General features: G+C 65.4%; 62 protein-coding genes and 2 pseudogenes (2 of these 64 cut by a window edge). 39 read left to right on the top strand and 25 right to left on the bottom strand.

Features of this window, described 5'->3' with window-relative positions; genetic code table 11:
* On the bottom strand, positions 1-470 hold the 5' portion of the coding sequence (locus tag QF050_RS18845; protein WP_308931795.1) for a DUF3883 domain-containing protein. Its footprint begins 4117 nt before the window's first position; 470 of the gene's 4587 nt are visible here — the first part of the coding sequence; its start codon is at positions 468-470; its stop codon lies beyond the left edge, outside the window.
* A 241-nt stretch (positions 471-711) separates the two neighbouring features.
* On the opposite strand from QF050_RS18845, the pseudogene QF050_RS20405 reads away from it, so the two are divergent.
* From QF050_RS20405 to QF050_RS18815, 6 genes and pseudogenes are all read left to right on the top strand, one after another.
* Positions 712-1440 (top strand): annotated as a pseudogene (locus QF050_RS20405) (NAD(P)-binding domain-containing protein); the annotation flags it as partial.
* Positions 1441-2113: 673 nt separating this feature from the next.
* Positions 2114-3169, top strand: coding sequence for a 2,3-butanediol dehydrogenase (locus QF050_RS18835; protein WP_308931794.1), 1056 nt, complete (start codon positions 2114-2116; stop codon positions 3167-3169).
* 121 nt (positions 3170-3290) lie between these two features.
* Positions 3291-3494: an antitoxin MazE-like protein gene (locus tag QF050_RS18830; protein WP_308931793.1), complete on the top strand. Its 204-nt coding sequence runs from the start codon at positions 3291-3293 to the stop codon at positions 3492-3494.
* Positions 3491-3817, top strand: coding sequence for a type II toxin-antitoxin system PemK/MazF family toxin (locus QF050_RS18825; protein WP_308931792.1), 327 nt, complete (start codon positions 3491-3493; stop codon positions 3815-3817). The genes QF050_RS18830 and QF050_RS18825 overlap by 4 nt, the downstream gene beginning before the upstream one ends.
* Positions 3818-3994: 177 nt before the next feature.
* Positions 3995-5248, top strand: coding sequence for a S8 family serine peptidase (locus QF050_RS18820; RefSeq protein ID WP_308931791.1), 1254 nt, complete (start codon positions 3995-3997; stop codon positions 5246-5248).
* Positions 5249-5287: 39 nt separating this feature from the next.
* On the top strand, positions 5288-6181 hold the full coding sequence (locus QF050_RS18815; protein ID WP_308931790.1) for a class I SAM-dependent methyltransferase: 894 nt from the start codon (positions 5288-5290) through the stop codon (positions 6179-6181).
* On the opposite strand, the gene QF050_RS18810 is transcribed toward QF050_RS18815, so the two are convergent.
* The gene (locus tag QF050_RS18810; RefSeq protein WP_308931789.1) at positions 6150-6725 is read right to left on the bottom strand and encodes an HNH endonuclease; all 576 of its coding nucleotides are present in this window, start codon (positions 6723-6725) and stop codon (positions 6150-6152) included. The two genes, QF050_RS18815 and QF050_RS18810, sit on opposite strands and share 32 nt — an antisense overlap.
* 186 nt (positions 6726-6911) lie before the next feature.
* Between QF050_RS18810 and QF050_RS18805 the strand changes: the two genes are divergently transcribed.
* Complete coding sequence (locus tag QF050_RS18805; protein ID WP_308931788.1) at positions 6912-7412, top strand: SRPBCC family protein; 501 nt, start codon at positions 6912-6914, stop codon at positions 7410-7412.
* Positions 7413-7491: 79 nt separating this feature from the next.
* Positions 7492-7702: pseudogene (locus tag QF050_RS18800) on the top strand (nucleoside deaminase); the annotation flags it as partial.
* Positions 7703-7732: 30 nt separating this feature from the next.
* Here QF050_RS18800 and QF050_RS18795 read toward each other — a convergent pair.
* Together QF050_RS18795 and QF050_RS18790 are read right to left on the bottom strand one after the other, a co-directional pair.
* Entirely contained in the window at positions 7733-8035 is a 303-nt protein-coding gene (locus QF050_RS18795; protein ID WP_308931787.1) for a YciI-like protein, read from the bottom strand.
* A gap of 90 nt (positions 8036-8125) precedes the next feature.
* Positions 8126-8794, bottom strand: coding sequence for a TetR/AcrR family transcriptional regulator (locus QF050_RS18790; RefSeq protein WP_308931786.1), 669 nt, complete (start codon positions 8792-8794; stop codon positions 8126-8128).
* A gap of 98 nt (positions 8795-8892) precedes the next feature.
* Here QF050_RS18790 and QF050_RS18785 point away from each other — a divergent pair, with 98 nt between their 5' ends.
* From QF050_RS18785 to QF050_RS18775, 3 genes are read left to right on the top strand one after another with little or no spacing between them, the layout of a single operon-like run.
* The gene (locus tag QF050_RS18785; protein ID WP_308931785.1) at positions 8893-9342 is read left to right on the top strand and encodes a nuclear transport factor 2 family protein; all 450 of its coding nucleotides are present in this window, start codon (positions 8893-8895) and stop codon (positions 9340-9342) included.
* Positions 9339-10223 carry an NAD(P)H-binding protein gene (locus QF050_RS18780; RefSeq protein WP_308931784.1) on the top strand — a complete coding sequence of 295 codons (885 nt, stop codon included), beginning with the start codon at positions 9339-9341 and terminating at the stop codon, positions 10221-10223. The genes QF050_RS18785 and QF050_RS18780 overlap by 4 nt, the downstream gene beginning before the upstream one ends.
* A gap of 20 nt (positions 10224-10243) precedes the next feature.
* Positions 10244-10723, top strand: a complete 480-nt coding sequence (locus QF050_RS18775; protein WP_308931783.1) for a nucleoside deaminase — start codon at positions 10244-10246, stop codon at positions 10721-10723.
* A gap of 18 nt (positions 10724-10741) precedes the next feature.
* On the opposite strand, the gene QF050_RS18770 is transcribed toward QF050_RS18775, so the two are convergent.
* The 4 genes from QF050_RS18770 to QF050_RS20395 form a co-directional block, all read right to left on the bottom strand.
* Positions 10742-11134 (bottom strand): type II toxin-antitoxin system VapC family toxin, encoded by a 393-nt coding sequence (locus QF050_RS18770; RefSeq protein ID WP_308931782.1) that lies wholly within the window; start codon positions 11132-11134, stop codon positions 10742-10744.
* A complete protein-coding gene (locus tag QF050_RS18765; protein WP_308931781.1) occupies positions 11131-11397 on the bottom strand; it encodes a type II toxin-antitoxin system prevent-host-death family antitoxin in 267 nt (88 codons plus the stop codon). Before QF050_RS18765 ends, QF050_RS18770 begins: the two co-directional genes overlap by 4 nt.
* Positions 11398-11526: 129 nt before the next feature.
* Complete coding sequence (locus QF050_RS20400) at positions 11527-11721, bottom strand: hypothetical protein (protein ID WP_374121550.1); 195 nt, start codon at positions 11719-11721, stop codon at positions 11527-11529.
* Complete coding sequence (locus QF050_RS20395) at positions 11718-11948, bottom strand: DeoR family transcriptional regulator (RefSeq protein ID WP_374121549.1); 231 nt, start codon at positions 11946-11948, stop codon at positions 11718-11720. Before QF050_RS20395 ends, QF050_RS20400 begins: the two co-directional genes overlap by 4 nt.
* Before the next feature lie 60 nt (positions 11949-12008).
* Between QF050_RS20395 and QF050_RS18755 the strand changes: the two genes are divergently transcribed.
* The 6 genes from QF050_RS18755 to QF050_RS18730 all read left to right on the top strand — a co-directional run bounded on the left by QF050_RS18755 (position 12009) and on the right by QF050_RS18730 (position 18446).
* Positions 12009-13010 (top strand): SIS domain-containing protein, encoded by a 1002-nt coding sequence (locus QF050_RS18755; protein WP_308931780.1) that lies wholly within the window; start codon positions 12009-12011, stop codon positions 13008-13010.
* A gap of 74 nt (positions 13011-13084) precedes the next feature.
* On the top strand, positions 13085-13954 hold the full coding sequence (locus QF050_RS18750; RefSeq protein ID WP_308931779.1) for a PfkB family carbohydrate kinase: 870 nt from the start codon (positions 13085-13087) through the stop codon (positions 13952-13954).
* Between the two features lie 43 nt (positions 13955-13997).
* Positions 13998-15092, top strand: coding sequence for a LacI family DNA-binding transcriptional regulator (locus tag QF050_RS18745; protein ID WP_308931778.1), 1095 nt, complete (start codon positions 13998-14000; stop codon positions 15090-15092).
* Between the two features lie 245 nt (positions 15093-15337).
* Complete coding sequence (locus tag QF050_RS18740; protein WP_308931777.1) at positions 15338-16663, top strand: extracellular solute-binding protein; 1326 nt, start codon at positions 15338-15340, stop codon at positions 16661-16663.
* Positions 16660-17616: a sugar ABC transporter permease gene (locus QF050_RS18735; RefSeq protein WP_308931776.1), complete on the top strand. Its 957-nt coding sequence runs from the start codon at positions 16660-16662 to the stop codon at positions 17614-17616. Before QF050_RS18740 ends, QF050_RS18735 begins: the two co-directional genes overlap by 4 nt.
* Complete coding sequence (locus tag QF050_RS18730; RefSeq protein ID WP_308931775.1) at positions 17610-18446, top strand: carbohydrate ABC transporter permease; 837 nt, start codon at positions 17610-17612, stop codon at positions 18444-18446. Before QF050_RS18735 ends, QF050_RS18730 begins: the two co-directional genes overlap by 7 nt.
* Before the next feature lie 212 nt (positions 18447-18658).
* Here QF050_RS18730 and QF050_RS18725 read toward each other — a convergent pair whose 3' ends face one another.
* The 4 genes from QF050_RS18725 to QF050_RS18710 form a co-directional block, all read right to left on the bottom strand.
* Positions 18659-19564: an NAD(P)-dependent oxidoreductase gene (locus QF050_RS18725; RefSeq protein WP_308931774.1), complete on the bottom strand. Its 906-nt coding sequence runs from the start codon at positions 19562-19564 to the stop codon at positions 18659-18661.
* Positions 19565-19569: 5 nt separating this feature from the next.
* A complete protein-coding gene (locus QF050_RS18720) occupies positions 19570-21489 on the bottom strand; it encodes a TRAP transporter large permease subunit (RefSeq protein ID WP_308931773.1) in 1920 nt (639 codons plus the stop codon).
* Positions 21490-21570: 81 nt separating this feature from the next.
* On the bottom strand, positions 21571-22605 hold the full coding sequence (locus QF050_RS18715) for a DctP family TRAP transporter solute-binding subunit (protein WP_308931772.1): 1035 nt from the start codon (positions 22603-22605) through the stop codon (positions 21571-21573).
* 45 nt (positions 22606-22650) lie between these two features.
* Complete coding sequence (locus tag QF050_RS18710; RefSeq protein ID WP_308931771.1) at positions 22651-24003, bottom strand: Gfo/Idh/MocA family oxidoreductase; 1353 nt, start codon at positions 24001-24003, stop codon at positions 22651-22653.
* 237 nt (positions 24004-24240) lie between these two features.
* Between QF050_RS18710 and QF050_RS18705 the strand changes: the two genes are divergently transcribed.
* A complete protein-coding gene (locus tag QF050_RS18705; RefSeq protein WP_308931770.1) occupies positions 24241-25275 on the top strand; it encodes a LacI family DNA-binding transcriptional regulator in 1035 nt (344 codons plus the stop codon).
* 8 nt (positions 25276-25283) lie between these two features.
* On the top strand, positions 25284-25595 hold the full coding sequence (locus tag QF050_RS18700; RefSeq protein ID WP_308931769.1) for an antibiotic biosynthesis monooxygenase: 312 nt from the start codon (positions 25284-25286) through the stop codon (positions 25593-25595).
* 63 nt (positions 25596-25658) lie between these two features.
* On the opposite strand, the gene QF050_RS18695 is transcribed toward QF050_RS18700, so the two are convergent.
* The 5 genes from QF050_RS18695 to QF050_RS18675 form a co-directional block, all read right to left on the bottom strand.
* Positions 25659-26438, bottom strand: coding sequence for a DeoR/GlpR family DNA-binding transcription regulator (locus QF050_RS18695; protein WP_308931768.1), 780 nt, complete (start codon positions 26436-26438; stop codon positions 25659-25661).
* A 160-nt stretch (positions 26439-26598) separates the two neighbouring features.
* Positions 26599-27603: a 4-hydroxythreonine-4-phosphate dehydrogenase PdxA gene (gene pdxA / locus QF050_RS18690; RefSeq protein ID WP_308931767.1), complete on the bottom strand. Its 1005-nt coding sequence runs from the start codon at positions 27601-27603 to the stop codon at positions 26599-26601.
* Positions 27603-28799, bottom strand: coding sequence for a four-carbon acid sugar kinase family protein (locus QF050_RS18685; RefSeq protein WP_308931766.1), 1197 nt, complete (start codon positions 28797-28799; stop codon positions 27603-27605). Before QF050_RS18685 ends, pdxA begins: the two co-directional genes overlap by 1 nt.
* Entirely contained in the window at positions 28796-29788 is a 993-nt protein-coding gene (locus QF050_RS18680; protein WP_308931765.1) for a 2-keto-3-deoxygluconate permease, read from the bottom strand. The genes QF050_RS18685 and QF050_RS18680 overlap by 4 nt, the downstream gene beginning before the upstream one ends.
* 200 nt (positions 29789-29988) lie before the next feature.
* On the bottom strand, positions 29989-30630 hold the full coding sequence (locus QF050_RS18675) for a helix-turn-helix domain-containing protein (RefSeq protein WP_308931764.1): 642 nt from the start codon (positions 30628-30630) through the stop codon (positions 29989-29991).
* A gap of 51 nt (positions 30631-30681) precedes the next feature.
* On the opposite strand from QF050_RS18675, the gene QF050_RS18670 reads away from it, so the two are divergent.
* The 4 genes from QF050_RS18670 (at position 30682) to QF050_RS18655 (ending at position 34956) form a co-directional block, all read left to right on the top strand.
* Complete coding sequence (locus tag QF050_RS18670) at positions 30682-31122, top strand: nuclear transport factor 2 family protein (RefSeq protein WP_308931763.1); 441 nt, start codon at positions 30682-30684, stop codon at positions 31120-31122.
* Positions 31123-31640: 518 nt separating this feature from the next.
* Positions 31641-32615 (top strand): ABC transporter ATP-binding protein, encoded by a 975-nt coding sequence (locus tag QF050_RS18665; RefSeq protein WP_308931762.1) that lies wholly within the window; start codon positions 31641-31643, stop codon positions 32613-32615.
* 5 nt (positions 32616-32620) lie between these two features.
* Positions 32621-33793 carry an ABC transporter permease gene (locus tag QF050_RS18660; RefSeq protein WP_308931761.1) on the top strand — a complete coding sequence of 391 codons (1173 nt, stop codon included), beginning with the start codon at positions 32621-32623 and terminating at the stop codon, positions 33791-33793.
* Entirely contained in the window at positions 33790-34956 is a 1167-nt protein-coding gene (locus QF050_RS18655) for an ABC transporter permease (RefSeq protein ID WP_308931760.1), read from the top strand. Before QF050_RS18660 ends, QF050_RS18655 begins: the two co-directional genes overlap by 4 nt.
* A 22-nt stretch (positions 34957-34978) precedes the next feature.
* On the opposite strand, the gene QF050_RS18650 is transcribed toward QF050_RS18655, so the two are convergent.
* Entirely contained in the window at positions 34979-35542 is a 564-nt protein-coding gene (locus tag QF050_RS18650; protein WP_308931759.1) for a hypothetical protein, read from the bottom strand.
* A gap of 163 nt (positions 35543-35705) precedes the next feature.
* Between QF050_RS18650 and QF050_RS18645 the strand changes: the two genes are divergently transcribed.
* Positions 35706-36152, top strand: a complete 447-nt coding sequence (locus tag QF050_RS18645; RefSeq protein ID WP_308931758.1) for an SRPBCC family protein — start codon at positions 35706-35708, stop codon at positions 36150-36152.
* 200 nt (positions 36153-36352) lie between these two features.
* Here the strand turns inward: QF050_RS18645 and QF050_RS18640 are convergent, their stop codons facing one another.
* The 3 genes from QF050_RS18640 to QF050_RS18630 all read right to left on the bottom strand — a co-directional run bounded on the left by QF050_RS18640 (position 36353) and on the right by QF050_RS18630 (position 38073).
* A complete protein-coding gene (locus QF050_RS18640) occupies positions 36353-37240 on the bottom strand; it encodes a hypothetical protein (protein ID WP_308931757.1) in 888 nt (295 codons plus the stop codon).
* Positions 37241-37248: 8 nt separating this feature from the next.
* Positions 37249-37701, bottom strand: coding sequence for a hypothetical protein (locus tag QF050_RS18635; protein ID WP_308931756.1), 453 nt, complete (start codon positions 37699-37701; stop codon positions 37249-37251).
* A gap of 99 nt (positions 37702-37800) precedes the next feature.
* Complete coding sequence (locus tag QF050_RS18630; RefSeq protein WP_308931755.1) at positions 37801-38073, bottom strand: DUF3375 family protein; 273 nt, start codon at positions 38071-38073, stop codon at positions 37801-37803.
* Between the two features lie 110 nt (positions 38074-38183).
* On the opposite strand from QF050_RS18630, the gene QF050_RS18625 reads away from it, so the two are divergent.
* The 6 genes from QF050_RS18625 to QF050_RS18600 all read left to right on the top strand — a co-directional run bounded on the left by QF050_RS18625 (position 38184) and on the right by QF050_RS18600 (position 46189).
* Positions 38184-39146, top strand: a complete 963-nt coding sequence (locus tag QF050_RS18625; RefSeq protein ID WP_308931754.1) for a hypothetical protein — start codon at positions 38184-38186, stop codon at positions 39144-39146.
* A 180-nt stretch (positions 39147-39326) separates the two neighbouring features.
* Entirely contained in the window at positions 39327-40034 is a 708-nt protein-coding gene (locus QF050_RS18620; protein ID WP_308931753.1) for a hypothetical protein, read from the top strand.
* Positions 40035-40043: 9 nt separating this feature from the next.
* The gene (locus QF050_RS18615; RefSeq protein ID WP_308931752.1) at positions 40044-40703 is read left to right on the top strand and encodes a CPBP family intramembrane glutamic endopeptidase; all 660 of its coding nucleotides are present in this window, start codon (positions 40044-40046) and stop codon (positions 40701-40703) included.
* A 124-nt stretch (positions 40704-40827) separates the two neighbouring features.
* Positions 40828-41538: a class I SAM-dependent methyltransferase gene (locus QF050_RS18610; RefSeq protein WP_308931751.1), complete on the top strand. Its 711-nt coding sequence runs from the start codon at positions 40828-40830 to the stop codon at positions 41536-41538.
* 137 nt (positions 41539-41675) lie between these two features.
* The gene (gene mgtA / locus QF050_RS18605; RefSeq protein WP_308931750.1) at positions 41676-44420 is read left to right on the top strand and encodes a magnesium-translocating P-type ATPase; all 2745 of its coding nucleotides are present in this window, start codon (positions 41676-41678) and stop codon (positions 44418-44420) included.
* A 95-nt stretch (positions 44421-44515) separates the two neighbouring features.
* Entirely contained in the window at positions 44516-46189 is a 1674-nt protein-coding gene (locus QF050_RS18600) for a GAF domain-containing protein (RefSeq protein WP_308931749.1), read from the top strand.
* A 56-nt stretch (positions 46190-46245) separates the two neighbouring features.
* On the opposite strand, the gene QF050_RS18595 is transcribed toward QF050_RS18600, so the two are convergent.
* Positions 46246-46911 (bottom strand): response regulator transcription factor, encoded by a 666-nt coding sequence (locus QF050_RS18595; RefSeq protein WP_308931748.1) that lies wholly within the window; start codon positions 46909-46911, stop codon positions 46246-46248.
* Positions 46912-47261: 350 nt separating this feature from the next.
* Between QF050_RS18595 and QF050_RS18590 the strand changes: the two genes are divergently transcribed.
* Positions 47262-47960 (top strand): hypothetical protein, encoded by a 699-nt coding sequence (locus QF050_RS18590; RefSeq protein ID WP_308931747.1) that lies wholly within the window; start codon positions 47262-47264, stop codon positions 47958-47960.
* Positions 47961-47962: 2 nt separating this feature from the next.
* Here the strand turns inward: QF050_RS18590 and QF050_RS18585 are convergent, their stop codons facing one another.
* From QF050_RS18585 to QF050_RS18575, 3 genes are all read right to left on the bottom strand, one after another.
* Entirely contained in the window at positions 47963-48724 is a 762-nt protein-coding gene (locus QF050_RS18585; RefSeq protein ID WP_308931746.1) for an alpha/beta fold hydrolase, read from the bottom strand.
* 144 nt (positions 48725-48868) lie between these two features.
* Positions 48869-49339: a hypothetical protein gene (locus QF050_RS18580; protein ID WP_308931745.1), complete on the bottom strand. Its 471-nt coding sequence runs from the start codon at positions 49337-49339 to the stop codon at positions 48869-48871.
* 2 nt (positions 49340-49341) lie between these two features.
* Positions 49342-49737: a TfoX/Sxy family protein gene (locus QF050_RS18575; protein ID WP_308931744.1), complete on the bottom strand. Its 396-nt coding sequence runs from the start codon at positions 49735-49737 to the stop codon at positions 49342-49344.
* Between the two features lie 230 nt (positions 49738-49967).
* Here QF050_RS18575 and QF050_RS18570 point away from each other — a divergent pair, with 230 nt between their 5' ends.
* The 8 genes from QF050_RS18570 to QF050_RS18535 form a co-directional block, all read left to right on the top strand.
* Entirely contained in the window at positions 49968-50456 is a 489-nt protein-coding gene (locus tag QF050_RS18570) for a hypothetical protein (RefSeq protein ID WP_308931743.1), read from the top strand.
* Positions 50453-51679 (top strand): Nramp family divalent metal transporter, encoded by a 1227-nt coding sequence (locus QF050_RS18565; RefSeq protein ID WP_308931742.1) that lies wholly within the window; start codon positions 50453-50455, stop codon positions 51677-51679. Before QF050_RS18570 ends, QF050_RS18565 begins: the two co-directional genes overlap by 4 nt.
* Positions 51676-52086, top strand: coding sequence for a hypothetical protein (locus QF050_RS18560; protein WP_308931741.1), 411 nt, complete (start codon positions 51676-51678; stop codon positions 52084-52086). The genes QF050_RS18565 and QF050_RS18560 overlap by 4 nt, the downstream gene beginning before the upstream one ends.
* Complete coding sequence (locus QF050_RS18555) at positions 52073-52420, top strand: PRC-barrel domain-containing protein (protein WP_308931740.1); 348 nt, start codon at positions 52073-52075, stop codon at positions 52418-52420. Before QF050_RS18560 ends, QF050_RS18555 begins: the two co-directional genes overlap by 14 nt.
* A 191-nt stretch (positions 52421-52611) precedes the next feature.
* Positions 52612-52815, top strand: a complete 204-nt coding sequence (locus tag QF050_RS18550; protein ID WP_009372930.1) for a cold-shock protein — start codon at positions 52612-52614, stop codon at positions 52813-52815.
* 296 nt (positions 52816-53111) lie between these two features.
* On the top strand, positions 53112-53288 hold the full coding sequence (locus tag QF050_RS18545; protein WP_308931739.1) for a hypothetical protein: 177 nt from the start codon (positions 53112-53114) through the stop codon (positions 53286-53288).
* 288 nt (positions 53289-53576) lie between these two features.
* Positions 53577-54527 carry a plastocyanin/azurin family copper-binding protein gene (locus tag QF050_RS18540; protein WP_308931738.1) on the top strand — a complete coding sequence of 317 codons (951 nt, stop codon included), beginning with the start codon at positions 53577-53579 and terminating at the stop codon, positions 54525-54527.
* 174 nt (positions 54528-54701) lie between these two features.
* Positions 54702-54922, top strand: the 5' end (the start) of a protein-coding gene (locus QF050_RS18535) for an SDR family NAD(P)-dependent oxidoreductase (RefSeq protein WP_308931737.1). 604 nt of this gene lie beyond the right edge of the window; the window shows 221 of its 825 coding nt (coding positions 1-221); the start codon lies at positions 54702-54704; its stop codon lies off the right edge, out of view.

The following is a 54922-nucleotide window of genomic DNA, read 5'->3' as shown; positions in this document are numbered from 1 at the left end:
GGGCAGGTCTCAAGCTTGCATACCCGAATCCGCTGATCTTCAGACGCTCCTTCGTCGAGGAGTAAATGCGTTCCCGCAGTGACGAGTTCCGGATGATCGGTGAGGTGGTACACGCACGTAAATCCGACGCCGAAGGCACCCGTGGTTGACGAGTCACCGCTCTTGTGACGTCCCGAGAAAAGCCTGAACGAGTGCAGGTCACAGCTGCGAGCCCGCTCGCTTCGCCACGGACACTGCTTCCGTTCCTGATGGCCGCAGTTGGAAAATTGTCCGTCGTTCCAAACAGTCAGAGCGTCAGCGTCAACGGAGAACCGGATCCTCGTTGCGTCTTCAGCGTCGTCGGCGTTCTGCGTCAACTCGTGCAGGATGGTCTCGTCGCCACCAAGATCCTTTAGGACGTTGGCTAGGGAACCGAGATGGTCGGCTGATCGTGATAAGTGCTGAAGCTCGCCCAACTCCCAATTACTCATGTCCAACCTTGATTGCCCCCCACCCGAGTGTCATGCGTCACGCTAACACGGAGCACCCGGAAATCGGGTTTGTCGGTCGAGACGTGCCGCCGCCTTGACCCTTGACGAGCGCCCGCCCGCGGCCACGGCCACCTCCGGCTGCGGAACGGCAAATGCTGGACGCTGCTCACCACCGTGCAGGAACTGAAGGGCTTCGAGGAGAAAAAGGGAGGAGAAGAAGGGAACCCGCCGTGAAAAGAGCGTGCCGGACGAGTCCATCAAAGGCCGGCGCTCCTGGCTGGAACAGAAGGAGGAGCAGGAGGCGCGGCTGGGCTACGAGGAGCAGCCCTACTGCGTGATCATCGGCGGCGGGCAGGGCGGCATCGGCCTCGCGGCGCGGCTGCGGCGGCTGGGCGTGCCCACCCTCGTGATCGAGAAGAACCAGAACCCGGGCGACTCCTGGCGCAACCGTTACAAGTCCCTGCACCTGCACGACCCCGTCTGGTACGACCACCTGCCCTACCTGAAGTTCCCCGACGACTGGCCCGTCTTCGCCGGCAAGGACAAGATCGGCGACTCGCTGGAGCACTACACCCGGATCATGGAGCTGAACTACTGGTCCGGCACCGAGTGCGTGGGCGCGGAGTATGACGACGGCACGCAGGAATGGGCGGTCAGCGTCCTCCGCAACGGGTCGCCTGTGACCCTCCGGCCCAAGCAGCTGGTCGTCGCCCTGGGCGTCTCCGGCTACCCGAACATCCCCGCCTTCGACGGCGCGCAGTCCTTCCTGGGCGAGCAGCGGCACTCGTCCCAGCACCCCGGCGGCGGGGACTGGACCGGGAAGAAGGCCGTGGTGATCGGCTCCAACAACTCCGCGCACGATATCTGTGCCGACCTGTGGGAGCACGGGGCCGACGTCACCATGGTCCAGCGATCTTCCATGCACATTGCCCGGAGCGAATCCCTGATGGACCTGGCGCTGGGTGACCTGTACTCGGAGCGGGCTTTGGCTGCCGGGGTGACCACTGAGAAGGCCGACCTGCTGTTCGCGTCCCTGCCCATGCGTATCCTGCCCGAGGCGCAGGTGCCCGTGTACCAGGAGATGGCCCGTCGCGACGCGGACTTCTACTCCCAGCTGGAGGCCGCCGGGTTTGACCTGGACTTCGGCGTGGACGGGTCCGGCCTGTTCCTGAAGTACCTGCGGCGCGGCTCCGGCTACTACATCGACGTCGGCGCCTCCCAGCTGATCATCGACGGCCGGGTGAAGCTGAAGAACGGGCAGGTCTCCAAGATCACCGGCAGCGCCGTGGTGATGGCGGACGGGACCGAGCTGGAGGCGGACCTCATCGTCTATGCCACCGGCTACGGTTCCATGAACGGCTGGCTGGCGGACCTGGTCTCGCCCGAAATCGCCGACCGCGTAGGCAAATGCTGGGGATACGGCTCAGACACGCCAAAAGACCCTGGCCCCTGGGAGGGAGAGCTGCGCAATATGTGGAAACCAACCAACGTCCCCAACCTCTGGATCCACGGCGGCAACCTGCACCAGAGCCGGCACTACTCCTCCTACCTGGCCCTGCAGCTCAAGGCCCGGATGGAGGGGCTGGAGACGCCGGTGTACCAACTGCAGCCCAGCCACCACACGCGCTAAGGAAGAACCCATCATGAAGGCAGCACGATTCCACGCCCGCAAGGACATCCGCATCGAGGACATCCCCGAGCCCGAGCTCCGGGCAGGGGCGGTGAAGATCGACGTCGCGTGGTGCGGCATCTGCGGCACCGACCTGCACGAGTACCTGGAAGGGCCCATCTTCTGCCCGGCGCCCGGCCATCCGCACCCCCTCTCGCACGAGGAATCCCCGGTGACCCTGGGGCACGAATTCTCCGGGACTGTCTCCGAGGTCGGCGAAGGGGTGACGGGCCTGGCGAAGGGGGACAACGTCGTCGTCGAACCCTATTTTGTGGACGGGACCTGCGACATGTGCCAGGCGGGCAGCTACCACCTGTGCCGGCAGATGGGCTTCATCGGGCTGTCCGGCGGCGGGGGAGGGCTGAGCGAGAAGATCGTGGTGGACGCGCGGTGGGTGCACCCCATCGGGGACATTCCGCTGGATGAGGCGGCGCTGATCGAGCCGCTGTCCGTGGCGCACCACGCGGTGGCGCGCAGCGGCGTGAAGGCCGGCGACACCGCCCTGGTGGGCGGGTCCGGGCCGATCGGGCTGCTCACCGCCGCGGTCCTGAAGGGCATGGGGGTGACCACGATCATCAGCGAGCTCACCCAGGCGCGCAAGGAGAAGGCCACGTCCAGCGGCGTCGCGGACCATGTGCTGGACCCGAGCAAGGAGGACGTCCCGGCGCGGGTGCGGGAGCTCACCGGCGGGACCGGGGCCGACGTCGCGTTCGAATGCGCCGGCGTGAACGCGGTACTGGACACCATGCTCGACGCCGTCCGGCCCGGCGCCGTGGTGGTCAACGTGTCTATCTGGGGCGCGCCCGCCACCGTGGACATGCAGAAGCTGGTGCTCAAGGAGATCGACCTGCGCGGCACCATCGCCTACGTCCGCGACCACCCCGCCGTCATCAAGATGGTGCAGGAGGGCAAAGTGGACCTCAAGCCCTTCATCACCGGACGGATCGCGCTGGAGGACCTGATAGAGCAGGGCTTCGATACCCTGATCAACCACAAGGACACGGCCGTGAAGGTGCTGGTGCACCCGTAGGTTCCGGCGGGCGGACGACAGGGCTGGAAGGGAGGACGACCGCGGGAGGCAAGTCCCGTCGTCGTCCTTCCACCCGCAACTGTCGGTGACAGGTAAGCGCGTTACATGTAACGTTGTTTCCATGAGCGTTAGGGACCGTGTCGCGCGGCACCGGATAGCCATGCGCGAGCGAGGCTTTCGTCAAATTCAGATGTGGGTGCCGGATGCGCGTACGGACGAGTTCAAGCGCGAGGCCCAGCGCCAGGCGCGTGCCGTCGCAGCCACTGACCGCACTACAGACGACCAGGACTTCGTCGAACAGATTTCAGAAGTCTGGCCGGAGTGAACCGCGGCGAGTTGTGGACGGTATCCGGCGGAACTTATGCCCAGAAACCCCGGCCGGCACTCATCGTCCAGGACGACCTCTTTGCCGAGTCCGAGTCTGTTACTCTCCTACCCCTGACGTCGCACCTCGCGGATGCTCCACTGCTGAGGCTGACCATTGACCCGGGCCAACTGAACGGTTTGGATCGCGTAAGCCAAATCATGGTCGACAAACTCACAACCGTACGTCGAACCAATCTCGGGCACAGGATAGGGCGCATTGATTCGGAAACGATGGTGGCTGTTGAGCAGTCGCTCGCGGTGTTTCTCGGCCTGGCCCGGTAACTGGGATAAAGACTCAGGCCCCCAGCTGTTTGAGCGCCCAGCGCCAGTTGATCAGTTCCTGCTCCAGACGAGTGCCGTCGTCGTCGTTCCCTGCCTGCTGGCACCCCGGGGTGCCGGGAGGATTTCAAGGGGCCTTTCCCCCTATCCATTCGCGGTGTGTGCGCGGAAGATAACCCCATGAAAAAGCTTGTGCTGGCGAGCTTCGCCGCCCTTCTCCTGGTTATTGGCACCCTGCTGGGCGCCGTCGTCCCGGGCAACGCCGCACCCACCCCGGCCATCACGGCAGGGCAGATCCTGGTCAAGTTCCACGACAACGCCGGGGCGGCGGGCGTCCTCCGCTCGTTCGGACTTAGCGATGGTCCGGATGTTGGCAGCACCGGCGCGCACCTGATCACGGTGCCGGCCGGGAAGGAGCTGCAGCTCGTCGCCGCCTTGGGCCGGAATCCGGTGGTGGAATATGCCGAACCGGACTATGTGGTCACGCCGGCCTCTGACGACACCTACTTTCCCCGCCAGTACGCCCTGCAGAACACCGGCCAATCGTTCACGAACACTGACGGGACGGTGACCGTGGCCGCGGGTACATCTGACGCCGACGTGGATGCCGTCGAGGCTTGGACCGTCACCACGGGCACCGGGATCAGAGTGGCTGTCCTCGATTCCGGCGTCGCCATGGACAACCCCGACATCAACCCGAAGGTTGTCGCACGGACCAACTTCACAACGTCCAGAAGCAACGACGATAACTACGGCCACGGAACCCACGTCGCCGGGATCGTCGCCGCGACCGCCAACAATGGAATCGGCGTCGCCGGAGTGTGCCCGGGATGCACCATCCTGGCTGGAAAAATCCTCAGCGACACCGGAGCGGGGTCCAGCTCAGGCCTGGCGAACGGCATCAACTGGGCCGTCAAGAATGGCGCGCAGGTCATCAACATGAGCCTGGCGGTCGGGGCGTCCACCACGCTGGAAACCGCAGTGAACAACGCCTGGAACGCGGGCGTGGTGCTGGTTGCCGCGGCCGGCAACGGGGGCAACTCCAGCATGAACTATCCGGCCGCGTACCCCAATGTCATTGCCGTAGGGGCAACCGACAACAACGACAAGAAGGCGTCGTTCTCCACCTACGGCACATGGGTGGACGTGGCAGCGCCGGGAGTCAGCGTCTACTCCACCTTCCCCAACCACAGGTTCACCCTCGCCAGGGAGTACAACCGTTCCCAGGGATACGACATCGGCAGCGGAACCTCGATGGCCTCACCAATTGTTGCCGCAGTCGCCGCGCTCGCCCGCAGCGCCAACCCCGGCGGCACCAACTCGGACACCCGTACCAAGGTCGAATCCACCACCGACTCCGTCGGCGCCATCGGGACTGACTGGGCCCACGGCCGGGTGAACGCCTGCAGAGCGGTCGGGGCACCAGGTTGTTGACCCTTCCGGCGGCGTGGTGCGCCGTTGTAGGGTCAGGGCGTGATCGTCCCCGATATCTCCCAGAACGCCGCGGCGGTGGCGGATCACTACGACGAGCTCGATCCCATCTACCGCCGGGTGTGGGGCGAGCACGTCCACCACGGGCTATGGACGACGGGCCGCGAAACACCCGGCGAGGCCGTCGAGGCGTTGGTGGACACGGTTGGCGACCGGCTGGGGCTGGTGCCCGGCCAGATGTGCGTCGACATCGGCTGCGGTTATGGCGCCACTGCGAGGCGGCTCGCGGTGACGCGCGGGGTTCGCGTCACCGGCTTTACGCTTTCGGCCGAGCAGGCCCGCTACGCCGCCGAACATCCCGTGCCGGGCGTGGACGTCCATGTCCGCGACTGGCTCGACAACGGGCTGGCCGACGCCTCGGCCGATGCCGCCTGGGCGATTGAGTCGAGCGAGCACATGGTGGACAAGCCCAGGTTCTTCGCCGAGGCGCACCGCGTGCTGTCGCCCGGCGGCCGGTTCGTCATCTGCGCGTGGCTTGCCGAGACCCATGCCAGTGGGTGGAAGGTCCGCCACCTGCTCGAGCCGATCTGCCGCGAAGGGCGCCTTCCCTCGATGGGCACGCGCGAGGAGTATGAGGCGATGGTCGTGGCGGCCGGCTTCACAGTCACCGGTTACGAGGATGTCAGCCGCCGCGTTTCCCGTACGTGGATGATCTGCGCCGGTCGGCTCGTGAAGGCCCTGCTCGTCGATCGCGAGACCCGCCGCGTGGCCCTTGGCGCACGCAACCGCGGTGCCGTCCTCAGCATTCCCCGCCTCATCCTGGCCTACCGCACCCGTGCGATGCACTACGGGATCTTCACGCTCTCGAAGGCGGGGGCGGAGGACGGGGAGGCAGCCCGGCAAGTTAAGGCAGGGGCTGCCGTTCGCCCACGCTGAGTGAGGCCGAGGGCGGCAGGTAGTCACGCCGTCGTCGTTCCATCCGTTGCTGCTGGGCCGGCGAAGGGATCCTGGCACGCTTGGCGCGGTTGCACTTGGCGCAGGCCGCAACGAAGTTCTGCAGACTGGTGGAACCGCCCTTGGACCACGGGTAGAAGTGGTCGCCATGCTCGGCAGGGCGGCCACAGCGGCGCCCGAAGCCGGCTTCCAACTCGCACAGTCCGCCGGCGCGGGCCATCCCTTCGCGGCGCTGCTGGCGGGTGAAGCGCCGCACCGGATCCCGGCGCCGGACATCCCGGCTGGTCATGATGGCGCCGGCAATGCCGAGGACCACTACGGCTACGCCGGGAAGAGTGACCGCGGAAACCACGCCATCGAGAAGGCCGCGCAATACCCCGGCGGCCGAAGCCGGACTCGCTCCGGCAGCCGGCGTCGCCTTCGACATCAGTGCTGACATCACCGCGATGGCCAGCCAAATCATCACCGCTGAGTACGCCAGGCGAAGCCCCTGCCGCGTCCAATAGATCCGGCCCAGTTCCTGCATAGATTCCCCCAATTTCACTTCACCGGAAGCCCCACGTCCCGGATGTCCAGGAAATCGTATAAGCCGGGCGGCTGCCGGTTCCCCAGGTTTGGCTCAGTTTTTACCGAACTTCCGGGCCAGCTCCTCTGCCGGCTGGAGCTGGCGCATTCGGCGGCAGGAGAAATGACCGTCTGTAAGGATGGACCCATGAATCAAAGCAGCATCCGCCAACACCAGGATTCCGTCACGGTCAAGGCGTCAGCCGAGTCGCTCTACGACCTGGTCTCCGACATCACCCGCACGGGTGAGTGGAGCCCGGTCTGCACGTCGTGCTGGTGGGACGACGAGGACAGCGCCGGCCACGTGGGTGCGTGGTTCACCGGCCGGAACGAGCTCCCGCACCGGACCTGGGAGACCCGCTCCCAGGTGGTGGCTGCCGACCGCGGACGCGAGTTCGCCTGGGTGGTGGGCGGCAAATATGTCCGCTGGGGCTTCACCCTCACCCCCGCAGACGCCGCAACCGTCCTGAGCGAATCGTGGGAATTCCTGCCGGAGGGGATAGCCATGTTCAGGGAGAAATACGGCGCCGAGGCAGACGCGCACATCGCCGAGCGCACCCGGCAGGCCCTCGACGGCATTCCGAAAACACTCGCAGCAATCAAGCGGATCGCCGAGTCCATCGCCGCGCATCAGGAAGTCAGTTCCTAAAACCGGAACCGCTCCAACACTGGACGGTGCCGCCGTCGTCCGTCCTTCCTTTGCTGGTGCGGATCCCCGCGGTAGGCCGCTTAGCCCGTGCGCGATGTGCGCCGGGACCATCATCCAGTTCAAGATCCCCCGCGTGGTGGTGGGGGAGGCGCACGTTCGACGGCGAGCTGGAGCTCCTGCGGTCACGCGGGGTTGAGGTGGTGGTCCTGGACGATCAGCGCTGCGTGGACATGATGCGCACGTTCCAAGCCGACAAGCCCGAGCTGTGGGCGGAGGACATTGCCGAGTAGCCCCAGTTCAGTGCTGTTGGGAGATGACGTTTAGGGGTGAACCGGGGTGGCCGCGTCTTTTCCGAGCACCGTGGTCCATGGGCGGGCGGTCCACGACGTCACGACGCCGTTAATGACGTAAGGGTCTGCTTCCGCAAAAGCCTTGGCGGACTCGAGCGGGTTCTCGCCGGTGAAGATGAGCAAACCTGTGAAGGGGCCTTCGCCAATTGCTCCGCCGAGCAGAAGCTCGCCGCGTTCCACTGCTTCCCACCCTGCCTTGAGGTGGTCTGCGCGGTACTGTTCGCGGGCTTGGAGGTAGTTGTCCGCGTAGGTGTATTCGAGCACGGCGTGCATGGTGACCGTCCATTTCGTTGAGGGGTTTCTCTCGTTGTAGAAGTAGCGTACCCACTCGTGCCGGTTTCGGCAGGCCTGGTTTCGACAGGCTCAACCACCGCTGTCCGGCAGCAGGTTGGCCGCCAAGGTGCGGGCAATGAGGCGGCCGAACCGCTCAGCCGTCCAGCCGCGTTTAAGGACCAGGGTTTCGTAGAATTCGGCCGAGGTGCCCATGAACATGACGTCGGCAACCTCCTCCACCCTCAGGTCCGGCCGCAGGAATCCCCGCCCAAGCACCTGCCGCGCGTTGTGCAGCATCCGCTGGTACCGCTCGTCGTCCACGTCGCGCAGGAGTGCAGCCATGTCCTGGTCCCCGCTCGCCGCGGCGTCCCTGATGAGCAGATACACCGGCGATCCCAACGGGCTGATCTCGGCGACGAACCGCCCGAACTGCTCCATGAGTTCCCGGGGGTCAGCGACCGTGGCCTGCGCGCGGTCGGAGCGCTCTTCCGCCGGAGGGCCGCCGGCGCCCAGGAGGCTTTGTTCGTAAATGGCCCGGACCAGCCCCGGCTTTCCACCGAACCCCTTGTACACCGACTCCTTGGAGACGCCGGCAGCGTGCGCAATGGCGGCGATGGTGGTCCGGCCGTATCCCTTGGCCAGGAAGAGCCCGCGCGACTCCGCGAGAACGCGTTTCCTCGACTGCTCCGCCGCCTCCTGCCGGCGCCGGGCGTCGTAGCTCCGCGAGCGGGGTGATGCACCGTTGACCGCGGGTCCCATGGGGCTTAAGCTCCTTGTATCAGTTAGATACATCTGACTGTATCAAATTCAGCGTACCAACCTCTCCGCCTCCCGCGACGGAATCCAAGGAGTAGATCATGGACGCTTCAGGACTCGACCGCGTCCCCGAAGGCCCGGTCCGGCGCATGCTGGCCGCGGCTAACCACCATGACCTCGAGGCCATGGTGTCCCAGTTCGCGGAAGACTACCGGAACACCACCCCCGTCCACCCGGCCCGCAGTTTTACGGGATCGGCCCAGGTCCGGAAGAACTGGACGGCGCTCTTTGCCGGCCTGCCGGACCTCGCCCTCACCGTCCACGACGCCGCCACCGGCCCGGACGGCAAAATCTGGCTGGAATGGAGCAACCGCGGCACCCGGCCGGACGGATCCGTACAGCGCGCCGCCGGGGTTGCCATCTTCACCCTTCGCGACGACGAAATCGCCGCGGCCCAGTTCTACCTTGAACCCGTGGACCAGGACTCCGGCGACGTGAACGTGGCCATCAGCGAGGCGCTCCACGGGACGGCTGGAGGTGACAGGTCATGATCCTGGTGGTCGGCGGCACGGGCCGCCTGGGCCGCGCCGTGGTTCCGCTGCTCCTTGCCGCCGGGCAACAGGTCCGCGTCCTGGCCCGGGGCAAGTCCCAGCCGTTCCCGCAAAAGATGGGCGACGGCGTCGAACTCCTCCGTGGGGACCTCGACGCCGACTGCCGCGCAGCCGTGGCGGGCTGCACCGAGGTGGTGTTCGCCGCCTCGGGGTTCGGGATCAAGGACTCCAGCCCGCGCGCGGTTGACCGCGACGGCGCCATCCGCCTGGTCCGCGCGGCGGCGGCGGCCGGAGTGCGGCACGTGGTGATGATGTCCATGCCCGGCGCCGCGTCCGACGGACCCATCGATTTTCTGCGCTGCAAGGCGGCGGCCGAGGACGCCGTCCGCTCCTCCGGCATGGACTGGACGATTGTCCGGATCGGCGCGCTCCTGGAACAGCGGCTTGAGATCATGAGGGCGCCGCTTGAGTCGAAGGGCAAGGTGCCCGTGTTCGGCTCGGGGTCTGCCCCGGTGACCTATACCTCGGTCCGGGACGCGGCCGCCGTCGTGGTCCGTGCCCTCCGCGACCCGGCGCTGCGGAACCGCGTCATCGAATGGGGCTCGGAAACGCTCACGGCAAATGAGGTGGCGGAGGCTCTGTTGGCCCGGGCCGGGCATGGGTCCGTCCAGCGGGTTCCGGCGGCGGCCGTTCGTGTCCTCTCCGTGGCTGCCAGGCCGTTCTCGCCGTTCCTCGCCAGGGTGGCTGGGGCCGCTGTCTGGGAGGAATCGGGGGCAGCGGCTTTCGAGTTTGGTCCGCCGCGGGCCGAGTTCCCGGACATCCCGGTCACCGGGCTGCAGCAGGTCCTTGAGGCATCCGGTGCGCCGGGGTCTTTGGCCTAGCTGCGTGCAACAATGGCGCCATGACCCACGAGCAGCACGAATCCGCCGCGCCGGAACTGGACCGCACCGACCTCCCCGCGTTCGAAGCCGCGTATCAGGCCGCCCAAAAGAGCCTGGCTGAGGGCGGCATCCCCGTCGGGGCGGCGCTCGCCCGCGACGGTGTGGTGGTTGCCAGCGGGCACAACGAACGGGTCCAGAACGCCGATCCGATCGCGCACGGGGAGATGTCCGCGCTCCGCGCCGCCGGCCGGCAGAAGAGTTACCGGGACACCACGCTGTACACCACCCTGGCCCCGTGCGCCATGTGCGCCGGAACCATCATCCAGTTCAAGATCCCGCGCGTGGTGGTCGGGGAAGCGCGCACGTTCGACGGCGAGCCGGAGCTCCTGCGGTCACGCGGGGTTGAGGTGGTGGTGCTGGACGATCAGCGCTGCGTGGACATGATGCGTTCCTTCCAGGCTGACCATCCGGAGCTGTGGGCGGAGGACATCGCCGAGTAGGAATCCCCGGGCAGCTGGTTAATTGCCAGGGGAGGAGGTATTGAGTCCTGCTTGGGTTGCTGCCCTCACGAGCTCCTTATCGAAGGCGATCAACCTGTCTGCTTCAAGCCTGATCGCAGCCGCGAGGTGGATCGCGTCCGCGCTGCGCAATCTTCCTGGCAGGGCCGCCGCGTACAGGAGGTCTGAACGCGTCAGGTCCACCAGGTTGATTCCGTTCAACACCGCGTTGACCAGTTCCGGCGGCAGGCCGCGGCGGTTCGCGGCGCAGTGCAGCTCAGTGTGAAGGAGCATCGAGGCGACAAGCCGGTCACCCCGCTGCGCCGCCGTTGAAAGAAACTCCGCGGTGGGACCGGACTCGGGTTCCTCAACCACCAGTTTCAGGGCCGCCGACGTGTCGACGTACAGAATCACCGGTCGCCGCGGAGGTCGGCGATCATCTGGGCCGTGCCCACATCCGACGCCACGCGTTGGAGCAACCGGAAGTCGACGGGGCTTTCCGAGGCTTGCCGGACGCTGCCGGAAAGGAGCAGGCGCTCGAAGGGTGAGGCTGCAGGCGGGATCAGGGTGGCGGCAACTTCGCCGTTATTCGTGACATCGATGGTTTCGCCGTTTTTTACCCGCTCCAGGATTTTGCTGCTCTGGTTGCGTAGCTCGCGGTGGGGAATTGTTGTCATGGCAAACCTCCGTAGCAATCGTAGCATTTGCTCCCGGACCCACGACTTAACTTCTGACCGCAGCCACCTCAACCTGTACCCCGGCGTCCGGGAACTTCTGCACCTGCTCGGGGTCGGCGCCGTCGTCCGTCACCAGGGGTGTGAAAGGCTGCGCAGCCGGCCGCCAAGGCAGTCCACCTCGATGCCCTCGGAATCGGCGAGCTCCTGCAGGGTGTTGAGGCCCGGCGTCGTCACCGTCAACCGGTCGAACCCGCGCAGTTCGTGTGCCAGGGCACCCATGGTGGAACCGGCGTCGATCAGGATGTTCTCCCCGGGCCGGATCACAGACGCCGCCCACCGTGCAGCGCCAGGTCGCGGCGGATGGTGGAGGCCGTCACCTCGAACGGGGTGTACAGCTCCTCCACAGACGCCAGGCCGGAGGTCACGGCAAGGTGGTAAATCTCCTCGCGCCGCGACGTGCTGCGCGAAACGCGCAGGTCGATTACCGGCGGCGATGGCGCAGGGATTAACTCGACTGGTTCGGAAGCCCTTGCCTCGGAGGCCAATTCCATGCCAAGCTTGAGACACTTGATACCGGTATCAAACGGTCTCACTGACGGAGAGGTTAGAGAATGCTTGATTTCAACGAAGACGAGTTCTTTTCCCAGACGAGCAGCACTGTGGCGCTGCGTCCCCAGATCGAAGAGCTGGTGGAGAAGGTCCAGGCCGAAGGCTACGAGAACATCTACTTCATCGGCGCCGGCGGAACCTACGCGGCCGTGCTTCCCTACGAACGGTTCTTCCAGACCCGGTCAACCTTCCCGGCGCGCGCTGTGATCGGCAAAGAATTCATCCTCTCCGCCGATCCCAACTTCGGAGTGAAGTCGGTGGCGATATTCACCTCGGTGTCAGGCACCACCGAGGACATCCTGGAGTCGATCGAGTTCGCCCGCAAGAAGGGGGCGCTCACTGTCGGTTTCACGGGTTACCCGGAGAGCCCCTTCGCGGCCGCCGTCGACATTTCGCTGATCTCGGAGCCCAAGGCCTGGCCGTTCGACGTCCAGCTCCTGCTGTTCTCGGCTGCCTTCCTGTCCGCGCGCGGTGAATTCGAAGGCTACGAGAAGCTCGCTACCGAGCTGAAGGCCTTGCCGGAAGCGCTCGTTAATGTCACCAAGAGTGCCGACGGCGCAGGACAGGCATTCGCGGAAGCGCAGGCAAAGACGGACTACCACTTCCTGGTGGGCTCGGGAAATCTTTGGGGCTTTACCTATCTCTATTCAATGTGCGTGCTGGAGGAAATGCAGTGGCTGCGGACCACCAGGGTGCACGCGGCGGAGTTCTTCCACGGCTCGCTCGAACTCATCGAAAAAGACACAAGCCTGATCCTGTTCATGGGCGAAGACGAGACACGCCCGCTGATGGACCGCGTGCGTGCATTCGCGGAGCAGTACAGCGACAACGTCACCGTGGTGGACACCCGCGACTACGCCCTTGACGGCATTAGCGAAGAATTCCGGGGGCTTCTCTCACCGATCGTGGCCGACGCCGTCGTGGACCGCTTCAGCAGGCACCTGGCGAAGGCGCGTGACCACTCGCTGGACCTGCGCCGCTATTACCGGGTGGTGAAGTACTAAGCGGACGGGCCGGATCCGGCTTGCGGCGAATCCGGCCCGGGCCGCCGCGTCCCCATCAACGAGAGGAGTGGAATATGAGGGTTCTCGGCTTCGGCGACAACATAGTGGACCGTTTCGTGGACCGAGGGGTTGAGTACCCGGGCGGCAACTGCGTGAACGTTGCCGTCTACGCAGGGCAGCTTGGGGCAGAGGCGGCTTACCTCGGAGTGTTCGGAGACGACGACGGCGGCGCGTTCGTGCGCTCCTGCATTGAGGCGGCCGGGGTGGACACCAGCCGGTGCGAAGTACGCCGCGGGCCCAACGGGCTCACGGAGATCCAAACCGTTCGGGGGGAACGGCATTTCCTGCGCTGGAACGGCGGCGGTGTCACCGCCACCGACCCGATCCGGCTGGTTGACCCGGACTACGTGGCCGGCTTTGACCTGGTCCACTCCAGTGTCTATTCCTCCATCGAACCGGAGTTGCACGCTCTGCGTGCAACGAAAGTCCTGGTGACGTACGACTTCTCCAGCGAGCCGGCGCACCGGACCGATGAGTACCTGGCACGTGTATGCCCCCTGGTTGACTTGGCTCTCGTGTCCTGCGCCGACTGGGAACAACAGCGGGTCTGGTCTGAACTGCGCCGGTTCTCCTCGCAAGGTGCGGCGCTGGTGCTGGGAACCATGGGTGCGAACGGTGCCGTGTTGTTTGACGGCGCCAGCTTCTATCATTCCAACGCGGCACCGGCCAGTGCTCCTATCGTGGACACCATGGGCTGCGGGGACGCCTACCTGGCAGCCTTCGCCGTTGAAATGTTGGCCGTCGGATGGAAGCGGAGCATGCTGCCGCCCGGGCCGGCAGTTCACCGTGCCATGAAGCAGGCAGCGCGCTTCGCGGCCGGACAGTGCAGCGTGGAAGGTGCCTTCGGCTATGGGCGTGAGGTAGTGCCGCAACCCGCCGCCTGAAACGTGCACCGGCCCTGCCGGGATCTGAGAAGATGGGCGAACTATGACCGAACATCACCGGAACTCCGTGCCGCCAACCATTTCCCAGGTGGCCCAGGCGGCCGGCGTCGGGCGTGCGACAGTGGCGCGCACGCTCGGCGGGTACGGTTCGGTCAGTGCTTCCACGCGCGACCGCGTCATGCGGGCCGCGAAAGAACTGGGCTACCGTCCGAACGCGGTGGCGCGCAGCATGACCACGGGGGAGACGAAGACCCTGGGGCTGGTGCTCGCAGACGTAGGCAACCCGTACTTTGCCGGCGTCCTCAAAGCCTTCACGGACACCGTGCATAAGCAGGGCTACGATGTCCTGGTGCTCAGCACCGAGGAGGACCTGGCCAAAGAGGCAGACGCCGTAGGCGTCCTGGTTGACAAGCAGGTGGACGGCCTGGTCCTCGCCTCGGCCGCGAGCAGGAACGCCCCGCCGCCCCACCTGGAACTGGTGCGCGCCCGCGGAATTCCGATCGTGCTCGTCGACCGGCTGTTCGACGGCGTGGATATCGACACGGTGGTGATCAACAACAGGGAAGCCGCGCGCGAGGCAGTGTCCGACCTGATCGGCGCCGGGCACCGCCGCATCGGTTTCGTCTGGGGGCCGGTGACAGTGGAGCCAGCCACCAGCCTGGCCGAGATGGATGAGGTCATTGCCCGCTCCCTTTCCAGCGACGGAGAACGCCTCCGGGGCTACCTGGACGCCCTCGAAAAGGCAGGCATCGACTTCGACACCTCATTGGTCACCCACGTTTTGAAAAATGAACACCAGGCCACGCGTGCGGTCATTGGGATGCTGTCCCTGGCCGACCCGCCGACGGCCATCTTCGCCACCGAGTCCGATGCCATGGTGGGCGCCATCCGCGCCCTGAGGCAGATGGGCCTGAGCTACCCCGAGGACGTCTCGCTGATCGGCTTCGATGACAGCAGCTGGGCCACCATCATGTCGCCGCCGCTGTCCATGGTGTCCCAACCCCTTGAACAGTTGGGGAGGCTGACAGCCGATTGCCTCCTGGAACGGATCAAGGACACTGCTGCGCCCTCCACCACCCACGTGCTGGAGGCGACATTCATGCCGCGCGCCAGCGTGGCCGCACCCCGCCGCCGCTGACGCGGCCGATCCGGAAGGGGCCTCCGCGCCCTCGCGCCCGCAGACTCGGACGTTGCCGCTCCGTGCCCTGACCCTTCTGTTTCCTCGATGCAGGAAGATTCGTCTTTGAGACTATTGATACCGGTACCATCCATCGGTATAGTCGGGTGAACTCAGCAGGACCATAAGGTCCGAGCGATCCAACGGAGGGTCAGGAACTGAAGTTCCGGCGGGCATCCGCGACCCGCCCATGACGGGAGATGAACATGCGAAAGTGGAAGACAGTTTCGGTTTCGGCAGTGGTGGCGGTTGCCGCCTTAGGGCTTGCCGGCTGTGGATCATCAAACGGCCCGGCAGCCAGCGCCGACCCGGCCGCCCAGCCGGACTTTTCCGGATCGATCAGCATTCTTACGGCGTTTGCCGGAAAGCCGATGGACTCGTATTTCCAGGACGTCATTGCGGCGTACAAGGCGGAACACCCCGGTGTGACCATAAACCTCTCCCAGGAAACAGACGACAACGCGGTCAAGGACAAGGAGAAGGTGCTTATTGCTTCCCAGTCACTGCCGGATATCTACTTCAGCTATGCAGGCAACTGGGGCCAAAACTTCGCGGAGAATGGACTGGCCGCCGATCTGAGCGCGCAGATCGGACCTGGGACAAGTTGGGGACAAACCTTTGGCCCCGGCTCACTGTCGGCCTTCAAATACGACGGAAAATACTACGGGGTCCCGCTGTATAACGACGCCAAATTCATGGGCTACAACAAAGCCATCTTCCAGAAGCTAGGCCTCGAGGCGCCGACCAGCTTTGAAGGCCTCATCAACGACTGCTCGACCATCAAGGCGGCCGGTTATACGCCAATCGCGTTTGGCAACAAGGACGGCTGGCCCGGGTTGCACTATCTGCAGCAGCTCTTCGCATACAACGTTCCGCGCGCCACCCTCGATGCCGATCTCAACCCCAAAACCGCCACGTGGACCGATCCCGGCTACGTCACCGCAATGAGCCAGTTCACCGAACTGGTGACCAAGTGCACCGGCGACGGCACCAATTCCAATGGCGTCACCTACACCACCGCACAACAGCAGCAGCAGAGCGGCCAGGCCGCCATGTACTACCAGGAACTCATCGAGTTTGATGCCGTCAACAAGGATGGCAGTCAGCTCAACAAGGACGGGATGGGAATTTTCCAGCTGCCGGCCGCGGCAAACGCCGCCGGTGATCCCCGGACCCTTGAAGCAGCGCCCGAGGGATACATGATCAATGGCAAGAGCAAGAACGCAGCCCTCGCCCTGGACTTCATGAAATTCGCCACCTCAGCCAAGAACGCTTCGGTGCTGTCCGCGCCCCCGTACGGCCAGCCAAGCGCCGTCATCGGTGCGGTCACCGCGTCTACCTCGAGCGCCGCCGTCGCCGCCGGGACCGAGGCCGTGAACAAGGCGCCTTCCACCCTCGTGTGGCTGGACATGGCTTCTGTTCCGTCCGTTGGCGACGCGTGGGTCTCGGCGAGCGAGGGTCTTGTCTCCGGGGATCTCCGCCCTAACGCGGCGCTAAAGGCTGTCCAGGCTGCCTCCGAGAAGGCTAAATGACATCCGCCCCGGCATCCGTCCGGCCCGCTGTCGCCGGGAGCGCCCGGGCCGCCCTGGTCAGACCGGACAGGACTGCCGCCCCGAGCTGGCGCAACATCATCTGGCTGATTCCCGCGCTGGCGGTGCTCGCCGTCTTCGTCTATTGGCCCCTGCTGCAGAACGTGGCCTTCAGCTTCCTCAAGTGGAATATCTACAGCGGATCCCAGTCCTTTGTGGGTGCAGACAACTATGTGGAACTGGCCAGCGACCCGGTATTCCTAAAGGCGCTGGCCAACAACACCTGGTACGCGGCCATCTCCATCGTCTGCCAGGTGTTCGGCGCACTTCTCCTAGCAGCAATCGTCGAGAGCGTCAGGAGCGAGCGGATGCGCCGGGCGTTCCGTTCGATCTACTTCATCCCGTCGGCGATCTCCCTTACGGTGGCCGGGCTGCTGTTCTACTTCATCTACCAGCCACAGAGCGGGCTGCTGAACGCCTTTCTGGCCAACCTTGGGCTCGGGCAATACGCCCAGGCATGGCTTGGCCACGAGAATACGTCGATATTCGCGGTAGCGGCCATGAGCCAGTGGCAGGGCTTCGGCTACAGCGTCCTGCTGTTTTCGGTCGCCCTGCAGCGCATCCCTGTGGAGCTCTACGAAGCGGCTGCCATTGACGGGATCGGACCGGTCCGGCAGTTCTTCAGCATCTCGATGCCGCTTGTTCGAGAGATGACAGGACTGATGATGATCGTGACGGTTTCCGGCGCATTCCAGGTGTTCAACGAGGTCATGGTGATGACGAGCGGCGGCCCCAATAATTCGTCCCAGGTACTGGGAACCTGGCTGTACCACGCAGGATTCGTCACCAACAATTTTGGCTACGCGTCTGCCATCGGTGTGGCGGTCTTCCTGATCACCCTCGCCCTGGCCGCGCTCCAGTTGTGGGTTTCACGGAAAAGGAGAGTGGAATGGTGACGTTATCGAACGCAGGGCGCTGGCTGCGCGCCGCGCTGGTCTGGACCATCCTGGCTGCCCTGGTGATTGCGGTGCTGTACCCGCTGGCCTGGATGATCTCGAACGGCTTCAAGACAAACGCCGAACTTTTTGGCAACCCGTTTGCCTTGCCCGCCTCCTGGGGCTGGGGGAACTTCGCCGCCGCCTGGCAGCAGGGCGTGGGCAGTTTCGTGCTCACCAGCGTTTCCCTCACAGTTCTGGCTACCGTCCTCACCGAGGCAATCAGCGCGTGGGCCGCCTTCGGACTGACCCGAGTGCGCATTCCATTGAATCGAGGGTTCACGGTGCTCATTCTTGCCGGACTGATGCTGGCCCCCACCGTGGCACTGGTTCCCCTGGTCAAGATGTTCCAGAGCCTGGGGCTGTACAACACCTTCCTTGGCCTCTTGGCCCTCTATACGGCCTTCCGGATACCCTTCACGGTGTTCCTGATGCGCGCTTACATGCTGGACCTGCCCCGGGAGGTGGACGAGGCGGCTGCGATAGACGGCGCGTCCAAGACGGTCACCTTCTGGCGCATCATCCTGCCGATGAGCCGGCCGATCATCATCACCACCGTGGTGCTGAACGTGTTAACCAACTGGAACGAGTACCTGTTTGCCATGGTCTTCACCAGCGGAACCGGACTGCAAACCCTTCCCGTGGGACTGGCAGACCTGATGTCAAAGAACGGCACCCAGTATCCGCTGGTGTTTGCCGGCATGGTCATGGCAGCCCTCCCCATGGTGATTCTCTTCTTCTTCTGCCAGCGCTACTTCGTCCGGGGCCTCGCCGGGGGAGTGGGAAAATAAGGTGCGATAGCTTGGCGTCAGCCGCGGTGCACCAAGTCGTGGCGCCATGGACGCGGGTTCGTCCTGCAGGCTCTGCGTTCCGGCCCGCCTGCATCCAGAAGCGCAATTGAGCCATAAAGCAGTCCGACGGCGGGAGGCCGGCGCACAATGCAGGCCTCCCACGGACTCGCGAACGCGTTCCGCACCCTGAGCCCGGTCCCGGCGGCGGAAAGCTAATTGCGGATGGTCCGGTAGATCCCGGTGTGGTCAAGGTCGCCGTCGCCTGCCGCGATCATCTCTTCGAAGACGCTGTGCAAACAGCCGGCCAAGGGAAGTTTCAGGCCGGAATTCGCGGCAGCCTCGGCGATGAAGTTGAGGTCTTTCAGCTGGTTCTTCGCCGACCCGCCGCCGTCGAAATCCTGGTCGATGAAGCGCTGTCCCTTCTGGGCGAGGACCTCCGAGTTGGCCAGGCCGCCGGCAAGGACGGACTGCACGTCCGCCAGGTCCAGGCCCGACGCGTCAGCGAGGGCCATGGCCTCGGCCAGCGCCGTCACCGTGGCGGCAACCACGATCTGGTTGCAGGCTTTGACGGTTGATCCGGCTCCGGTTTCCCCGAACCACGCCACTTTGGCGCCGTACAGCCCGAACAGCGGTGCGCAGCGTTCGAAGGCGTCCCGCGGACCGCCGGCCATGATGCTGAGCCGGCCCTCCTCGGCACCGATGGTTCCGCCGCTAAGAGGCGCATCAACCACCGTCACCCCCCAGTTCCGCAGGCACTCCTCACCGAACGCCGCAACGGCCACGGGCGAGACCGTCCCATGGATCACGAGGATGGGTTGTTCGGTGCCGGCGCGCTGCCACCCGGCCAGCAGCCCATCGTCGCCCTTCAGCAGGGCCTCGACCTGGGGCAGGTCCGGCAGGACCGTCAGGACGATGTCCCGGGCGGTGCCGGCAGGGGAGGCAGCGACGCTGCCGCCTGCGATGGCCCGGGCCTTGTCCGGTGTCCGGTTCCACAGGGCCAGCGGGACGCCGGCGGCCAGGATGTTCCGTGCGATGGGCGCCCCCATCGGTCCGGTGCCCAGGAGGGCCACGGACCGGTGGATGGCGGGCTGCTGCTGTTGAACTGTCAAGGTGGTCATGTTCTCTAGAAGGGGATGAGGCCGGCAATGGCGGGCAGGAACGTGCTGAACCAGGGCACGGCCGCGAGCACGAGGAGCCCGATGAACACGGCGATGAGGTAGGGCCAGAAGTGCTTGAGGCTCTTCTCGACGGTTTCGTGCCCGGTTGCGCAGGCTACATAGAAGCCGACGCCGGCCGGCGGGGCGAAGGAACCGATGCCCATCGAGATGATCAGCACCATGGCGTACTGCACCGGGTTGACGCCGAAGCTGGTGGCGATCGGAAGCAGCAGGGGCGCGAAGATCAGGACGGCAGGGAGGCCTTCGAGCAGCTGGCCCATGATGATCAGCAGCACCACGGTGAAGAGCATGAAGAGGATCGGGGAGTCACCCAGGCTCGACATCAGGTCGTGGATCTGCTGGGAGACGCCGGCGAGGGCGAGGGTCTGCGCCAGGGGAGAGGCGGCGGCGATGATGAACAGCACCATGCCCGCCGTCGTGGTGGTTTCCCGGAGCGTGTCGCCCAGCAGCCGCTTGCTGCCGCGGCGGTAGGCGGCGGCGAGGATGAAGGCGTACGCGACGGCGACGGAGGACACCTCGGTGGGGGTCGCGAAGCCGCTGAGGATCCCGGCCACCATGCCCACGGGAAGCAGCAGCGTGGGAATCGCGAAGAAGGTGGCTGATCCGCGGGTCCGCCACGTTGCCTTGGGACTGGCGACGCCGCCCTGTTTGCGGGCGCGGACGAACACGAGCGCCATCACCACCAGGGCCAGGAAGGCTGCCGGCAGGAATCCTGCCAGGAACAGGGTGGTGGTGGAGATGGTGGTGATGGATCCAAGGACCAGCAGGACAATGCTCGGCGGGATGGTCTCGCCCATGATGGCGGAGGCCGACAGGACCGCGACCACCTCACCGCGGGGGTACTTGCGTTCTTCAAGCATGTTCCGCATGGTGGTGCCGACGGCGGCAACGTCTGCCACCTTGGAGCCGGAGATGCCGGAGAAGATGTACATCGTCACGACGACCACCTGGAGCAGGCCGCCGCGCAGGTGCCCGATGAGTGCGTCAACGAGCTTGGCCAGGGGAAGCGTCAACCCGGCGGAGTTCATCACCGTCCCGGCGAGGATGAAGAACGGGATGGCGAGCAGGACGAAGCCCTTGGCGCCGGAGGCCATGCCGATGGGGATGGCACTGACGTCGGAGATGCCGCCGAGGTAGAGGTAGATCCCGGAGGCCAGGGCCAGGACGAAGGCGATGGGAAGGCCCAGGAACAGCAGGATGAACAGCACCGCAAGGACGACGCCGAGGAGGAGGTTGGGGGACGCGTAGAAGAAGAGCGGCTGGCTGAGGACCACCAGGGCAATCAGTATCGCGGTGATGCCGGCCGCCACGAACACGGGGCGCCGCTCCTGCCGCTTCAGCTTGACCAGGGCGAACCAGGCGATCAGGATCATCCCGGCCGAGAAGGGAAGGGACACCCAGAACACGGGCAGCTGGAGGATCGGGGTTTTCTCTTCGATCTGCTGCACCAGGGTGGGGACGTACAGGGCAAAGGATCCCGCGCTCATGACGAGGACCAGGCAGTCTACGAGGGCCGCAAGGTAGGGCTTCCAGGTGGGCGGCAGCCGCATGATGAGGGCCTGGACGGACATGTGCGCACCCTTGGGGTAGGCGATCGCGCCGCCGATGAAGGCGATGGTCAGGAGCGCGATTTCCGACACTTCCTGGGTCCAGAGCACTGAATCGCCGGTGACCAGCCGGACCATGATGTTCAGCAGGATGACCAGGAGCTCGGCGATGATCGCCGCGCCAACGGCGCCTTCGAGGACCTTGTCGAACCACACGGCCCCGCTCCAGCGCGGCGGGACGTGACCGTGGTGCAGGATCTCCTCCGCGTCAGAGGGGAGGACTTCTTCAAGTTCCTCGGGAGGGATGGTGTGTTTCATGTTCTTCCAGACTGTCGACGTTGAGAGCGGATGTGATGTGCAGGGGCCGGGGCGGCGGTGCGCCCCGGCCCCTGCCTGCGGTTAGTTGGAGGAGGTGAAGGCGATCGCCTGGTCGAAGAAGTCCTTGCCGATCAGCTCGGAAAACTTCGGGTAGAGGCCCTTCGCCGCGGTCTTGAATTCCTCTACCGCGGAGGCGCTGAGCTCGTTGGCCTGCATTCCCTTGGCCTTCAGATCGTCCAGTTGCTTCTTGGACTGCTCCTCGTCGTAGCCGGTCTTGAACGTGGCCGTCTCGGTCGAGGCGTCGGTGAGGGCGTTCTTCTGGTCTTCCGAGAGCGTGCCCCACTTCTTCGATGACAGGGCCAGGACCCACGCGTCATTGATGTGGTTGGTCAGGGACACGTATTTCTGCACCTCGGAGAACTTGTTGGTCCACGGAACCTCGATCGGGTTTTCCTGCCCGTTGATCGTCCCGGTCTGGAGGCCGGTGAAGACCTCGGAGAAAGCCATGGTGGTGGGGCTCGCGCCCAGCGATCCGAAGTAGTCCGTCCACAGCGGGTTGCCGGGGACGCGGATCTTCATGCCCTTCAGGTCAGACGGCTGCTGGATGGGGCGCACCGAGTTGGTGATCACCCGGCCCGTCCTGGTCATGAAACTGAGCGCGACGGTGTCCTTCTGGGCCAGTTTGTCTTTCAGGACCTGGCCTGGCTTGCCGTTGAGGAAAGCTGCCTCCTGGGTGGTGTCCTTGAACAGGTAGGGGATGCTGATGCCGTTCATCTCCGGCACCACGGAGGCGTACACCGACGTTGACAGGATCAGGGCGTCCAGGGAACCACCCTGCAGGCGGGTCACTGCCGCGTTCTGGTCGCCGCTGAAGCTCGTCCCGTTGGGAACCACGGTGACCTGGACGGACCCGTTGGAGGTCTTCTTGACCTGATCGGCAAAGTGCTGGGCCGAAACGCCGACGGACGAGTCAATCGGATCAGGGATGGAGAGCTGGATCTTGGCCGGGGCTGCGCCACCGGTGCCGCCGGCAGCGCCCGACGCGCAGCCCGCCAGGAGTGACGCGGCGAGGGTGCAGGCCAGCGCTCCGGTGAGGGCGCGGAATTTCGAGTTCATGTGAAGCCTTTCTTCGTTGGAAGGAGTCAGTTCAAAGCGGGCAGGTCAGGCGGTGAGGGCGGATTCAGTGACGAGCGCTTCGGTTTCCCGGCGCAGTTCCAGGGCCTGGGCCAGGGAGTCGTCCATGATGACGTCGTCCCAGCCCACGATTGCGCCCTTGGCGATGTCATTGCGCAGTTCCACGTGGTGGGCCAGCGCCACCGGCAGCGCTCCGGTTTCCACGGAGTGCCTGGCGGAAACGAGCTTGCCCCAGACGGTGTAGCCGCCTTCGCCGTCGAGGAACTCGCCGGCTTTGAGGTCCTTCTTGGCCGTGGCCACCACGTCGCCGAAGAAACCCACGGGCGAGCCGGTGGCTATGCCGCGGAGGGCTGCGTTGGCGATGGAGACGTTAAGCTCCAGGCCGACGTAGTGGTAGGGGCGGTACAGTGCCGCGTACTGGCCGGTGGGGTCCGGGTGCCAGGGGTATTCGGTGAAGCAGCCGGAAACGTATCCGTTGGTCGCCTTCACCACCACGAAGACGCCTTCCTGCGTGTTGTGGCTGATCCAGCTGCCGTCCCGGTTGACGCTGGACATGACGTCGACGCTGCCTTCGTGGGCGAGGGCCCCGCCCACATCGCTTGGCCGGCAGACCGTGGCGATCTGCTCGACGTCGCCCGGGGTGAAGCTCAGCCCGTTATCTGACGGGACCAGCCCGGCACCGTTGGCGACCGCGGCCATCTCGATCGATGCCTTGGTGCCGTCCCGGAACGAGGTGTGCATGTACGGGTTCAGCTGGCCGGAGTCGGTGAGTTCCTTCGAGAATTCCCAGTTTTCCCAGACATTGTCCGGATTCATCTCGTGGTAGTGCTCGAGGTACTTGGCGCCCTTGCCGGCGCAGACAACGTCGAAGCCGCTGGTCCGTGCCCAGTCCACCAGTTCCATGATCAGAGCCGGCTGGTCCCCGTAGGCCATGGAGTACACCACGCCGGCGGCTTCCGCGCGGCGGGCCAGTGCCGGCCCGGCCAGGGCGTCGGCTTCAACGGTGACCATGATGATGTGTTTCTTCGTGTCGATGGCCCGCAGCGCGTGCTTGACCCCCACGATCGGGTTGCCGGTCGCCTCGACGATGACGTCGATGTCGACATCGAACAGCTCGTCCGCGTTCGCAATGATCGCTGTGCTGCGGTCGCGAAGGGCGGTGGCGATATCCGGCGCGATCTGGTTCTTGGGCCAGCCGACAAGTTCGAAGGCTCCTTCGGCGCGCTTGACGTTGATGTCGGCGATGGCCACCACATGGATCCCGGGGATGTTGTTGGCCTGGGCGAGGTACATGGTGCCGTACCTGCCGGCGCCGATGAGTCCCACTCGTATGGGACGTCCCTGCTGCTCGCGGTCGCTGAGGAGCTTGTGAAGGTTCATGGGGGATCTCTCTGATTGGCGTTTCCGCGTCCGGGAAGCACCGCCACCGCGCTGGTGGGGCAACTTCGTTGTCGCGGGATGTGAATTCGAGGACCGGAGTGGAACCGGTTCCACTTTTGTACCAGTGGGTGCTAGGCTGTGTCAACGGTCACAAGGAAAACGCGTTGTCTAACGCCTCCCATGACGGCGACGCCGTTAATGCCGGCGATCGGGTAGAACCTTCAATGAGGAGGAGAAGTGAAGAAGGCTCCAACAATCCGCGATGTCGCGTCCGCTGCCGGCGTGTCGGTTTCCGTGGTGTCCCGGGTCCTTAACCCGGAGTCGGGCCCTGTTGCACCGGCCAAGCGGGACATGGTCCTCCGGGTCATCGAGGATCTCGGATACCGGCCGCGTGCCGCCGCCCGTGAACTGAGCGTGGGCCATGCCCCCACCGTCGGGCTGGTGGTTGCCGACCTGGCCAACCCTTTCTTCGCCCAGCTGGCGGACCGGATTGTCTGGGAGGCGCGCAGCCACGGGGTGCAGGTGGTGGTGATGACCACCCAGGAGGATCCGCACCTGGAAGCGGATTCCCTGGACACGCTCCTGGACCGGTCCGTGAGCGGTGTTATCGCCACGCCCACCGGAGCAAACGTTGAGAAGTGGGCGCGGCTGCAATCCCTGGGTGTGAACGTTGTCTTCGTGGACCGCACCATCCCGGAGCTGGCGGACGTTGACGTTGTGAGCATCGAAAACGTGGACTCGGCCCGCCGCGCCACCGAATACATGCTCGGCCTGGGGCATACCCGGATCGGGTTGATTACCGGGCCGGTCAGCACTTCCACGGGAAGATCCAGGATCCAGGGGTACCAGGCCGCCCATGACAGCTGCTCCGTCATGGTTGACCCGCAGCTGATCCGGGATGTGCCGTTCCGGGGTGACGGCGGCGGCGATGCCGTCGGATCCCTGCTGGCGCTGCCGGATCGCCCCACCGGGATCATCGTGGCCAACACGGCCCAGGTCCAGAGCGCCGTCCGCCGCCTGGTCCAGACGGGTACCCGCATCCCCAACGACCTGTCGGTCATCGTCTTTGACGACAGTCCCTGGACCGAACTGACAAGCCCTCCGCTCAGCATCATCCGCCAGCCCATCGCCATGCTCGCACTGCACTCCCTGGAGCTGGTGCTGGGGCGGATGCAGGGCAAGTTGCCCGACGGCCAGCGCACCATCGAAGTCAAAGCAGACTTCGTACCGCGCAACAGCTGCTCGCCACTCGTGCTCACCCCAACCAGATAAGGAACACCATGACCGTCATTGTTACCGCCGTCTTCACGCCCAAGGACGGGGCCTTCGATGCCGTTGCCGCCGCCCTTGCCCCCGCCATCGCCGAGGTGCACAAGGAGCCGGGCTGCCAGCTCTACGCCATCCACGAGGCTCCCAACGGCCAGATCGTCATGATCGAAAAATGGGACTCGGCCGAACTGCTTGACGCCCACGGTGCAGGTGAAGCCGTCGCACGGCTCAACGCCTCCCTTGAGGGCCTCCTGCGGGAGCCGGTGGAAGTCATCAGGCTGGCCCCGATGCCCGCCGGAACTCCGCATCAGGGCGAGCTCTGACAAACTCTGTTCTTGCGGTCCCGGGTGGTTGCCCGGTTGGAGGAACCACCCGGGACTGCGCGGCTATCGGCCTGACTGGGCGGCGGCCACCTCAACCCGGACACCGGCGTCCCGGAACTTCTGCACCTGCTCAGGGTCGGCGCCGTCGTCTGTTACCAATGTCCAGGGGAGCGCGAGCCGCGCCCACGCGTGGAACGGCCGCAGGCCGAGCTTGGACGAATCGGCCAGCACGTAGACCTCCCGGCCGCGCCGGGCCATGAGCTCCTTGAGCCGGGTCTGGGCATGGTCGGCCTCGCAGATGCCGTCCTCGGCGGTGACGGCGTCGGCGCCCAGGAACACCCGGTCAAAGCTCATCCGCTCCAGGGCCGCCTCGGCGAGCGGGCCCACAAAACTCTGCGAAACACTGCGCAGCCGGCCGCCCAGGCAGTCCACGTCGATGCCCTCGGACTCGGCGAGTTCCTGCAGGGTGTTGAGGCCCGGCGTCGTGACCGACAACCGATCGAACCCGCGCAGCTCGTGGGCCAAGGCCCCTGCGGTGGAGCCGGCGTCGAGCAGGATGTTCTCCCCGGACTGGATGACCGAGGCCGCCCAGCGGGCAATCGCGTGCTTCTGCTCGAACGCCTCGCCGGTCCGCTGCCGCAGCGACGCCTCCGGGTGCGCGCCCAGTGCCATCGCCCCGCCGTAGGTGCGGGCCAGCCTGCCCTGCCCGTTCAGCAAGGCCAGGTCGCGGCGGATGGTGGACGCGGTCACCTCGAACCGGGCCGAGAGTTCCTCCACGGACGCCAGGCCGGTGGTCACGGCAAGGTGGTAGATCTCCTCGCGCCGCGCGTTTGCGCTCAGCATTCCCGGTCTCCTTCCCGTGGCAGTGGTTACCATGCTAGTTCCGGCCCCCGGTTTGGACAGGCTCAACCGCCGGGAGGGCCCAATAACGCGGGTTCCGGCCGCCTCAATGACCAAAACGGCCGGTCAGCTAAGCTGACCGGCCGTTTGTCCTTGCGGTTGCTTAGGCAGCTTCCTCGCGCGAAGGTGCCAGATCCACTGCCTGCCGCAGTGCTTCCAAAAGGGACTCGTGGTCCGCGATGTTCTTACCGGCGATGTCAAAGGCCGTGCCGTGGTCCACGGACGTGCGCACCACGGGCAGGCCCACGGTGATGTTCACGCCGTTCTCAAGGCCCAGGACCTTCACGGGGCCATGGCCCTGGTCGTGGTACTGGGCCACCACCAGGTCGAAGTCGCCGCGGCCAGCCAGGAAAAACAAGGTGTCTGCTGGAAGCGGGCCAAAGGCATCGATGCCGTCCGCCTGGGCCTTCTCGATGCCCGGCTGGATCTTCTCCGCTTCTTCGCCGTACCCGAACAGCCCGTTTTCGCCGGCGTGCGGGTTGATGGCGCAAACGGCGATCCGCGGGTTCTCGATGCCCGAGGCACGCAGCAGTTCATACCCGCGCTTAATGGTCCGGTACACCAGGTCGCCGTTGATCTTGGCGATCGCATCGATCAGGCCGATGTGGGTGGTGACGTGGATGACGCGCATCTTCGGCGCGGTCAGCATCATGGACACTTCCTCGGTGCCGGTCAGTTCGGCGAGGAGTTCGGTGTGGCCCGGGTACTTGTGGCCGGCGGCGTGCAGGGCGGCCTTATTCAGCGGCCCGGTGCAGATGGCATCCACCTGCCGGTCCATGGCCAGCTGGACGGCCTTCTCGATGAAGAGGAACGACCCGTGTCCGGCAGCGGCGGAGAGCTCGCCCCAGGCGAGGTCCTCCGGGATGCAGTCGATGTTCAGCACGTCGATGGTGCCTTCCTCGAACAGGGCCTCCGACGGTGCGGCGACCTTCCGCAGGGTCAGCGGGCTGGAGACGATGTCCGCAGCGAGCTGCATCCGGCGAAGATCGCCGATGACCAGCATGCGTGCCTTCGACCGCAGTTCGCTGTCGCCCAGGGCCTTGACGATGATTTCCGGGCCGATGCCGGCGGCATCGCCCATGGTGATGGCAACTATCGGGCGTCCCATTATTTGATACTCATTTCAGTCGTTGTGCCAGTAAGGAATTGGGTGGTGCGGGCCAGCGTACCGGCGTCCCCGAACGCGCCGGCCTTGGTGACCAGGAGGGGGAGGGGTGCCGGAAGCAGGCTCATCACGACGCCGGGTTCAATCTCCCCGAGGACGGTGAAGCTGCCGGTGCCCAGGGCTTTCAGGACCGCCGTGGCCGTCTCCCCGCCGGTGAGGACCAGGGCGTCGCAGTGCCCGATACCGGCAGCGGTGGCACGGGCCAGGGCCTCCGCCACCACAAGTGCCTGCGACTTGTCCACGGCCCCCATCGGGTCCGGTGTAAGGACCACATCTGTCCGGGCCATCGCCTCGGCAACCCGGCGGGGGACCGCTGTGTGATGAAGGGTGGCATGGTCCAACATGATGTGCTCGGCGCCGGCCGCGACAAGTGCGTCGGTTTGCCGGCGGGCGAGGCCCGAGTAGCTGCCGATCACCGTCAGGGTGCGGTTCACGCTATGCATCTGCGCATTCCGCGCAGTTCCTTCGCGGGCCGGCAGGTGCCCAGCCAGTCCGCCGGAACCCACAAGGAGCGCCGGAAAGTCCAGCAGGTCTGCAGCGGCAGCGATGGCTTTCAAGTCATCATCCGAGCTGGCGTCCAGTACGACGGCGGCAATCCCGCGGTCCTGCAAGTCCCGGAAGTACCGCGCCAGTTCGTCCTGCGTGCGTCCGCTTGTTCCGGCAGATTCGGCGGTGAGGCCACCGGCAGCAAGCGCCGCGGCAATGTCGCCACCAAAGTTTCCCGCGGTGTTGGGCACGCCGTTGATGTGGACAATGCCGCCAAAGGTTGTCCTTCCAGTGCCCGGGAACGCGGGAGCCACAACCGCCAGGCCTTTGCTGCCGCCCTGTGTGAGGCGCGCCAGTGTTGCCGCAACTTCCACGCCCACATTGCCGCGAAGCAACGAGTCAATCTTTTTGAAGACCCTCCGTTGCTGGCCGAGGGCCCGCCCGGCCGCCATGGTGACGGCCGCGGCGGCTTCTCCGGAAACCAGGTAGCGGCTCTCGGTGTTGATCGAAAGGATCTCCGCCTCGGGCCACGTGGAGCCGAGGTCGAGGATGACGGCACTGGTGTGGGTGGGGCCGTAGGTGGCGGCTGCATCTGCCGCCCCCGTCAGGTCGTCGGCGATGATTGCCCAGCGCGTGGCTGCGTTGGCGTTCATACCGCTGCCGGCACCTCGGGAGTTGCTGCCGCCGCTTCTTTGTTCTTGAGCCGCTTGGCGTACCAGGCAACCACGAGGGGGCAACCGATGGCGGTGACCACGACGGACGCGGCCACCAGGACGGTGGCGGGTCCTGCTGCAGGAACGTACGCCGGGTTTGCTGCTGCCACGAGCATCGGCACGGTGGCGGCGTTGCCCGCGGTGGTGGCTGCGGCCAGGCCGGCGATGCCGGAGCCTCCGGTCAGCTTGTCAGCGAAGAAGAGCACGGCGCCGCCGCCGATCAGCACGAACAGGCCAAGTGCCACGCCGAGCAGGCCGGCATTGAGAACCTGGCCCAAGTTCAGGCCAAAGCCAAGGGCCAGGGCGAAGAAGGGGATGAGGACCGGGGCAGCGGAGGAAAGGAACTTGCGCATGGCCGGATCCAAGGCGCCAAGGATGGCTCCGAGGAGCAGGGGGATGATGGCGCCCACCAGGGCTTGCCACGGGAAGGCGGACAGGCCTGCGACGCCAAGCGTCACCATGGTCAGGAAGGGGCCCGATTCCAGCGTCATGACTGAGTATGCGGCAACGTCTTTCGGCTTGCCGTACTGACCCATGAGCGCCATGTACATGCCGCCGTTGGTGTCGTTCAATGCTGCCAGGATGGCCAGGACGGACAATCCGGTCAGGAGTCCGCCGCTGATGGGAAGTTCACCCAGGAACCGGCCCGCGACAACGCCGATGATGATCGCGAACAGGATCTTGCTGCCGAACAGGACACCGCCCTTCTTCAGGATGTACGGGGTTGCCTTGATATCGATGCTGGCGCCCATACAGACGTAGAACACGGCCAGGATGGTGGTGCCGCCGGTGAAGAGCGCGCCGGTGAATGAACCGAAGAATTTCGCAGAGTCCGGCGCGAAGGTACCCAGCAGGGCGCCAATGAGCAGGGGAATCAGCATCATGCCGCCAGGGACTTTTTCCATGGTGGCCTTGATTGGGACGGACATGTTGCAACCTCATTGTTGTTGGGGGAGAGGGGCCGAGCAGTCAGCTCGAAGCATGATGTAGATCATAAGCCGGATTGCGTGTTTAGCGCAACATATAATGCGCGAAACGCGCACCTGGTCGGATCGGGTTGGGCTGCACTCCCCGAGAAAGGTCGCGCCGGAGGATCTGCCGGGAAACCGGCCAGCTGAGGCCCTCCCCGCTACTCTGTCCGGATAAGGGCACCGATCCAGGTTGCGGCGAGCCAGTTCGAGAACCTCTCGTCGCTCCAGCCGCGTTGGCCCACGAGCCGGGCCCAGAGGGTGCCGTCCATAGTCGCGTACAGCACGTCCCTGCATTCCTCTTCGCTGACGCCGAGCTGTCCCGTCGCCGTGGCGGCGTGGGCATAGCGGGTGGCCACGTCCAGGCGCCGGTCCGCCCACTCCGCCAGCATGGCGGCGGCATCGGGCTCGCTCGCAGCGGCCCCGGCAAGGGCGTCGAGGAGCGGAAAGATCCGGCGATTGCTCGCCGTCACGAAGACAGCGTGGCGGCGGATCCTCTCCGACAGGTCCGGTTCGGCCAGGATTGACTGCATTTCCGCGCGGTCATACAGGGTCACGTCCGTTTCATCACCCCGGAAATCGACGTACCAAACGGATCTCAGCAGCCCTGCTTTGGTGCCGAACGTGGCGTACACGGTCTCGACAGAGACGCCGGCGCGCGCGGCCACCCGCTTGACGGTGGTCTGGCCGTATCCCTGGGCAATGAAGAGCTCGTTTGCCGCCGCGATGATGTTCCGCCGGGTTTCTGCAGCCTGCTCCTGGCGGCGACGGGAATCGTACTGCCTCTTGATCTTCCGTTCCATTGGATGCATTTTAACTGTATTCAAAACAGTTTGACTGTAATGGAGTTGGTCATGTCAACCGAAACGGATGCCTTCCTGGCCGAAATGATTCCCGAACAACGGGCAGCCGACGGTGCGATCCACCGAGGCGATGCCGCTCCGCGCCTCGCGCTGTGGTCGCAGAACGATCCGGTGACGCTCTTCGGTGCGCAGCTCAGCGGCTCCGGCTGGGGCGAGTTGGAGCCAATGTTCCACACCGTAGCCTCATGGTTCACCCACGCGGACTCCTTCGACCTTGAGATCATCGCTGCAGGAGCAAGTGGCGACCTCGCGTACACAGTGGGCTACGAGCACACCTCCGCAACCGTCGATGGGACGCCGCGCCAGTACACCTTGCGGGTGACGCACGTCTACCGACGGGAAGACGGTAAGTGGCGGATTGTGCACCGTCACGCGGACTACCCGCCGGGAGGGGCCACCCTCCCGTTTCCTGGCGCCCCCACGCGCGCGTGAGCTCACGGGCCTGTCCGGGTCGATTTGAGCAAGGTTTGGGAAGGCGGCCCGACTTTAGAGCTCCAGCGTGAACACCCACAGCAGGACGTCCTAGCCGGGAACGTACCAGGCCCCCTCTGCGCGGTGTTCCATATCCTCCAGCACACCCATGTACGGATGGTCCGCCGCGAACCCAGGTGTGCCAAATCCGGCTGGGAGGACCGATCGCCCACGGCGTCGGCACCCACCGCATTGGCCACTGCCAGCGCCGAGGTGTAGCCCGGTCCCTGCAACAACGCCACCGGGGGGCTTTGGCCTCTGTGTCCACTCCCGGGACGGGGCGTTGACTGGAACCAGCGGGAAACGGCACTGGCCGGGATGCGAAGGGCGTTCCCTCGGGCTGCGGCAATATCGAAGGAGCAAGCGCATGGCACAGTTATTTGAGTTTTTCACGGACCGGGAATCGCAAGTGCCTTTGGTGCGGCGGCCCGGCAGAGGCAACACCGGCCGGCGTTCCTCCTCCGTTGCAAGCGCCTGACATGCAGTCTGCGGCGACGGCGGACGTTAGAACCGGGACTGACGATGTTCTCGCGGTCAACGCCCTGGTCAAACGCTATGGCGACCAAACGGTCGTCGACGGGGTCTCCTTTCGCATCCGGGCAGGAGAAATCTATGGGCTACTTGGGCCAAACGGTGCGGGCAAGACCACCATTATTTCCATGGTGGCTGGACTGATCCCTTCCGAGACCGGGTCCGTCAAGGTTCTGGGCGAGGCCATGACTCCCTCCAGCACGGGTCCCAAGGGACATATCGGCCTGGTTCCCCAGGAATTGGCGATATACCCGGACTTGACCGCCCGGGAGAACCTGCGGTTCTTCGGCAGCCTCCAGGGGTTGCGGCGCAAGGAGCTCAGGGCAAGAACCGATGAGGTGCTGGAACTCATTGGACTGGCTGACCGCGCCAGCGAGCAGACCAAGAAGTTTTCGGGCGGCATGAAGCGCCGGCTGAACATCGGGATCGGCCTGCTCCACCGCCCCACTTTGCTGATTCTGGATGAACCGACAGTTGGTGTGGATCCGCAGTCCCGGAACTCGATCCTGGAGTCGGTGGAACGTCTCGGGACCGAAGGGATGGCGGTCCTGTACACCACTCACTACATGGAAGAGGCGGAGCGGCTGTGTGACCGTATCTCCATCATTGATGAGGGCCAAGTCCAGGCGGAAGGGACAAGGGATGAGCTGGTCCGCCTCACCGGTGGCGTGGACCGCATTGATCTGCGCGGAAGCGGCAACACCAGTGCTGCCGCGGCGGCCTTGAGGAAGGTGCCGGGGGTGCAGCATATCGACGGCGGCGGGGGCGGTTTGATACTCACTGTCCTGGACGGACCGAGTCTTCTGCCGGCCATCGTCACCGGGGCAGGGAGCGCGGGGATGGCTTTGACGTCCGTAAAGATTACCCGGCCGGATCTGGAATCCGTTTTCCTCCACCTGACTGGCAAGGCCCTGAGGGATTGATTGACATGACCGGAATCTGGACAATGGTCGGAAATGATTTGAGACAGCGTCTTCGCGACAGGTCGGTTTTCATTTTCTCTCTCCTGGTTCCTCTCTCGCTCATGGGCGTGCTGAACCTAGCCTTCGGTGGACTCGGTACCGACGGTCCTGACCTGAAGCCGGCCACCGTCATCGCCAGCGTGGACGACAGCGGACAGCTCGGTGCCGCGCTCCTGGACGCCGTCGGGTCGTTGAAGATCATGGACGTGACGATCAGGAAGGTCCCCGCTGCTGACGTAATCCGGGAAACCCGCGACAGCGGAGCGGACCTGGGCATCATCATCCCTGCAGGATTCACCGGCGCCGTGACCTCAGGGCGTGCTGTCACGGTGCAACTCGTGGAGGGCGCCGACGCCGGGCTGGAAACGAGCGTACTGGTCTCGGTGGTGGACGGTCTCGTTGATCAATTCGGAGCCGGGATGGTCACCGCGGCGGCCGCGGAGACGGCCGGGCTTCCCCACGATGCCATCGCTGCCGTTGCCCAGCAGGCTGCTGCCGGCGCCCCCGCCCTGACCCTGTCCGAAGGGAAGGCATCTGCAGAACAGCTCTCATTAAAAGGAACACTGGTGGCAGGCCAGTCGGGGCTTTTCCTTCTCTTTACTGTGGGCTTCGGTGTGCTCGGCCTGCTGTCGGAACGCGAGCAGGGCACGTTGGCGCGCCTGAAATCAATGCCGGTGCCCGCGGACTCAATCATCATCGCCAAGGCACTTGTTGGATTTATCCTTGGCGTGTCCGCCACAGCGGTGCTGCTCACGGTTGGCACGTTGCTGTTCGGTGTCTCTTTCGGCTCACCCTTCGTGGTGGGACTGCTTGTTCTGAGCATCTCGGCGGCGGCCACCAGCATGACCTTCATCGTTGCCCGACTAGTGCGGACAGCCGAGCAGGCGAACATCGCCCAGTCAATTCTCGCCATGGTGCTCGGTATAGCCGGTGGAGCGTTCTTCCCGATTGAAGCGTCGGGTGCCATCGCAGCTTTCATGGACCTGAACCCGGTGGCCGCGTTCATCAGGGGCCTGGGCATCTCTGCCGGTGGCGGCGGCCCAGCCGACGTCGTAATTCCCATGGCCGCGATGCTGGGATTCGCGGCGCTGTGCACACTGGCTTCTCGGCTGGTGCCGGACCGGGGGACCCAGGCATGAGCGTCATCATGGCAATTGCAGGTGTTGAAGTCCGCCGGTTCCTGCGCGACCGGTCCAACATTTTCTTCGTATTCGTCTTCCCGCTCCTGCTGATCCTGTTGCTTGGTTCCCAATTCGGCGCGAACAGCGGGCAGGCTCGAGTGTCGGTGGCGGGAAAGGCCGCCACTGAACTTGAAAAGAGCATTACCGGCCAGCTCCAGGCCGATGGAGTCAAGGTGACGCACGATAGCCCCGCATCGGTCAGGGAACAACTCAGCAGGGGCCGGACCGACGTTGGCATTTTCATCAGTGACGGTGCGGCGGCCGCTTTCGAGGCCGGTGACCCGGCTGACCTCGAAGTGGTCGCGTCATCGCACTCGGGTGCCCAGGCAGCCCTGCAGTTGGTGCGTGCCTCAGTGCAGACGGTCAGCACCCAACAACGGCAGCTCGCAGTTCTGCAGAATGCCGGCATCGATGCCGATACAGCGGCCGCGGCGCTGCGACAGGCAAAGGAACACCTCGATCTCCCTCAGTTGGAGATCGTCGATACCAATGACGTGTCGCAGGATTTTCGCAGTCTGGGCCAGTTCGATCTCGGCGCCGCTCAGCAATTGTTGCTTTTCGTGTTCCTGAGCTCCCTCACCGGTGCCGCAACCCTGATCCAAGGCCGACGCCTCGGGGTCATCGCCCGCGTCCTTGCGGCACCTGTCTCGACCGGGCAAGCGATAGCGGGGCAGGCGTTGGGCCGGTTCGGCATCGCCGCGGTCCAGGGTGGATACATCGTGCTCGGCACCGCCGTGCTGTTCGGCGTCGACTGGGGAAATCCCCTCCTTAGCGGTCTGGTACTGATGCTCTTCTGTGCAGTTGCTGCCGCGGCAGCAATGGTCATTGGATCAGTCATGGATAACGACGCCGCTGGCTCCGGCGTGGGCGTAGGACTGGGCCTCGTCCTCGCCGGCCTGGGAGGTTCCATGGTGCCGCCCGAGTTCTTTTCCGACGGCATGCAAATCGCTTCCCGCTTCACCCCGCACCGCTGGGCCTATGACGCCTTCGCCACAATTCAACGGCACGACGGATCGTTGCTGGACATTCTTCCCCAACTAGGAATGCTCACCGCCATGGCAGGAACTCTCTTGGTACTGGGTGCTTTCCTCCTGCGCCGAAGCCTCGGCCGCGCGCTCTAAACGGCCCGATGCGGGCGCCGCGTCAGCGCTCCTGGTCTAACGCTGTCTTCTCCAGGGATCGGGCCGATGCGCGAAGCAGGAACGCGAAAACTACGAGCAGGGCGCCGGTAAACCATCCGCCGACGGTGGACGGCGGGGCGAGCCCCCCGAACAGAAGTAGAACCCCTGTTGCCGTCAGCGCTGCCGCCAGGACTGCGAACAGGCGCATGCCGTAGAGAAAGACGAAGGGGAGGTAGTGTGCGCCGACGATGACCATGCTCGCCGGGAAGAACAGTTCACTGCGGCCCCCGAGCATGGCTATGACCACGACGAAGCCGATGGGTACCGTGAAAGCTATCTGCATCGCCAATCCCGCCATCGGGTGCCGTGCCGGCAATGATGAAGGCCGTCCGGAGAGTCGGATGACGAGCGTCGTCAGCGGGAAGATCAGCACACCCCCGAAGAAAAGGGCGCCGACACCAGCCGGTGGAGAGATCCATGTGGCCGCGGCGGCGGCGATCAGCCATACCACCCCGGAAACCAGCTGACCATAGAAGCCACCGGCATAAACCCGGCGCACCTCACGCTGAGCTTCAGCTATCGACACGGAGCTCCCTCCAGGGGCACAGGATATGCAGACTTCACATGTCGCCTCATGTGGCCCTTGGCTTGCTGGAGGCGCAGGATATTAGCAGCCTAGCCTCAAGGAGATGCGAGTCAATACCGGTACCTCGCTGGAACGGACCAGGGGAGGGGGATAGGGTGATGGGGTGGTTCATGTCACTGGAAAGATCCGGATAACGGCGCCGCGAGAGCGGGTCTTTGACGTGGTCGCGGATTCGCGCAATGAGCCTTCCTATAACGCCGCCATGACCGACGTCGAGTTGCTAACGCCTGAGCCCATCGGGCTGGGCACAAGGTTCCGTGCGCGGATGGGAAACGCCGGTATGGACATGCTTGTGGAGCTGACCGAGTTCGATCGTCCGCATCGCCTCAGTTCTATGACTACCAACCCGATGATGGAGACCTCCGGGAGCCTGAGCTTCACCCCCGACCGTGAAGCCACCATTATGAGTTGGGACTGGCAGGTACGCCCCAAGGGATGGTTCCGGATGTTCTGGCCCCTGGTGGGACCACTCGGCCGACGCCAGGAACGCAGGATATGGGCGGGGCTAATGCGCAGGCTTGAGGCCGAGGCCAAGCCGGACACGTCATGACCCAACAGGAGGGGCGGGGGACGTGCTTCTGACCCTCGACTATCTCGTCATGATTCCTTCTACATTGCCCTGTATGTAGTTGTGTGACCACGTTTGCGACCAGCTACGTTCTGGGCGCGATCAGCATACTTCTCTTCTCTGCCGTGGTGGTCCGGCACGCCATGTTCGGACGAACGCCGCGGCAATCCGGGAGTACACGGCTAGGTCGAAGCCACCGGTTCCACCGTCACGGCGCCGTCCACGGCCGGGGCGGGTCTCGCGGCCAAGAGAAGCCGCCACAGCGCTGCGAGGGTGGTGGCTGCGATGAGCCCGATCGGCAAGAGGATGAACCAGGTGGCTGCCTCGCCACGCGCTTGCGTGACGAACGGAATGACGAGGATGGGCAAGCAGGTCACTCCGAGGAAGACGAGCGAGGCAACAGCCGACGCATAGCCGATCCGCCGGCGCCGAAGCAGGAGAATGCCGCTGGCAAAGACCCCGGGCAGGAAAAGGGCCAAGTCAAGAACGTGGACAGGATTTGTGGGTACTGCCCAGTAAGCCGCGCTCGTCGAGGGCCTCCCGGCCAACAGGTCCGGAACAATTTCGCTCAGCCACAACAGGGTAAACAGGGCAGACGTCGCGATCAGGGTCCAGGCGGGGAAGCGCGCTTGTTGGCCACGGAACAGTGTTTTCGGGTCCGGCCGGAGGATCGATGCCATGCTGCCGGCGGCGGCGAAGACGGACAGTCCCAGCACGGCCACCCAGAGAAGGAACAGCGGCCCGAAATGGACGGAGAACGCGTAGATTGCGTAGTTGTAGGCGGTGAAGGCCAGGAAGCCGTTCAGGCAGAGCCACGACGACGGATGCCGCCCCCGTGCCGCGACGGTGGCAAGGATCAGAGTCATCGGCGCAACGAGGAACAGGTTAACCAGGTCCTGCGCGATCGAGGCGTTGAAGAGGACCGGCGTTTCCCGTCCATAGATCAGTTCGGGAGCCAGGAGCCCGATCGCACTGCCTGCCAACCCAAGGACAGCGGCTGCCGAGGACGGTACCGCCCACAGCAACGGCAGCCCTTCGCGGTTCCCCGTGTCCGGTTCCTGACTGGGCATGTGTCGGCTCATGATGCTCCGTTCACAAGTGCGGCGCGTCCTTGCCGCGGAGAAACTATTGCGGGCGCAATCCCAAGGACCGCGAGCACGAGTATGAGTTCCAATGCCCCGAAGCCGAAGTACACGCTCTGCAGCCACGAGTATCCGATGATGGCGAGTTCGGTGAAATTCCAGATCAGCATGGCAAAGCCCGCAACGGCGGAGGCCAGCAGGGCCCAGCGGCGCTGTGTGAGCATCGCGATCGCGGCCACCGTATGCGTTCCGCCGAGGATTATCCCCAGGATGAGGCCCAGGACCAGGAAGGAGGACTGAAACCAAGTTCCGGCAAGGACTTCGAGTGGAACGCCCGCCCCATTGAAGAAAATGGCCATGACAGCGCCGGCGAACGATGACACAGCGTCGAAGAACAGGAGCGCAATGAGAACGCCTGAAAGTGCTTTGCTGGAAAGTGGGAAATTCACGATTCAGGACCTTCCGGGTCGCGCCTTGGGTGTCCAGGGATCCATTGATCTCCTGGAAGAAGACTCGCTGGCTCCTGGTTGGCCGCACAGGGTCTAAAGTCACACCGTGGCGGGAAATGGGTAAGCCAGTGACGGGCAAACCCGGCCGGTCCGTAGCTGCCGTTGGCGCAGCAGGTCCCTGGCCAGGGCGGTGAGCTGCTGCAGGTGGTCCCGGGCCTCCGGTGCGGTCATAACGCGGATGTTGCTGGCCCTGATCCGCTGCATCTCGGCGTCGATCCCATCCCGCTGGCGCTGCAGCTCCGCCAGGCTTACTTCCGGGTCGGTTTCCACTTCCCTGCGGACCGCATTCGGTTCCCGTGTTCGGCGCGTCACGTCGTCGGCATTTACTTTAGGCGACGCTCCTGACATTCTTCATCCAGCCCACAACGGAAAGAGGTTATGGGATGTGGCCAGCACTCCCTCGTCAGAAACCTCTCCGGCGCGTGGCCGCCGTTGCCGCGTTCCTGCTGGCGCTCTCCACCGCGGCTTGCACCAGCCCTCCGAAACCTCCGGAGCCCGCGGCTCCCGCGCCTGATGTCCATATCGCAGCGGTGGGGGACATGAACCCGGCCGACAACATCGACCCTGACAGCCCGTCAGGCCGCAACGGTGCAGCGATCACCAAGCTCGTGGAAAACAACGGGATCGACGCGTTCCTGGGGCTCGGGGACTTCCAGTACAGCACCGGGTATTGCGACGACTACGTGAACTACTGGGCCCGGCTGTGGGGCGGAACCATGCCCAGGTTGTTCTGGGTGTCCGGGCCCAACCATGACTGGGAACCCGGCCGCAACGAAGACCTGGAGAAGTTCATGAACGGCCAGTGCCCCGGGGCTCCGGAGAAGGCTGCGATCAACCAGGAACGTCGGTTTTTCTCGAGCGGGGAACCGTACTCGAAGGACTTCGGAAACTGGCACTTCGCGTTCCTGTCCTCCGCGCTGTGGCGATACGACAAGGCGCAGGCTGCGGCTACAACGGCGTGGTTGGACAGAGACCTCGGCGCTGCCCGGGCGGCGGGCAAGCACCTGGCGGTGGCGTACCACGAGCCGTACTTCACTTCGGACACGGAGGAACACACCAGGGCTGCTGCCCAGAAGCCCTGGATCGACGTGATGTGGAAGCACCGGGTCCGGCTGACCCTGTCCGGCTCGCAGCACAACTACGAACGGTCTTGTCCTGTGAACAACGCTGACAAGTGCGTCGCGGACGGGATGACAGCGTTCCAGGTTTCCACGGGAGGCGTCGATCTACGCCCGTTCACCAGCAGCCCGAGGTACATCGAGAAGCGGTTCAGCGACACCCACGGGTTCCTCCGGCTGACGCTGCACGGCGACGGGTCCTTCGACTGGAACTTCGTTCCCACCACGGGGTCCAGTACGGACTCGGGCACGCGCTCCGCCCCGTAGGTTGGGCGCTGAACCCGGCCCCAGTGAATGCTTCCACACGTGCCCGTATCCCGCGATGGGCAGAACAACCCGAGGGGCCGACCCGAGGGACTCGGACTTTAGTCCCTGTTCTGGAATAACCCCCGGGCGTACCGTGAAAGTGGGTCCCGCGACCGCGGGCACCGCGTTTGAGGGGGCATCATGGCCAGGTCCGGGCTTTCGGTATTCAGCGTTCTGGGCCTTGGCGCCGCGATTATGCTGACAGGGTGCTTCGGGCCGCCGGCCCCGGCCCCCACTACCAGCTCAGCGGCACCAAGCGCGACGACGGGCCCCAGCTCGAGTGCCACGGCAAGCCCTTCCGCCGCGCCCGGCACGACGGCGGCCACGACCACGCCCACCACCACGGCAGCCGCGCCAACAACCACCGCTGCCGCCCCGCCGTCGTCCGCCCCTGCAAGCCCGACGGCCACCGGGGAACCCTCGCCCACCGGCCTCCCCGAGCAGACAGGACCGCTGACCGTTTACTACGTGGCTGTCGGTGACAACGGCGTCTCCGGACCCGCGATCGGCTGCGGCGACAGCCTGGTGGCCACCACCACCGCCCCGGTCCGTTTCACGGACCAGGTGGGCCCCAGCGTGGGGACCCTGCTCGCGAACAAGAGCCGCGACATAGGCCAGTCCGGGCTGATCAATGTGCTGTACCAGTCGAGCCTCACCTACGTTGCCGGTGAGCTCGATGGCAGCACCATTACCATCTGGCTGACCGGCCAGTTCATGCTGGGCGGCGTGTGCGACATCCCCCGCGCGAAGGCCCAACTGGAGTACACCGCCATGGCCGCATCCGGTGCCACCAGTGCCCAGGTTTTCGTCAACGGCCGCCCCATCGACGACGTCCTCAGCCTTAAGTAGGGCCCCGCGATGAACCCAGCCGGCACGTGGCGCCGCGCAGCCGCAGCCGTGATGCCCGCGGCGGTGCCCGTCCTGATGGTGCCCGTCTTCCGGTACACGGTCCGCCGCTTCGGGAAGCGCCGCGGCTACCAGGCCGGGCTCGGCGCCTACTGGGCACTGTGCTGGAGCGCGGCGCTCGCAGTGGCCGGCCGCCGTCGGCTGGTGGATCTGTGGCAGGCGCCCGGCACCGCACCGCAAGGCAGGGTGCTGCTGTGGAGCGTCCTGCTCGTCCCGCCGGCGGGGGCCATCGCCACGGAACTGGTCCCCAACGCCAAGAAAGCGGGCCCGACGGCGGTGCTCGCCGCCGTCGGCATCGGAGTCACCAACGCCCTGGCTGAGGAAGCCCTCTGGCGCGGCGTTCCGCTGGCCGTTTTCCCGGGCCGGACAGTATTGGGCTGGCTCTGGCCCTCCCTCGGATTCACCGCATGGCATCTGGTTCCGTTGTCTGTCCGCCCCCACCCGCGGGGCCGCTGGCCGGTGCTGCTGGGCGCGGTACTGATCGGGTCCGGGTACGGGTGGGTGGCGCAGCGAAGCGGATCGCTCCTGGCCGTGTCCATCGCCCACGCCGCCACCGATTCCTGCGGCGTCCGCGCCGCGCGCAGTGCCTGGCTGCCACAAGCAGCCGGGTGAAAAGAAGAGGGGCCGTTGCCTCTGGCCAGGCCCGTGCACCGCGTCGCACCCTAACCATCGCCCCCAAGGTGGTGGCACGATGTCTACGTTCGTGCAGTTTCGTGGAGGCCGCCTGCGATGATTAATGCCAGACAGTCCCGAGGAGGTATCCGGATGGACCCCGCATCTGGCGGCACTGAAGGCGGCACGGGGCCGGACTCCCTGCAGCACCCACGATTCGCCCGCGCCTTTGCCCGGGCCGTGGGCGCAATGGACCGCCGCGGAGCCGCCGACCACCGTCGCCGCGTCCTGGCCGGGCTGCAGGGCTCAGTCATCGAAATCGGGGCCGGGGCCGGGGTCCTCCTTCCCGCTGTACCCTCCCGCCGTCACCCACGTCCTGGCGCTTGAACCCGATGACTACCTCCGGGCCGTCGCTGAGACACAGGCCGCCACGGCAAGCGTCCCGGTAACGGTGGTTGCCGCGGCAGCAGAGAACATCCCCGCAAAAACCGGCAGCGCCGACGCCGTGGTAGCCAGCCTTGTACTCTGCAGCGTCAAGGACCAGGCCGCCGTGCTCGCGGAGATCCGCCGCGTGCTGCGTCCCGGCGGAACCCTTGCCTTTTATGAGCACGTCCGGTCCGTGCACCCCTTCCTGGCTGCGGCAGAAGACGTGCTGACCCCGGTGTGGGGGCGGTTCATGGGCGGGTGCCACCTCAACCGGGACACGCTGGCCGCAATTACAGCGGCAGGGTTCACCGTCCGGGACAACCAGCGCTTCGGCTTCGCCGTGCAGCGGCTGAACCCTCCGCTCGCCCACATCCTGGGCACGGCCACCAGCCCGGGGTCACCGGGCTGACGTAAACTCGCGCCGGGCTCCCGAGGTTTGCGACGTAAGGGCTGCGCCTTGAGGTTGCGTCCACGAGTGGTGGGACGGTCGTCGTACCGTTGGCCTAAGGTAGCGGTAGGACATCGGTACGTTCGAACGGATCCGGCATGACAGAGCTCAACGTCCGGGAGCAAGACTCCCTCCCACTGCCGATCACCGACGCCGCGGGCCTGACCGCAGAGCAGACACTCGCGCGGCTCGGGTCCGGTCCGGAAGGTCTCACCGGGGAGGAAGCGGCCCGGCGCCTCGCGGAGATCGGGCCCAACGCCGTCCGCACCCACCGGGCCAACGGGTGGGCCGTGCTGGGCCGCCAGTTCGCCAGCCCCATCCTGATCCTGCTGCTCATCACCGCCGGGCTGTCCCTGTTCCTGGGCGACGCCACCAACTCGATCGTGATCGGTGTGATCCTCCTGGTCAGCGTTGGCCTCGGTTTCACCAACGAGTTTCGGGCCGAGCGGGCGTCCGAGGCCCTGCACGACCGCGTCACCCACCGCGCCGTGGTGCTTCGTGGCGGCACCACCACGGAAGTGGACGTCACCGCACTCGTGCCGGGCGACGTCGTCCATCTCTCCCTGGGCGCCATCATCCCCGCCGACATCCGCCTGCTGACCACCGGCAACCTCCTCTGCGACGAAAGCATCCTGACGGGGGAGTCCCTGCCCGCCGCCAAGGATCCCGCCGCCGTGCAGGCCGGCGCGGCCCTGGCCGATCTCTCCTCCTGCGCGTTCATGGGCACCGTCATCCAGTCCGGCAACTGCACCGGCGTAGTGGTGGCCACCGGCGGCCGCGCCGAATTCGGCAGGATCGCCCTGGGCCTGGGCGAACGGCAGCCGCAGACAGAATTCCAGCTGGGGCTCAAGAGGTTCTCCTTCCTGCTGCTGCAGGTGGCCATCGGACTCACCACGCTGATCTTCATCGCCAACCTGCTGCTGCAGCGCCCGCTGATCGAATCGTTGCTGTTCTCCCTGGCCATCGCGGTGGGCATCACGCCGCAGCTGCTCCCCGCCGTCGTCAGCACCTCCCTGGCCACCGGCACCCGCCAGCTCGCCAAGCGGAAGGTCCTGGTCAAGCGGCTGGTGTGCATCGAGGACCTGGGGGACATGGACATCCTGGTCACAGACAAGACCGGCACCCTCACCGAGGGCAAAATCAGCTTCACGGCTGCCGTTCCGGTCACCGCGGACGTCTCCGGTGACGCCCTGCTCACCCTTGGCCTGCTGGCCACCGAGGCAGACTACACCGAAGCCAAACTCACCTCCGCCGGGCAGAATCCGCTGGACGCCGCCCTCTGGGACAGCCCCGGCGCATCCGGGTTCCATCCTGACCGCTTCGAACGGCTGGACATGGTCGGCTTCGACCATCAGCGCCGCCGCACCACCGTGTTGGTGCGCGAGGCCGGCGGTCCGCCGCAGCTGGTCACCAAGGGCGCTCCAGAGGATGTCCTCGCCCTGTGCGGCCCGGTCGCGCCGGCCGTGCAGGCCCTGCTGGACCAACAGTTCGACGCCGGCTCCCGGGTGGTGGCCGTGGCCACCCGCCAGGCAGCGGAGCTAAGCAGGCTTACACCAGCGGATGAACGCGGCCTCACCCTGGCAGGTTTCCTGGTGTTCCTGGACCGGCCCAAAGCCAATGCCCGGCAATCCCTGGACCAGCTGGAGGAACTGGGCATCTCGGTGAAGATCGCCACCGGAGACAACGCCAAGGTGGCCGAGAAAGTATGCGCAGACCTGGACATCATCTCGGGCGGCACCCTCACCGGGGCGGACATCGACGCATTGTCCGACGCCGACCTCGCCGCATCGGCCCGTACGGTCACCATCTTTGCGCGGGTCTCGCCCGAGCAAAAAGCCCGCATCATCGCCTTGCTGCGCCTAAGCGGCGGGTCCGTCGGATTCATGGGCGACGGCGTCAACGACGCCCTCGCGCTGCACAAGGCGGACATTGGCATCTCCGTGGACAGCGCCACGGACGTCGCGAAGGACGCCGCCGACGTCGTCCTCCTGGACAAGGACCTGGGTGTCCTGGCTGAAGGGGTGATGGAGGGCCGGCGGATCTTCGCGAACACCATCAAATACGTGCTGATGGGGACGTCCAGCAACTTCGGCAACATGTTCAGCGCGGCCACGGCATCCGTGGTGCTGAGCTTCCTGCCCATGCTGCCCGGCCAGATCCTGCTCAACAACCTGCTGTATGACAGTGGCCAGCTGGCCATCCCGGGTGACCGCGTGGACAAGGAACAGCTCCGCGCCCCCTCGCACTGGAACATCGCCTTCATCCGGCGGTTCATGTTCCTGTTCGGGCCTATCAGTTCGGTGTTCGACTTCGCCACGTTCGCCCTGATGCTGTTCGTGTTCGACGCCGTCCCGGGCGAGTTTCGGGCCGGCTGGTTCATTGAGTCCATTGCCACCCAGACCCTGATCATCTTTGCCATCCGCACCCGGCGCGTACCGTTCGTGCGGAGCAGGCCGTCCGCGGGGTTGATCACGGCTTCGCTGGGTGTGGTGGCGCTGGGCATCTTCCTGCCGCTCTCGCCGTTGCAGGGCGTTTTGGGGTTCGATCCACTTCCCGTGCCGTTCTTCCTTGCCCTGCTGGGCATGATCGCGCTCTATCTGGTGTTGGTGGAATTCGCCAAGGCGTGGTTCTTTGCGCGCGCCGCACAGCAGGTCCCCACTATTCCGGTGAGGCGCCGGGCGGATACCCACCACATCGCCCGCCGCGCGTTCCGCTTCAGCACCCCCGTCAAGGTGCCCCCGATCACCGGCGCGCCGCCAGGAATCCGGGCTCCCGGCAGGCGGCGGCGCAGGGTGCACCCAATTTCTTCCAACCCGGGCGCGGCGCGGCGGTCCGGGGGCTAGCATGGCAGTAAGAGGGTCTTGGACTTTCTTGATCGGATTCAGGGCGATGAAGCCCGTCGTGGATCATGCTGGTCAATCGACCGAGGTGTCTTATTGTGTGGCGTGAACCTATCAGGCGGCGGACCCGCGAACTTCTCCGGGAGTTCGTAGACAGGGCAGACGAGTTGGTGCGGACCCAGGAGCATGTGGAGGGTCTGCTCGGTGCTGTCGTGTCCCTCGCGGAAGACTTGAGCCTTGAAGCTGTCCTGGACCGGGTGGTGCAGTCGGCATGCGAACTCGTCGGCGCGCGGTACGGTGCGCTGGGTGTCATCGGGGACGACCAGCAGCTCAGTCACTTCATTACTGTGGGCATCGACGAAGACGGCACCCGCGTCATCGGTGACCTGCCCACCGGCCACGGGGTCCTGGGGCAACTGATCCGCGAACCCCAACCGCTAAGGCTCCATGACCTGGGCGAGCATCCGATGGCAGTTGGGTTTCCCGCCAACCACCCGCCCATGAAGACCTTTCTGGGCGTCCCGGTCCGCGTCCGGGACACCGTGTTTGGGAACCTCTACCTGACCGAAAAGATCGACGGCCAGGATTTCACGGCCGAAGATGAGGACCTTGCGGTTGCCCTCGCCTCCGCCGCCGGTGTCGCTATCCAGAATGCGCGGTTGTTTGAGGACAGCAACAGCCGCCAGCGTTGGCTCGAAGCGGGAATGGAGGTCAGTGACCGGCTGAAGGCCAATCCGCGGTCCGATACCGAAAATTTGGAGATGATTGTGGAGGGGGCTATGCACGCGTCCGCCTCTGCGTTGTCCCTGGTTGCGTCGCTGGCCGGGGACGGAAGCCTCAGGTGCCGGACGTCCTTGGGGGTCCAGTCAATTCCGGCCGGGCAGGAACTTCCTGCCGCGTCCTTCTTCAGGGAGGTGCTTGAGTCGAGGCAATCCAGGGCCTTTACCGACTCCCGCCATGTGTTCGATCCCGCGGCGGCGGAAAAGCTTGGACCGGTTTTGGTGGCCGCGCTGGCCAGCGATACCGACGGGCAGCGCGACAGTGTGCTGGTCGTTGCCCGGGCCGCCGGTGGGGCCCGCTACTCGGAACTGGATATAGAACAGAGCGCGGTGTTCGCTTCCCGGATCGGTCTGACGCTTGATCTGCTCAAGGCGAACCAGTTACGGGAAGAACACGCCTTGTTCATCGACCGTGAACGGATTGCGGCGGACCTGCACGACCTGGTTATCCAACGTCTTTTCGCGGCAGGACTGAGCATTCAAAGCCTGCGCCGCTACATTTCCGACCCCGAGGCGCACGAGCGCCGCATCGCCACCATCACCACCGAACTGGATGACTGCATCCATCAGCTCCGCGACACGATTTACTCACTCCAGGCCCGGCAGCCTGATCGGGAGCTCCTCAGCGGACGCGTCCTGCGCGCCGTCCTGGAAGCTGCCAATGCCGCCGGCTTCCTGCCCAGGGTTCAGCTCTCCGGCCCCATTGACCTGGTGGGCGACGAGGTGGCCGAGCAATTGCTGCCGGTGCTGACCGAAAGCGTCAGTAACGCGGTGCGGCACTCCGGCTCCGAGGACATCCAGGTGGTGCTGGCCGCCCTGGAGGGCGAGGTTGTACTTACCGTGCGCGACCACGGGCACGGTTTTGAGACTCCTGGCCGGGTCAGCGGGCTGGACAACATGAAAAACCGTGCCACCCGCTTGGGCGGCAGCTGCGTCATCGACAGCACCCCCGGCAAGGGCACCAGCGTGACCTGGACGGTGCCCCTGCCGTGACGTGTCGCATGTGGCTGCGGCATGCTGCAAGCGCGTTGGTGCGGTGATTTCCACACTTAGCTGAGCGGCACCGGGAGCACCTGGCCCCGGCGCCGGAAGCCCAGCTTCTGCAATACCGAGGACACAGAAGCGGTTACCGACTCCTCGGGCAGCGTCATCTCCTGCCCGATCTGCCTGTTGGTCAGGCCGCGGGCCATGAACGCAAGTACGCTCCGCTCCGTCACTGTCATCGTATTCAGCCAGGCGGCCGAGGCGGTCGCGTAGAGGCTGTCCGCAACCCTTTCCCTGACGCCCGGCTTGAACAGCTGGGTGCCGGCGATGGCGCTGCGCAGGCTGTTAATGATTCCGTCTTTATCGCCAACCTGCATGAGCACAAATCCGGCCGCGTCCGCCAGAACCGCTGCACGCACCGCGTGGTGTTCGTCCCGGCTGGTCAGGATCAGGCACTTCACGTGGGGTGCGGTGGCGCGGAGCCCGCGGCACACCTCAATGCCGGTACCGTCCCCCAGCCTGTCGTCCAAGAGTGCAAGGTCTGGTTCAAGGACGTGGATAAGGCGTGTGGCTTCCGCCGCTGATGCGCTTTCGCCAACGATTTCGAACCCGTGATGTTCGAGCAGGTCCCTGAGTCCCTGGCGCAACAATGCATGGTCGTTGAGGATGAAGACCCGGACGGCCTCGTTCGGCGCCCCAACCGCGTCCTGCGGTGTTGCTGGTGTTTCCATGATGACGCCCTCGTTGGTTCGATTCCGTCCCCGGCCGCCTGGTCGGTGCAGGCGCCTTGTCCGGAAGGAACCTCAACTCATCATCCTGCGGTGCGGCGCTGGATGTCAGGGTCAAAGGTCCGTTGCCCGTTCACCGTTCCGGCCCCGAAAGCTGGAGACCCGGACGGCGCCGTTACAAGGATGCCCAGCGTCCGGAACCGCCTGTAGGGCAGAAGGTCCCGTTATCTGCCGGTGGGGGTTGAGACACCAGTGGTACGGGGGCTTTGTGCCCTGTTTCGCGGTCCGGGCCCGCCCTAGCCTGAATTAAGCAGTGTGGTGGACGGCCGCCTGCCGTACCCGGGAGGCGTACCGTGAAATCGACAAACGCGAGCATCATCGCAGGCATAGTCCTCATCGCGTTGGGAGTGCTGTTACTGCTGGACCGGCTTGGCGTCACGGACAGCGGGGCCTTTGTGGCGCCCCTGATTTTCGCCGTGGTGGGTGTCCTGTTCCTGTCCCTCTTCGCCAGGCGCCGGGAGAACTGGTGGGCGGCCATCCCCGGCTCGGTTTTCCTTGGCCTGGCCGCCGTCATCACAGCGACCCAACTCACTGATGACGCCTGGGGCGCGGCGTTCCTGTTCCTTTTCATGGGTGGTGGATTCGCCGCCGTGTACCTGCGGGAGCGCACCAACTGGTGGGCCATGATCCCGTCCGGAGTCATGTTCACCCTGGCAGCCATCGTGGCCCTCCCGCAGGCGATGCAGGGCACGCCTACGGCCGCCGTACTCTTCCTGGGCCTTGCGGCCACCTTCGGCGTGCTCTCCCTGGTCCCGGTCCGGGCCGCCGGCCACCCCGGCGATCAAGGAGAGCGGATGAAATGGCCGTTGGTCCCCGCCGGCATCCTTGCCGCCATGGGTGTGATCTTTATCCTCCAGTCCGCGGCAGTGCTCATCCCATTGGACTTCGCATTCCCGGCGGTCATGATCCTGGCGGGGCTCGCCTTGATGGTTTACGCCTACCTTGCCCACCGCGATGGGAAGCGCAGGGCGCACGGACCCACCCCCGGGTAGGCTCAGCCGTCAGCTTCGGCCCGTCCCCAGTGTGCGCGGAGCAGCCCGGCGACGCGGTCCGGCTCCACGCGGTGCGGAGGATCGAAGTGGTGCCGGTGCGGAAACACCTCCAGGTGGAAGTCGGGAAAGACAGTGGAAAGCCTGTCCGCGATCTCACCGTAGTCGTCGGGGTTGCTGAGGCCACCCAGAACGAACAGCACGGGTTTGCGGAAGCCAGCCAGCCGGCCGCGGTCCAGCTGGTACGTGCCGAACGTCCGGAGGAAAGCCGTGATCCCGGCCGGGCGTTTGGCCATCCATGGCGGCGGTGGCCCCGGCTGGGGCTTGAGTTCCACGCCGGGCCGGACCCCGAGCCGCATGAATCCTGCCATGAACTGCTCCGGCGGCAGTCCCTCCAGTTTTGAATACTCCTTCCACAGTTCGGTGTGTGCCGGGCTCCAATCCCAGTTGCCTGCCCAGGCCGGCTCCAGCAGTGCCAGGCTGCGGAGCCTGCGGGGGTGCGAGGCCGCGAGCGCCAGGGCCGCCGCGCCGCCGCCGGAATAGCCCACCAGGTGGAAGGTGTCCCAACCGCGGGCGTCGGCCGCGCGCAACACACCATCAACTTCGGTATCCAGGGTCCAGCCCGCCGGCGGGGCGTCGCCGGCATACAGCTCAAGGTCTTTGGCGACCGCCTCCACGTCCGGGCCCAGGACCTCCAGGAGCCCGCCGAAAGCTGGGCCTGCGGGGAGCACGCTGCCGGGAAGCAGGATCACGCGAAACGGATTCACAACTTGACCTCCTTGGTTGCCGGTCAGCCGCGCGCTGCCAGGTGTTCCGTCACGTGGTCGGCGTCCGGACCCACGCCCACCAGGTGGCGGAAATGTGCCGGGTGAGCCAGGGGAGCCCGACGCCGTACAGGCCCGGGTGCTCCGTCACGCCTTTGGTGTGGCGGGGTAGTTCCACTCATCCAGGAGCGGAAGGTCCAGCATGCTGAAGTCCAGCGCATACCCGGTGGACCAGATGATGGAGGTGATTCCTTCTTCGCGGAGGTCCAACCGGGAACCTGACCCGGCGGGCTGCCAGCTGTCCGGTCCTGCTGCCTCGGCCTCGGGAGCGTCGATCCCCACCAGCAGGACCGCGCCGTCCGGCAACTGGCCCGGGTTGCGGTAGTCATGGCTGTCTAGTTGCGGGACATCCGGGGAAATGCCGACGGAGAAGTTGGGGGTGTTCAAGTAGAAGGAGTCCCACCGGTCCTGCCAGGCGCCGCCGAGGGCGGGACGCTGCTTGACGATGCGGTGTTCCCCGCCGCGCTGCGCCAGCCAGTAGCTGGTGGCCAGGCCCGCCTGGCCTGCGCCCACCACCAACGTGTTGGTGTCCTGCCGGGGAACTGCGGTGACGGACACGGCTACCGTGCCGCCGTCCCGCTGGCCCGGGGTGCCCGGGCTTTGGGTTCCTTGGGCGGCAGGGTGGCGACGTAATCCAAGGCTTTCCCGGTCCATGCCCGCGCCCGGGTGTCGTCGCCGTCGCCCTCCTCGTTCCAGACTTCCGGCAGCCCCGTATAGCCGCCCATCGGACGCTCCGCCGGCCCGAACGGCACTGTCCGCTCGGAGGACTCCAGCACTTCCTTGTCCTCCCGGGAGAGCTTCACCCCGATAGTGGAACCGAACAGGCCCGCGAACATGTTGCCGTTGACGAACGCGCCGAGGTTGCCGAACATCGGTTTCACCACTACGTCCGGATGGTCGGGAACAAGGCGCCGGAAGCGTTCTTTTTCTTCCTCGGTTGCTTTGGGCATCTCCATGGCATGATCTCCCGGTGGCAGCGTGTTTGTCCGTGGATATGGATGCAGGATATGCCCATCGGCGGGCCCGGTCGAGAGCCGGTTCCCGGGCCAGCCCCCCGGACGAAAATCCCGCATTGAGCAGGTCAAACTCCGTCTTGAAGTGCTATATATAGCTCAAGGCAACTAATTTTTGGGTTGCCTTGCCAAGGCGAATTCCGATCCGGGAGTCCCGGGGGCTGGAGGCGACGGTGCCGTACCTGCCGGCTGCAGCCCCGCCCGCCAAACGTCCCCGCCGCCGCGGCCGGTCGCTGCTGCTGGCTTCGGCAGTCGCCGCGCTCACGGTCCTTACCGCCTGCAGTGGTGGCACCAGCCAATCGGTTTCCACTGTCGTGAAGGACAGCTCCTCGGCCGTCGCCACCGCCCGGATAGCCCTCCGGCAGGACATGGACGGCAAGCTGACGCAAGCCGCCACCGGCACCGTCCTCGACGATGAGCTCAAGGAAATACAGTCCGGCCGGAACACCGTGCTGACGCTGTCACCCACGGTGCAGGGGGACCGCGACACGCAAAAACAAGCACTCGACGTGCTGGACCAGTGCGCCGCCGGCTTTGCCGTGGCGCGCGCCGCGCTCGCAGCCAACGACGGCGGCACCCCCTCGCTCTCCGACGGTGACAAGGCGCTCGCCGGCGCGCAGGACGCCCTCAAGCAGCTCGAAGACAAGGTGGGGTCAAAGTGAAACGGCTGCTCGGCGTCGCGCTCGGGATCCTCACCGCCATCGGCGGGTTCGTGGACATCGGGGACCTGGTGACCAACGCCGTCGTCGGTTCACGCTTCGGCCTGTCCCTGGTGTGGGTGGTGGTCATCGGCGTCGTGGGGATCTGCCTGTTCGCCAATATGTCCGGCCGGGTGGCCGCCGTGTCCGGCCGTGCCACGTTCGAGGTGATCCGCGAACGGCTGGGCGCACGGGCAGGGCTCGCCAACCTCGCAGCATCGTTCCTGATCAACCTGATGACCGTGACTGCGGAAATCGGGGGCATTGCCCTGTCCCTGCAACTGGCCAGCAGCGTCAACTACCTGCTGTGGATTCCCGTGGCGGCGGTAGCGGTGTGGCTGGTGATCTGGCGCGTCCGGTTCTCCATCATGGAAAACGTCACCGGCCTGCTGGGGCTGACGCTGGTCATCTTCACCGTGGCAGTGTTTCTGCTCAAACCGGACTGGGGGTCGCTCGCCGGGCAGCTGGCGCCCGTCGTGCCGGAGCAGGAAACAGTGTGGACGTACAGCTACTACGCGATCGCACTGTTCGGGGCTGCCATGACACCTTACGAGGTCTTCTTCTTTTCCTCCGGCGCCGTGGAGGAAAAGTGGAGCGTGAAGGATTTGGCACAATCAAGGATCAACGTCCTGGTGGGCTTTCCCTTGGGCGGAGTGCTGTCCGTATCCATCGCAGTGTGCGCCGCCATCGTCCTCCTACCGGCAGGCGTCTCGGTGACCTCGCTGTCCCAGGTGGTCCTGCCCGTGGCCGAGGGCGCCGGCAAGGTGGGCCTGGCGCTCGTCCTGGTGGGCATCGTGGCAGCCACGTTCGGCGCTGCCCTGGAAACCACGCTGTCCAGCGGCTACACGCTTGCGCAGTTCTTCGGCTGGTCCTGGGGCAAATTCCGCCGGCCCGCCGAGGCGGCCCGCTTCCACCTGGCCATGATTGTGTGCCTGCTGGTGGGCATCGCGGTCCTGGCCACAGGCGTGGACCCCGTGCTGGTGACCGAGTACTCGGTGGTGTTTTCGGCGATCGCCCTGCCCTTGACCTACCTGCCCATCCTCATCGTGGCCAACGATCCCGAGTACATGCACGAGCACGTCAATGGACGGGTCGTCAACGTGCTCGGCATGGTCTTCCTGGTGATTATCCTGGTGGCTTCGCTCGCCGCCATACCCCTCATGATCGTGACAGGAGCCGGCTCATGACGTCCGCACCCGCCCCGCTGCCCCCGGCCCCGCACGTGGCCGGCCGGATCCTGGATGCCCAGCTGCACCTAATGGACCGCCAGGTTTTGGACCACGACGGCGTCCCGGTCACCACCGTGGATGACCTCGAGGTGAGCGGGCTCGCCTTGGACGAGGAGATTACGCCGGGGACGCCGGCGCCTGTCATCACCGCCCTGCTGACCGGATCGGTGCTTGGGACGCGCATCTTTGGCGGCAGGCCGCCGTCGTCCCGGCTGATCCGCATCCCGTGGAAGGACGTGGCGGAGGTGGGGGTAGTGGTCCGGCTTGGCGTCAAGGGAGAGCCGCTGGACCCCAGTTGGGTGGAGCGGTGGGTCCGGGACAAGATTATTGCGCGAATCCCGGGAGGGCGCCATGATCCTCGGTGACCTGCTGGGCACCCCGGTCTTTGATGCCGACGGCGGACGGCTGGGCCGTGTGGCGGACGCCCGGTTCGTGCTGGATGGCACCCCGCACCAGCTGATGGCGGAGCCGCGGCTGCTGGGGCTGGTCGTGGGCCCGCACAGCGCGTCCTCTTTCATGGGCTACGAGCGGAACGGCCTCACCCGGCCCCGCATGATTGCCCGGATCCTCCGGTGGCGGCACCGCGGCTCCTTCCTGGTGCTGTGGGAAGACATCGCAATGGTTGGGGCGCACTCCGTGCGGCTCCGGCCCGCGTACACCCGCTACAGTCCGGCATTGGATGACGGCGTACGGGAGTAGCCCCGGGTTAATTAGGTGTGGGCGCAATCTCCTGTAGTGTTGAGTCTGTTGTTGTGTTTATGCAGTTGGTAGTTCAGGCAGTACGCGCGGTCGGAAGTCCGTGTTCTTCTGAAGTAGCGGTTTTTGAACACCCCACACCGGAGGGCCCGAAAGTCGGGATTTTCCCTCCACCTTCACGAAGGACAAAAATAATGGCTACTGGTACCGTCAAATGGTTTAACGCTGAAAAGGGCTTCGGCTTCATCTCCCCGGACGACTCCTCGCAGGACGTTTTCGCGCACTACTCCGCGATCAACTCCAACGGCTTCCGCTCCCTCGAAGAGAACCAGAAGGTTTCCTTCGACACCGAGCAGGGCCCCAAGGGTCCCCAGGCCACCAACATCCAGGCTCTCTAATTTCTTAGGGTTCCGGGACCGTTAGGTTTCCAAGCAGGGCTTGCCGTCACCGGCAAGCCCTGCTTTTTGTTAACCCGGGTGTGCGGGTTCCCGGTACGTCGAAGCGTTCCGCCGCGGTGGCTGCTGCGGCGCCGGCGAGCTGGAGCGTGGTGGTGAACTCATTGCTGGCTCCTCGTGGCCTGCGCCCGTGCGCGCGGGAACATGCCGCGTTACGGTGTTGGCCTGCGAAGCGACCTTTTACGGTGCGATGTACGTGAACAGCGTGAAGTGCGCCAGGACCAGCAGCCGCCACGGCGATGACTCCGCGCACGGCAAGGGCCGCGCGCAGCGACGGCGTCGATTCACGCCCGGACTCGATCGCGGCCGGCAGCAGATCCATGTCCCTGTTGGACCCCCGCATCGCCATGGCTGCCGGACTGCCGCGACTTACTTCCGCGGCGCTGGGAACGCTGATCCGGCGGCCCAAGGTTTGACTCCTCGACAAAGTTCGGTTGAAGGAGCAATCTAAAAGGTGCGAGCCTCTGCCGCGTGGCAAGCCATGGCGGCGGCCGTTGGACAACAAGTTTTCAACCTCTGCGACACCAGTTGGGGTGGTGCATGTCCGGTGTGTTTGCACGCCGGAACCGGTGCCCGAGCTCCCCAGCCCGGGCGTCCGGCACCCTATTACTCCGAAATCAGTGGCCTGTTTGGCCTGTGCGTTGAGTTGAGCCGGCCACCGCTGCATCGGCCTCCGGCCGAATACCGTTCAAGAGAGCGTTGTCATGAAGCAAAACCGGGGAACCACAAGATTAAGCAAACTCGCATTTATCGTCGCTTTCGCTGTTGCGCTGCTGGCCTCGATGGCCGCCGCCGGTCCGGCATCGGCCGGCGGCTGGGGCCATCGGACCTGGCAGGTACAAGTCGGCTCTGAGTCCCGCGACCAGGAAATCCAGGGAATGTCGTTCCTGCCCGCGGAGATCTTTATCAATGAGCACGACACCATCAGCTGGGAAGCAAACGCCGCGGAGATCCACACGGTGACATTCCTGGCGGCCGGCCAGTCGCTGCAACCCTTCAATCCGTTTAACGCCGACGAGCTGCTAAAGCGCGGAGGGGACAGCTACGACGGGCACTCGTATTACAACTCCGGCCTCCTTTCGAACGTGGAGGTGCCGGGCTTCCCCGTCACCACAAGCTACAGCCTGACGTTCCCGCGGGAAGGCGACTTCATCTACTACTGCCTGGTCCACGGCGAGATGATGAAGGGCATGGTCCACGTCCGCGAGCAGGGCACGGACTACCCCTACAGCCAGGCCGACTACAACAAGGCATCACGGGCGCAGGCACGTGCCATCCTCCGGGACGGGCACCAGCTCGACGCCTCGCTGGCCGAACAAGCCACCAACCATAAGGTCCTGGCCGGCGGTGACGACGGCGTTGCGATGGTCATGCGCTTCGTCCGCCCCAGCGTGACGGTGCATGTCGGCGAAACGGTGGTGTTCGCCAATACCGGCATGGGTGCACCCCATACGGTCACCTTCGGCACCGAACCGGCGAATGTCTTCGCTCCGTCGGGCACGCCGTCGAACTTTACCGGCGGCGATCTCAACTCCGGCATCATTCCGCCGGGCGGGGAGTTCTCGGTGACCTTCAACACAACGGGAACCTTCAAGTACATCTGCGCACTCCATGACTACATGGGCATGGTGGGCCAGGTGAGGGTGGTCAACTGACACCAACCGCACCCATGGTCCGGCCGGAGCGGAGGCTCCGGCCGGACCATCGGCGTCTAAGCTGTCAGTGCAGTCCCATCACCTCCTGACCGGTGGGAACACCGGGCGCCCCGCCGTCGTTGTTTCCGATGGCGCCTCCTCCAGGTGCGCCGCCCGCCGATCGAAGGACACACCTTGACTCCTCGCACCATCGTGATCACCGGCGCCAGCGACGGCATCGGCGCGGCAGCCGCCAGGACGCTGGCCAAGGCAGGGGAGCGGGTGGTCGTCGTCGGCCGTTCTGCGGAGAAGACCCGCGCCCTGGCCGGTGAAATCGGCGCGGACTACCACCTGGCCGACTTCGCCGACCTGGCCCAGGTCCGCGCCCTGGCCGACACCCTGCGCTCCACATACCC

Origin of the sequence: Arthrobacter sp. SLBN-112, from assembly GCF_030944625.1 — a bacterium.
Lineage (GTDB): Bacteria > Actinomycetota > Actinomycetes > Actinomycetales > Micrococcaceae > Arthrobacter.
Note: the sequence above shows the minus strand (reverse complement) of the source record. Positions and strands in the feature narration are given on the sequence as shown.

Excerpts from the sequence above, each read along its gene's own strand:
- QF050_RS18550 (WP_009372930.1), top strand. The coding sequence starts at position 52,612 with ATGGCTACTGGTACCGTCAAATGGTTTAACGCTGAAAAGGGCTTCGGC.
- QF050_RS18765 (WP_308931781.1), bottom strand. The coding sequence starts at position 11,397 with ATGACAACAATTCCCCACCGCGAGCTACGCAACCAGAGCAGCAAAATC.
- QF050_RS20395 (WP_374121549.1), bottom strand. The coding sequence starts at position 11,948 with ATGGAATTGGCCTCCGAGGCAAGGGCTTCCGAACCAGTCGAGTTAATC.
- QF050_RS18810 (WP_308931789.1), bottom strand. The coding sequence starts at position 6,725 with ATGCAGGAACTGGGCCGGATCTATTGGACGCGGCAGGGGCTTCGCCTG.
- QF050_RS18560 (WP_308931741.1), top strand. The coding sequence starts at position 51,676 with ATGACGTCCGCACCCGCCCCGCTGCCCCCGGCCCCGCACGTGGCCGGC.
- QF050_RS18575 (WP_308931744.1), bottom strand. The coding sequence starts at position 49,737 with ATGGAGATGCCCAAAGCAACCGAGGAAGAAAAAGAACGCTTCCGGCGC.
- QF050_RS18615 (WP_308931752.1), top strand. The coding sequence starts at position 40,044 with ATGAACCCAGCCGGCACGTGGCGCCGCGCAGCCGCAGCCGTGATGCCC.
- mgtA (WP_308931750.1), top strand. The coding sequence starts at position 41,676 with ATGACAGAGCTCAACGTCCGGGAGCAAGACTCCCTCCCACTGCCGATC.
- QF050_RS18595 (WP_308931748.1), bottom strand. The coding sequence starts at position 46,911 with ATGGAAACACCAGCAACACCGCAGGACGCGGTTGGGGCGCCGAACGAG.
- QF050_RS18730 (WP_308931775.1), top strand. The coding sequence starts at position 17,610 with ATGGTGACGTTATCGAACGCAGGGCGCTGGCTGCGCGCCGCGCTGGTC.
- QF050_RS18745 (WP_308931778.1), top strand. The coding sequence starts at position 13,998 with ATGACCGAACATCACCGGAACTCCGTGCCGCCAACCATTTCCCAGGTG.
- QF050_RS18710 (WP_308931771.1), bottom strand. The coding sequence starts at position 24,003 with ATGAACCTTCACAAGCTCCTCAGCGACCGCGAGCAGCAGGGACGTCCC.
- QF050_RS18785 (WP_308931785.1), top strand. The coding sequence starts at position 8,893 with ATGGACGCTTCAGGACTCGACCGCGTCCCCGAAGGCCCGGTCCGGCGC.
- QF050_RS18735 (WP_308931776.1), top strand. The coding sequence starts at position 16,660 with ATGACATCCGCCCCGGCATCCGTCCGGCCCGCTGTCGCCGGGAGCGCC.
- QF050_RS18620 (WP_308931753.1), top strand. The coding sequence starts at position 39,327 with ATGGCCAGGTCCGGGCTTTCGGTATTCAGCGTTCTGGGCCTTGGCGCC.
- QF050_RS18610 (WP_308931751.1), top strand. The coding sequence starts at position 40,828 with ATGCCAGACAGTCCCGAGGAGGTATCCGGATGGACCCCGCATCTGGCG.
- QF050_RS18680 (WP_308931765.1), bottom strand. The coding sequence starts at position 29,788 with ATGTCCGTCCCAATCAAGGCCACCATGGAAAAAGTCCCTGGCGGCATG.
- QF050_RS18805 (WP_308931788.1), top strand. The coding sequence starts at position 6,912 with ATGAATCAAAGCAGCATCCGCCAACACCAGGATTCCGTCACGGTCAAG.
- QF050_RS18555 (WP_308931740.1), top strand. The coding sequence starts at position 52,073 with ATGATCCTCGGTGACCTGCTGGGCACCCCGGTCTTTGATGCCGACGGC.
- QF050_RS18755 (WP_308931780.1), top strand. The coding sequence starts at position 12,009 with ATGCTTGATTTCAACGAAGACGAGTTCTTTTCCCAGACGAGCAGCACT.
- QF050_RS18740 (WP_308931777.1), top strand. The coding sequence starts at position 15,338 with ATGCGAAAGTGGAAGACAGTTTCGGTTTCGGCAGTGGTGGCGGTTGCC.
- QF050_RS18835 (WP_308931794.1), top strand. The coding sequence starts at position 2,114 with ATGAAGGCAGCACGATTCCACGCCCGCAAGGACATCCGCATCGAGGAC.
- QF050_RS18725 (WP_308931774.1), bottom strand. The coding sequence starts at position 19,564 with ATGACCACCTTGACAGTTCAACAGCAGCAGCCCGCCATCCACCGGTCC.
- QF050_RS18750 (WP_308931779.1), top strand. The coding sequence starts at position 13,085 with ATGAGGGTTCTCGGCTTCGGCGACAACATAGTGGACCGTTTCGTGGAC.
- QF050_RS18640 (WP_308931757.1), bottom strand. The coding sequence starts at position 37,240 with ATGCCCAGTCAGGAACCGGACACGGGGAACCGCGAAGGGCTGCCGTTG.
- QF050_RS18545 (WP_308931739.1), top strand. The coding sequence starts at position 53,112 with ATGACTCCGCGCACGGCAAGGGCCGCGCGCAGCGACGGCGTCGATTCA.
- QF050_RS18715 (WP_308931772.1), bottom strand. The coding sequence starts at position 22,605 with ATGAACTCGAAATTCCGCGCCCTCACCGGAGCGCTGGCCTGCACCCTC.
- QF050_RS18790 (WP_308931786.1), bottom strand. The coding sequence starts at position 8,794 with ATGGGACCCGCGGTCAACGGTGCATCACCCCGCTCGCGGAGCTACGAC.
- QF050_RS18675 (WP_308931764.1), bottom strand. The coding sequence starts at position 30,630 with ATGGAACGGAAGATCAAGAGGCAGTACGATTCCCGTCGCCGCCAGGAG.
- pdxA (WP_308931767.1), bottom strand. The coding sequence starts at position 27,603 with ATGGGACGCCCGATAGTTGCCATCACCATGGGCGATGCCGCCGGCATC.
- QF050_RS18720 (WP_308931773.1), bottom strand. The coding sequence starts at position 21,489 with ATGAAACACACCATCCCTCCCGAGGAACTTGAAGAAGTCCTCCCCTCT.
- QF050_RS18540 (WP_308931738.1), top strand. The coding sequence starts at position 53,577 with ATGAAGCAAAACCGGGGAACCACAAGATTAAGCAAACTCGCATTTATC.
- QF050_RS18655 (WP_308931760.1), top strand. The coding sequence starts at position 33,790 with ATGAGCGTCATCATGGCAATTGCAGGTGTTGAAGTCCGCCGGTTCCTG.
- QF050_RS18670 (WP_308931763.1), top strand. The coding sequence starts at position 30,682 with ATGTCAACCGAAACGGATGCCTTCCTGGCCGAAATGATTCCCGAACAA.
- QF050_RS18795 (WP_308931787.1), bottom strand. The coding sequence starts at position 8,035 with ATGCACGCCGTGCTCGAATACACCTACGCGGACAACTACCTCCAAGCC.
- QF050_RS18660 (WP_308931761.1), top strand. The coding sequence starts at position 32,621 with ATGACCGGAATCTGGACAATGGTCGGAAATGATTTGAGACAGCGTCTT.
- QF050_RS18830 (WP_308931793.1), top strand. The coding sequence starts at position 3,291 with ATGAGCGTTAGGGACCGTGTCGCGCGGCACCGGATAGCCATGCGCGAG.
- QF050_RS18665 (WP_308931762.1), top strand. The coding sequence starts at position 31,641 with ATGCAGTCTGCGGCGACGGCGGACGTTAGAACCGGGACTGACGATGTT.
- QF050_RS18695 (WP_308931768.1), bottom strand. The coding sequence starts at position 26,438 with ATGCTGAGCGCAAACGCGCGGCGCGAGGAGATCTACCACCTTGCCGTG.
- QF050_RS18685 (WP_308931766.1), bottom strand. The coding sequence starts at position 28,799 with ATGAACGCCAACGCAGCCACGCGCTGGGCAATCATCGCCGACGACCTG.
- QF050_RS18780 (WP_308931784.1), top strand. The coding sequence starts at position 9,339 with ATGATCCTGGTGGTCGGCGGCACGGGCCGCCTGGGCCGCGCCGTGGTT.
- QF050_RS18700 (WP_308931769.1), top strand. The coding sequence starts at position 25,284 with ATGACCGTCATTGTTACCGCCGTCTTCACGCCCAAGGACGGGGCCTTC.
- QF050_RS18820 (WP_308931791.1), top strand. The coding sequence starts at position 3,995 with ATGAAAAAGCTTGTGCTGGCGAGCTTCGCCGCCCTTCTCCTGGTTATT.
- QF050_RS18775 (WP_308931783.1), top strand. The coding sequence starts at position 10,244 with ATGACCCACGAGCAGCACGAATCCGCCGCGCCGGAACTGGACCGCACC.